This is a genomic window from Pseudomonas monteilii NBRC 103158 = DSM 14164 (genome assembly GCF_000730605.1).
Taxonomy (GTDB): domain Bacteria; phylum Pseudomonadota; class Gammaproteobacteria; order Pseudomonadales; family Pseudomonadaceae; genus Aquipseudomonas; species Aquipseudomonas monteilii.
Genome location: NZ_BBIS01000008.1, coordinates 225,162 through 281,839 on the forward strand (window position 1 = coordinate 225,162; position 56,678 = coordinate 281,839).

53 protein-coding genes (1 of these 53 only partly in view) are annotated in these 56,678 nt (G+C 62.7%); 36 read left to right on the forward strand and 17 right to left on the reverse strand.

Going from position 1 to position 56,678, the window contains the following annotated elements; genetic code table 11:
• Position 1: 1 nt before the first annotated feature.
• A complete protein-coding gene (locus PM2_RS03525; RefSeq protein WP_028698560.1) occupies positions 2-997 on the forward strand; it encodes an alpha/beta fold hydrolase in 996 nt (331 codons plus the stop codon).
• A gap of 18 nt (positions 998-1,015) precedes the next feature.
• Here PM2_RS03525 and PM2_RS03530 read toward each other — a convergent pair whose 3' ends face one another.
• The 7 genes from PM2_RS03530 to PM2_RS03560 form a co-directional block, all read right to left on the reverse strand.
• Positions 1,016-1,351, reverse strand: coding sequence for a GlpM family protein (locus PM2_RS03530; protein ID WP_028698559.1), 336 nt, complete (start codon positions 1,349-1,351; stop codon positions 1,016-1,018).
• 25 nt (positions 1,352-1,376) lie between these two features.
• The gene (gene aauR, locus PM2_RS03535; RefSeq protein WP_016713725.1) at positions 1,377-2,705 is read right to left on the reverse strand and encodes a two-component response regulator AauR; all 1,329 of its coding nucleotides are present in this window, start codon (positions 2,703-2,705) and stop codon (positions 1,377-1,379) included.
• Entirely contained in the window at positions 2,702-4,606 is a 1,905-nt protein-coding gene (gene aauS, locus PM2_RS03540; protein ID WP_028698558.1) for a two-component sensor histidine kinase AauS, read from the reverse strand. The genes aauR and aauS overlap by 4 nt, the downstream gene beginning before the upstream one ends.
• A gap of 73 nt (positions 4,607-4,679) precedes the next feature.
• Entirely contained in the window at positions 4,680-5,414 is a 735-nt protein-coding gene (locus tag PM2_RS03545; protein WP_003258023.1) for an amino acid ABC transporter ATP-binding protein, read from the reverse strand.
• Positions 5,411-6,082: an amino acid ABC transporter permease gene (locus PM2_RS03550; RefSeq protein WP_028698557.1), complete on the reverse strand. Its 672-nt coding sequence runs from the start codon at positions 6,080-6,082 to the stop codon at positions 5,411-5,413. The genes PM2_RS03545 and PM2_RS03550 overlap by 4 nt, the downstream gene beginning before the upstream one ends.
• Positions 6,083-6,829 carry an amino acid ABC transporter permease gene (locus PM2_RS03555; RefSeq protein ID WP_019096550.1) on the reverse strand — a complete coding sequence of 249 codons (747 nt, stop codon included), beginning with the start codon at positions 6,827-6,829 and terminating at the stop codon, positions 6,083-6,085.
• A gap of 147 nt (positions 6,830-6,976) precedes the next feature.
• Positions 6,977-7,894 (reverse strand): glutamate/aspartate ABC transporter substrate-binding protein, encoded by a 918-nt coding sequence (locus PM2_RS03560; protein WP_016713730.1) that lies wholly within the window; start codon positions 7,892-7,894, stop codon positions 6,977-6,979.
• Positions 7,895-8,227: 333 nt separating this feature from the next.
• Between PM2_RS03560 and PM2_RS03565 the strand changes: the two genes are divergently transcribed.
• Positions 8,228-12,652 (forward strand): NEL-type E3 ubiquitin ligase domain-containing protein, encoded by a 4,425-nt coding sequence (locus tag PM2_RS03565; RefSeq protein WP_042131260.1) that lies wholly within the window; start codon positions 8,228-8,230, stop codon positions 12,650-12,652.
• Positions 12,653-12,700: 48 nt separating this feature from the next.
• Here the strand turns inward: PM2_RS03565 and glpD are convergent, their stop codons facing one another.
• The 4 genes from glpD to PM2_RS03585 all read right to left on the reverse strand — a co-directional run bounded on the left by glpD (position 12,701) and on the right by PM2_RS03585 (position 17,677).
• A complete protein-coding gene (gene glpD, locus PM2_RS03570) occupies positions 12,701-14,242 on the reverse strand; it encodes a glycerol-3-phosphate dehydrogenase (protein WP_016713732.1) in 1,542 nt (513 codons plus the stop codon).
• A 174-nt stretch (positions 14,243-14,416) separates the two neighbouring features.
• Positions 14,417-15,172 carry a DNA-binding transcriptional repressor GlpR gene (gene glpR, locus PM2_RS03575; protein ID WP_016713733.1) on the reverse strand — a complete coding sequence of 252 codons (756 nt, stop codon included), beginning with the start codon at positions 15,170-15,172 and terminating at the stop codon, positions 14,417-14,419.
• A gap of 102 nt (positions 15,173-15,274) precedes the next feature.
• Complete coding sequence (glpK, locus tag PM2_RS03580) at positions 15,275-16,774, reverse strand: glycerol kinase GlpK (RefSeq protein ID WP_016713734.1); 1,500 nt, start codon at positions 16,772-16,774, stop codon at positions 15,275-15,277.
• Between the two features lie 51 nt (positions 16,775-16,825).
• Positions 16,826-17,677 carry an MIP/aquaporin family protein gene (locus PM2_RS03585; protein WP_028698555.1) on the reverse strand — a complete coding sequence of 284 codons (852 nt, stop codon included), beginning with the start codon at positions 17,675-17,677 and terminating at the stop codon, positions 16,826-16,828.
• A 303-nt stretch (positions 17,678-17,980) separates the two neighbouring features.
• Here PM2_RS03585 and ybaK point away from each other — a divergent pair, with 303 nt between their 5' ends.
• Positions 17,981-18,451, forward strand: a complete 471-nt coding sequence (gene ybaK / locus PM2_RS03590) for a Cys-tRNA(Pro) deacylase (RefSeq protein ID WP_016713736.1) — start codon at positions 17,981-17,983, stop codon at positions 18,449-18,451.
• 37 nt (positions 18,452-18,488) lie between these two features.
• On the opposite strand, the gene PM2_RS03595 is transcribed toward ybaK, so the two are convergent.
• Both PM2_RS03595 and argF read right to left on the reverse strand, forming a co-directional pair.
• Positions 18,489-19,598, reverse strand: a complete 1,110-nt coding sequence (locus PM2_RS03595) for an ABC transporter ATP-binding protein (RefSeq protein ID WP_016713737.1) — start codon at positions 19,596-19,598, stop codon at positions 18,489-18,491.
• Positions 19,595-20,515: an ornithine carbamoyltransferase gene (gene argF / locus PM2_RS03600; protein WP_016713738.1), complete on the reverse strand. Its 921-nt coding sequence runs from the start codon at positions 20,513-20,515 to the stop codon at positions 19,595-19,597. The genes PM2_RS03595 and argF overlap by 4 nt, the downstream gene beginning before the upstream one ends.
• Before the next feature lie 373 nt (positions 20,516-20,888).
• On the opposite strand from argF, the gene PM2_RS03605 reads away from it, so the two are divergent.
• Positions 20,889-22,997, forward strand: a complete 2,109-nt coding sequence (locus tag PM2_RS03605; protein ID WP_028698554.1) for a molybdopterin oxidoreductase family protein — start codon at positions 20,889-20,891, stop codon at positions 22,995-22,997.
• 91 nt (positions 22,998-23,088) lie between these two features.
• Positions 23,089-23,424, forward strand: coding sequence for a Grx4 family monothiol glutaredoxin (gene grxD, locus PM2_RS03610; protein ID WP_016713741.1), 336 nt, complete (start codon positions 23,089-23,091; stop codon positions 23,422-23,424).
• A gap of 57 nt (positions 23,425-23,481) precedes the next feature.
• Here grxD and bfr read toward each other — a convergent pair whose 3' ends face one another.
• Complete coding sequence (bfr, locus tag PM2_RS03615; protein ID WP_016713742.1) at positions 23,482-23,955, reverse strand: bacterioferritin; 474 nt, start codon at positions 23,953-23,955, stop codon at positions 23,482-23,484.
• A 201-nt stretch (positions 23,956-24,156) separates the two neighbouring features.
• On the reverse strand, positions 24,157-24,375 hold the full coding sequence (locus tag PM2_RS03620; RefSeq protein WP_016713743.1) for a bacterioferritin-associated ferredoxin: 219 nt from the start codon (positions 24,373-24,375) through the stop codon (positions 24,157-24,159).
• A gap of 224 nt (positions 24,376-24,599) precedes the next feature.
• Here PM2_RS03620 and PM2_RS03630 point away from each other — a divergent pair, with 224 nt between their 5' ends.
• The 10 genes from PM2_RS03630 (at position 24,600) to PM2_RS03675 (ending at position 34,897) form a co-directional block, all read left to right on the forward strand.
• Entirely contained in the window at positions 24,600-25,202 is a 603-nt protein-coding gene (locus tag PM2_RS03630) for a peroxiredoxin (protein ID WP_012273884.1), read from the forward strand.
• A 221-nt stretch (positions 25,203-25,423) separates the two neighbouring features.
• Positions 25,424-26,623 carry a tyrosine-type recombinase/integrase gene (locus PM2_RS03635; RefSeq protein ID WP_003103175.1) on the forward strand — a complete coding sequence of 400 codons (1,200 nt, stop codon included), beginning with the start codon at positions 25,424-25,426 and terminating at the stop codon, positions 26,621-26,623.
• On the forward strand, positions 26,620-27,684 hold the full coding sequence (locus PM2_RS03640) for a PDDEXK nuclease domain-containing protein (RefSeq protein ID WP_003103173.1): 1,065 nt from the start codon (positions 26,620-26,622) through the stop codon (positions 27,682-27,684). The genes PM2_RS03635 and PM2_RS03640 overlap by 4 nt, the downstream gene beginning before the upstream one ends.
• A gap of 370 nt (positions 27,685-28,054) precedes the next feature.
• A complete protein-coding gene (radC, locus tag PM2_RS03645) occupies positions 28,055-28,561 on the forward strand; it encodes a RadC family protein (RefSeq protein WP_003103172.1) in 507 nt (168 codons plus the stop codon).
• Positions 28,562-28,686: 125 nt separating this feature from the next.
• Positions 28,687-28,944: a metal-sensing transcriptional repressor gene (locus tag PM2_RS03650; RefSeq protein ID WP_003103170.1), complete on the forward strand. Its 258-nt coding sequence runs from the start codon at positions 28,687-28,689 to the stop codon at positions 28,942-28,944.
• 9 nt (positions 28,945-28,953) lie between these two features.
• Entirely contained in the window at positions 28,954-30,264 is a 1,311-nt protein-coding gene (locus PM2_RS03655) for an MFS transporter (RefSeq protein WP_003103168.1), read from the forward strand.
• 261 nt (positions 30,265-30,525) lie between these two features.
• Entirely contained in the window at positions 30,526-30,876 is a 351-nt protein-coding gene (locus PM2_RS03660; protein ID WP_003103166.1) for a DUF2958 domain-containing protein, read from the forward strand.
• Between the two features lie 65 nt (positions 30,877-30,941).
• On the forward strand, positions 30,942-31,220 hold the full coding sequence (locus PM2_RS03665; protein WP_003103165.1) for a hypothetical protein: 279 nt from the start codon (positions 30,942-30,944) through the stop codon (positions 31,218-31,220).
• A gap of 711 nt (positions 31,221-31,931) precedes the next feature.
• Positions 31,932-32,756 (forward strand): DUF932 domain-containing protein, encoded by an 825-nt coding sequence (locus PM2_RS03670; RefSeq protein ID WP_003107836.1) that lies wholly within the window; start codon positions 31,932-31,934, stop codon positions 32,754-32,756.
• Between the two features lie 80 nt (positions 32,757-32,836).
• On the forward strand, positions 32,837-34,897 hold the full coding sequence (locus PM2_RS03675) for a ParB/RepB/Spo0J family partition protein (RefSeq protein WP_010791849.1): 2,061 nt from the start codon (positions 32,837-32,839) through the stop codon (positions 34,895-34,897).
• Positions 34,898-35,103: 206 nt separating this feature from the next.
• Here the strand turns inward: PM2_RS03675 and PM2_RS03680 are convergent, their stop codons facing one another.
• Positions 35,104-35,622 (reverse strand): GNAT family N-acetyltransferase, encoded by a 519-nt coding sequence (locus PM2_RS03680; protein ID WP_003107955.1) that lies wholly within the window; start codon positions 35,620-35,622, stop codon positions 35,104-35,106.
• Between the two features lie 813 nt (positions 35,623-36,435).
• On the opposite strand from PM2_RS03680, the gene PM2_RS03685 reads away from it, so the two are divergent.
• A complete protein-coding gene (locus PM2_RS03685; RefSeq protein ID WP_010791848.1) occupies positions 36,436-36,750 on the forward strand; it encodes a DUF736 domain-containing protein in 315 nt (104 codons plus the stop codon).
• 63 nt (positions 36,751-36,813) lie between these two features.
• On the opposite strand, the gene PM2_RS03690 is transcribed toward PM2_RS03685, so the two are convergent.
• Positions 36,814-37,119, reverse strand: a complete 306-nt coding sequence (locus PM2_RS03690) for a helix-turn-helix domain-containing protein (RefSeq protein ID WP_010791847.1) — start codon at positions 37,117-37,119, stop codon at positions 36,814-36,816.
• A gap of 242 nt (positions 37,120-37,361) precedes the next feature.
• Here PM2_RS03690 and PM2_RS03695 point away from each other — a divergent pair, with 242 nt between their 5' ends.
• The 20 genes from PM2_RS03695 to PM2_RS03790 form a co-directional block, all read left to right on the forward strand.
• Positions 37,362-37,712, forward strand: a complete 351-nt coding sequence (locus PM2_RS03695) for a DUF2958 domain-containing protein (RefSeq protein WP_010791846.1) — start codon at positions 37,362-37,364, stop codon at positions 37,710-37,712.
• A 308-nt stretch (positions 37,713-38,020) separates the two neighbouring features.
• On the forward strand, positions 38,021-38,779 hold the full coding sequence (locus tag PM2_RS03700; RefSeq protein WP_010791845.1) for a DUF2285 domain-containing protein: 759 nt from the start codon (positions 38,021-38,023) through the stop codon (positions 38,777-38,779).
• 83 nt (positions 38,780-38,862) lie between these two features.
• Positions 38,863-39,144, forward strand: coding sequence for a helix-turn-helix transcriptional regulator (locus PM2_RS03705; RefSeq protein WP_003107109.1), 282 nt, complete (start codon positions 38,863-38,865; stop codon positions 39,142-39,144).
• A 26-nt stretch (positions 39,145-39,170) separates the two neighbouring features.
• On the forward strand, positions 39,171-40,028 hold the full coding sequence (locus tag PM2_RS03710) for a replication initiator protein A (protein ID WP_003107111.1): 858 nt from the start codon (positions 39,171-39,173) through the stop codon (positions 40,026-40,028).
• 253 nt (positions 40,029-40,281) lie between these two features.
• A complete protein-coding gene (gene parA, locus PM2_RS03715; protein WP_003107112.1) occupies positions 40,282-40,920 on the forward strand; it encodes a ParA family partition ATPase in 639 nt (212 codons plus the stop codon).
• A complete protein-coding gene (locus PM2_RS03720) occupies positions 40,917-41,189 on the forward strand; it encodes a hypothetical protein (RefSeq protein ID WP_003107114.1) in 273 nt (90 codons plus the stop codon). The genes parA and PM2_RS03720 overlap by 4 nt, the downstream gene beginning before the upstream one ends.
• Positions 41,186-41,719: a DUF2840 domain-containing protein gene (locus PM2_RS03725; protein WP_003107117.1), complete on the forward strand. Its 534-nt coding sequence runs from the start codon at positions 41,186-41,188 to the stop codon at positions 41,717-41,719. Before PM2_RS03720 ends, PM2_RS03725 begins: the two co-directional genes overlap by 4 nt.
• Complete coding sequence (locus tag PM2_RS03730) at positions 41,716-42,303, forward strand: S26 family signal peptidase (RefSeq protein WP_003107118.1); 588 nt, start codon at positions 41,716-41,718, stop codon at positions 42,301-42,303. Before PM2_RS03725 ends, PM2_RS03730 begins: the two co-directional genes overlap by 4 nt.
• 448 nt (positions 42,304-42,751) lie before the next feature.
• Positions 42,752-44,734, forward strand: coding sequence for a relaxase/mobilization nuclease domain-containing protein (locus PM2_RS03735; protein WP_003104027.1), 1,983 nt, complete (start codon positions 42,752-42,754; stop codon positions 44,732-44,734).
• 110 nt (positions 44,735-44,844) lie between these two features.
• Positions 44,845-45,243 carry a BlaI/MecI/CopY family transcriptional regulator gene (locus PM2_RS03740; RefSeq protein ID WP_003104024.1) on the forward strand — a complete coding sequence of 133 codons (399 nt, stop codon included), beginning with the start codon at positions 44,845-44,847 and terminating at the stop codon, positions 45,241-45,243.
• Positions 45,243-46,238: a M56 family metallopeptidase gene (locus tag PM2_RS03745; protein ID WP_020750593.1), complete on the forward strand. Its 996-nt coding sequence runs from the start codon at positions 45,243-45,245 to the stop codon at positions 46,236-46,238. Before PM2_RS03740 ends, PM2_RS03745 begins: the two co-directional genes overlap by 1 nt.
• A gap of 139 nt (positions 46,239-46,377) precedes the next feature.
• On the forward strand, positions 46,378-47,625 hold the full coding sequence (locus tag PM2_RS03750; protein WP_010791843.1) for a TolC family protein: 1,248 nt from the start codon (positions 46,378-46,380) through the stop codon (positions 47,623-47,625).
• Positions 47,622-48,851 (forward strand): efflux RND transporter periplasmic adaptor subunit, encoded by a 1,230-nt coding sequence (locus PM2_RS03755; protein WP_003104017.1) that lies wholly within the window; start codon positions 47,622-47,624, stop codon positions 48,849-48,851. The genes PM2_RS03750 and PM2_RS03755 overlap by 4 nt, the downstream gene beginning before the upstream one ends.
• A gap of 10 nt (positions 48,852-48,861) precedes the next feature.
• The gene (locus tag PM2_RS03760; RefSeq protein WP_010791842.1) at positions 48,862-52,005 is read left to right on the forward strand and encodes an efflux RND transporter permease subunit; all 3,144 of its coding nucleotides are present in this window, start codon (positions 48,862-48,864) and stop codon (positions 52,003-52,005) included.
• A gap of 177 nt (positions 52,006-52,182) precedes the next feature.
• The gene (locus PM2_RS03765; RefSeq protein ID WP_228291978.1) at positions 52,183-52,848 is read left to right on the forward strand and encodes a HupE/UreJ family protein; all 666 of its coding nucleotides are present in this window, start codon (positions 52,183-52,185) and stop codon (positions 52,846-52,848) included.
• Between the two features lie 21 nt (positions 52,849-52,869).
• Positions 52,870-53,502, forward strand: coding sequence for a hypothetical protein (locus tag PM2_RS03770; RefSeq protein WP_010791840.1), 633 nt, complete (start codon positions 52,870-52,872; stop codon positions 53,500-53,502).
• A 126-nt stretch (positions 53,503-53,628) separates the two neighbouring features.
• The gene (locus tag PM2_RS03775) at positions 53,629-53,892 is read left to right on the forward strand and encodes a hypothetical protein (protein WP_010791839.1); all 264 of its coding nucleotides are present in this window, start codon (positions 53,629-53,631) and stop codon (positions 53,890-53,892) included.
• 74 nt (positions 53,893-53,966) lie between these two features.
• Positions 53,967-54,911 (forward strand): LysR family transcriptional regulator, encoded by a 945-nt coding sequence (locus PM2_RS03780; protein ID WP_010791838.1) that lies wholly within the window; start codon positions 53,967-53,969, stop codon positions 54,909-54,911.
• Positions 54,908-55,186 (forward strand): EexN family lipoprotein, encoded by a 279-nt coding sequence (locus PM2_RS03785; RefSeq protein WP_010791837.1) that lies wholly within the window; start codon positions 54,908-54,910, stop codon positions 55,184-55,186. Before PM2_RS03780 ends, PM2_RS03785 begins: the two co-directional genes overlap by 4 nt.
• A gap of 236 nt (positions 55,187-55,422) precedes the next feature.
• Positions 55,423-56,678, forward strand: the 5' portion of a protein-coding gene (locus PM2_RS03790) for a conjugal transfer protein TraG (protein WP_003104002.1). It continues 754 nt past the right edge of the window; 1,256 of the gene's 2,010 nt are visible here — the first part of the coding sequence; its start codon is at positions 55,423-55,425; the stop codon falls past the right edge of the window.

The window sequence follows — 56,678 nt, forward strand, 5'->3', positions numbered from 1 at the left end:
CATGCGGGCTTTTTGGCTTTTTCTTTTCTTCCTTTTCAGCGTACCTGCCAGCTTCGCCGAACAGCGTTGTGACGCCCAGGTACCGGAGCAGCGCGCCGAGCTGGGCACGGTCAGCCTGGTGTACCAGAGCGTGGGCGCGCCGCGTGATCCGGCCTTGCTGCTGGTCATGGGCCTGGGCGGGCAACTGATCCACTGGCCGGACGATGTGGTCGAGGCATTGTGCCGCCAAGGTTTCAGGGTTATTCGCTACGACAACCGCGATGTCGGGCTGTCACGCTGGAACCAGGTGCCGCCGTCGGCAAACCTGACGGTGGAGCTGCTGCGTTACAAGCTGGGCTTGCCAGTGGCGGCGCCTTATACGCTGACCGACATGGCAGACGATGGCTTACGCCTGATGGACGCCTTGGGGGTGCGCCAGTTTCATGTACTGGGCGTGAGCATGGGCGGCATGATCGCCCAGCACCTGGCAGCCATGGCTCCCGAGCGCGTGCGCAGCCTGACGTTGATCATGTCCAGTTCCGGGGCGGCGGGGTTGCCGGCGCCGGCCCCGGCGCTGGTACAGTTGCTGGCCCGGCGTAGCGCGCCAAACCGCGAGGTGGCCATCGAGCAGCAGGCCGACCTGCTGGCGGCGTTGGGCAGCCCAGAGGTGCGGGACGACCGCGCCGTGTTGCTGCACCAGGCAGCGGTGGCTTACGACCGGGCGTTCAACCCGGACGGGGCCAAGCGCCAGATCATGGCGATCCTGGCCGAGCCAAGCCGCGTCGAGCTATTGAACCAGTTGAGGGTGCCGACCCTGGTGGTGCATGGCACGGCTGACCCGTTGCTGCCGGTGATGCATGGTGTGCACCTGGCGGCGCATATTCAAGGCAGCCAGCTGCGCTTGATACCAGGGCTGGCACACCGCTTCCAGGAGCCGTTCAAAGCGCCGCTGCTGGGGGCTGTGTTGCCTTATCTGCAAGCGCATCGGCAGGATGTCACGCATATCGCAGGGCTCTGAAACCCGCGCCGATATCAATCAGTGCATCCGCACCCACAAGGTCACCAGCACGGTCGCGGCCATCAGCCAGGCCACCGTGGCCAGTGCCAGCGATGCCTCCAGGCGCAGGCGGTCAACCAATAGATACAGGGTCGCCAGGTACACGAAATACGGAATGATCGACCACATGCCGAACAGGATGGTGGTCTTCAGGTCGGCAATGCTGCGCCCCTTGCCAACAATGTAATGGGCAATCAGGGCAAAAGTGGGGAACAGCGGCACCAGCCCGGCGATGTAGTAGTTACGCGTCTTTGACAGCACCGCCAGCAGCAGTACCACGCCAGCGCCCAGGGCCGCTTTGAATACCAGATCCACGTTGTTATTCCAGTTTGGGTTGAGGTCAGCCGAGGCCGTATTTCTTCACTTTGTCGAACAACGTGGTCTTGGCCATGCCCAGCTCCTGGCTGGCCTGGCTCAGGTTGCCCCCGGTGCGCTGCAGGGCGTCGCTGAGCAGGTTGCGTTCAAACGCCTCCACCGCCTCGGCAAAGCCCAAACCTTGGCTGGCGCCGCTGCTGGGGCCTTTCTTGAACGCCGGCAGGCCAAGCGCATAGCGTTCGGCCACGTTGCGCAACTCGCGCACATTGCCCGGCCAATCGTGGGCCATCAGGCGCGACAAGGTCTGGCTGTCCAGCGTCGGGGTTTCCCGGTCGAAGCGCAGGGCCGACTGCTGGAGGAAGTGTTCGAACAGTTGCAGGATGTCTTCGCGGCGCTCGCGCAGTGGCGGCAGTTCCAGGGTGACCACGTTCAGCCGGTAATACAGGTCGCTGCGGAACTGGCCGCTCTGGCCCATGCTGTCGAGGTCGGCCTTGGTCGCGGCAATTACCCGGCAATCCACCGGGATGCTCTGGTTAGAGCCCAATCGTTCCAGGGTACGTTCCTGCAGCACGCGCAGCAGCTTGATCTGCAGGTTGATCGGCATGCTCTCGACTTCATCGAGGAACAGCGTGCCGCCGTTGGCGTGCTCGATCTTGCCGATGCGGCGTTTGCCGGCGCCGGTGAAGGCGTTGGCCTCATGGCCAAAAATCTCGCTTTCGAACAGGTTTTCCGGCAGGCCGCCACAGTTCAGCGCCACGAACGGTTGGCTCTGGCGGCGGCTGAAATCGTGCAGGCAGCGTGCGACCAGCTCTTTCCCGGTACCGGTTTCGCCTTCGATCAGCACGTTGGCTGAGGTATCGGCGACGTTGGCGATCAGTTCGCGCAAGTGCTCCATGGCGGGGGAACGGCCAATGATGCGGCCCTCAAGGCTGCTCTGTCCGGCCAGTTGGCGGCGTAGGGCCACCACTTCTCGCGACAGCCCGCGTTGCTCCAGTGCGCGGCGCACCACATCGACCAGGCGCTCGGGGGAGAACGGTTTTTCCATGAAGTCGTAGGCGCCGTTACGCATGGCGCCGACGGCCATGTCGATATCGCCATGGCCGGTGATCAGCACCACCGGCAGGCTGCGATCACGGGCCTTTAGGCGGTTGAGCAGTTCCAGGCCGTCAATGCCTGGCAGGCGGATGTCACTGACGACAATGCCGGCGAAATCGTCGCCGATGCGTTCCAGCGCCTGTTCGGCGCTACCCACGCCTTCGCAGGCGATATCTTCCAGCGCCAGCGCCTGCTGGCAGCCGAGCAGCACATGCGGGTCGTCTTCGACGATCAGGACGGTAAGAGGCGCTTGGTTCATGGGTGCTCTGCCGATTCGCTAGGGGGAGAAACCAGGGGCAAGGCCAGGACGAAGGCCGTGCCGCCAGTGGCGGGGTGCTCGACGTTGAGGCTGCCCTTGGCGGCGGCGGCAAGGCTCGCCGACAAGGTCAGGCCCAGGCCCAGGCCATGTTCGCCCGGTTTGGTGGTGAAGAAAGGTTCGAACAGGTGCTTGCGCGCCTCGGCATCGATGCCGTGGCCATTGTCGCGCACCTGCAAGCGGTACTTGTCGCCCTGCAGGTCGCCTTCCAGCCATAGCTCGGGCAGCGGTTGCGCGGCCATGGCATCAAGCGCGTTGCCGATCAGGTTGACCAGAATCTGTTCGAGGCGCGTCTGGTCGATAGCCAGCTGCTGGTCGTCGAACTGGTGGTGCAACTGCAAATGGCAGGCGCTGATGCGGTTGGCCAATACTTGCAAGGTCGCCTCCACCGCCTTGGCCAGCGAGGCCTGGCCGCTGTCATCGCCGCGCCGGGCGAAGGAGCGCAGGCTGGCGGTGATGCGGCCCATGCGGTCAATAAGGTCGTTCATGGTGCGCAGGTTGGTGCTGGCGGTTTCCAGTGCCCCACGTTCGAGGAAACGCACCGTGTTGCCAGACAAGGTGCGCAACGCGGCCAGCGGCTGGTTCAGCTCATGGGCGATACTGGTGGACATTTGCCCGATGGCCGCCAGCTTACCGGCCTGCACCAACTCATCCTGGGCGTGGCGCAAGGTTTGCTCTGCATGCCGGCGCTCGCGAATTTGCCCCTTCAGGCGTTCGTTGCTGGCACGCAGGTCGGCGGTGCGCTCGGCAATCCGCCGCTCCAGCTGGCTATTCGCTTCCTCAAGGGCTTCACGGGCTGCCAGGCGGGTAGCGATGACCTTGCGTCGTTCGTTCCAGGCGATGCCGAGGATCGCCAGCAAGGCGAACGCCACGCCCACCAGAATACCCTGCACCATGGATTCGCGGCGCAGGTCCTGCAGCGGGGTCAGCAGGGTGAAATGCCAGGGTGTATCCACCAGGCGACGGGTCTGCGCCAGGTAGGCAACCTCGTGGGGTTTGCCTTTTGCGGTTTCGCTGTTGGCCGGGAAGGTCAGTTTTTCCACGCCATCGGCCAGGGTTTCCCGGGCCAGTGGCTGCAACTCGTTCAGCGGCCACCAGTAGTATTGCAGGCTGCGCGCCAGGCGCTCCTTGATTTGCGGGGTCAGCGGACGCACCGACTTCAGGCGTCGGGCCGGGTCGCTGGAAAGGATGATGATGCCGTTCTCGTCACTGACGAACGCCTCCAGACGGGCACGTTGCCAGCGCTCCTCAAGCGTGTCCAGGCGCACCTTGATCACGGCCACGCCGATGATCTTGCCGTGCTCCTCCAGGCCATGAGCCAGGTAGTAGCCAGCCTCGCCGGTGGTGCTGCCGATGCCATAGAAACGCCCAGGCTCACCGCGCACGGCTGTCTGGAAGTAGGCGCGGAACGACAGGTCTTCACCCAGGAACGAGTCGGCGTCGCGCCAGTTGCTGGTGGCCTGTACCCGGCCATTGGTATCGAGAACGAAGATGGCTCGGCTGCGGCTGCGCCGGTTCAGGCCCTCAAGGTATTCGTTTACCGTTTGCCGTGAGCCGCCGTCCGGGTCGGTGAGCAGGTGCGAGACGCTGTCTTCCAGCTCCAGCAGGCTCGGCAGGTAGGTGTACTTGCTGATTTCGCTTTCGACGGTGCGCGCGTGCAGCTCCAGCTGGCGCTCACCGTTTTCGCTGAGGGTGCGAATGCCGTTGCTTTCGCTGATCAGGTAGCCAGCCATCCCCAGTCCGACCATCAGCAGGATGATCAGGGGCGGCAACAGCAATTGGCGGAGCAGGCGGGAATTCACGGCAGGCTTTGCAGGGAGAAGAAGCGAAGGATCGCATTTCATCACAGTGGCCTTGTCACGACCAGCGCCAACTGCCCGAAAGGGCAGCGGCGCCGACCGGTTCAGTGAGGCAAAATCAGTGCTGCAGGATCTTGCTGAGGAAGTGCTGGGTACGCTCGTGGCGGGCCGACGGGTTGCCGAAGAAGTCTTCCTTCTGGCAGTCCTCGATGATGTTGCCCTTGTCCATGAAGATGACGCGGTTGGCCACTTTGCGGGCGAAGCCCATTTCGTGGGTCACGCACATCATGGTCATGCCTTCGTGGGCCAGCTCGACCATGACGTCCAGTACTTCATTGACCATTTCCGGGTCCAGTGCCGAGGTCGGTTCGTCGAACAGCATGACGATCGGGTCCATCGACAGGGCGCGGGCGATGGCCACGCGCTGCTGCTGGCCACCGGACAACTGGCCGGGGTGCTTCTTGGCGTGAGCGCCAAGGCCTACCCGGTCGAGCAGGGCCAGGCCCTTCTTGGTCGCTTCCGCTTCGCTGCGACCGAGCACCTTGCGCTGGGCAATGGTCAGGTTCTCGGTGATGGACAGGTGCGGGAACAGCTCGAAGTGCTGGAACACCATGCCAACCCGGGAGCGCAGCTTGGGCAGGTTGGTCTTCGGGTCGGCAATCGAGGTGCCATCGACCACGATGTCACCTTTCTGGAAGGGTTCAAGGGCGTTCACGCACTTAATCAGGGTGGACTTGCCCGAACCCGACGGGCCACACACCACCACCACTTCACCTTTCTTGACCTCGGTGCTGCAGTCGGTCAGTACCTGGAAGTCCCCGTACCACTTGTTGACGTTCTTGATGGAAATCATACGGTGATCCTTTTTTGCAGGCGCTTGACCAGCCACGAAGCGGAGAAGCTGATGAGGAAGTACACGACACCGGCGAAGATCAGGAACTCATGGGAGCGCCCGATGATGTCGCCGTTGGAGCGTGCCGAGTTGAGGAAGTCCACCAGGCCTACGGTGTACACCAGCGAGGTGTCCTGGAACAGGATGATGCTCTGCTGCAACAGCAGCGGGGTCATCTTGCGGAAGGCCTGGGGCAGGATGATAAGGCGCATGGTCTGGCCGTAGGTCATGCCCAGGGCCTGGGCGGCGCCCATCTGGCCCTTGGAAATCGACTGCACGCCAGCGCGGACGATTTCGCAGAAGTAGGCGGCCTCGAACATCATGAACGCCACCACGCAGGAGGTGAAGGCACCCACCGGGGTGTCCTCGCCGGTGATCCAGCGCAGCACGAATGGCACCGCCAGGTAGAACCAGGTGATCACCAGCAGCAGAGGGATGGAACGGAAGTAGTTGACGTAAGCGCCGGCCACGTTCGACAGCAGCTTGTTCGACGACAAGCGCATCAGGGCCAAGATGGTGCCCAGCACGATGCCGCCAACCACGCCCATGACCATCAGTTGCAGGGTCATGACCATGCCTTCCCACAAGGCAGGCAGGGCCGGGATGATTTCGCTGAAATCCATGTCCATTTATTTGCCCCCTACGGAAATCAGGCCAGGCACCGAGACTTTCTTCTCGACCATGCGCATCAGCAGCATCAGGCCCATGTTCAGGGTGAAGTAGATCAGCGTGGCCAGGGTAAAGGCCTCGAACAGGTTGGCCGAGAACTCGGCGGTTTGCTTGGTTTGTGCCAGCAGCTCCATCAGGCCGATCAGTGACGCCACCGAGGAGTTCTTGAACACGTTCAAGAATTCTGACGTGAGCGGCGGAATGATGATCCGGTAGGCTTGCGGCAGCAGCACGTTGGTGTAGATCTGCGGCAGGCTGAAGCCCATGGCACGGGCAGCGGCTTCCTGGCCGCGGGGCAGCGCCTGGATACCGGTACGTACCTGTTCACACACGCGGGCGGCGGTGAACAGGCCCAGGCAGATCACCACGCTGATCAGTGCCGAGGTCGTCGGGTTGAGGTCTTGCTTGAACCATTCCTGCAGGCCTTCGGGCAACAGGTCCGGTACCAGGAAGTACCAGATGAACAGCTGCACCAGCAGCGGCACGTTGCGGAACAGCTCCACATAGGCGGTCGCGATACCGGATACCACGCGGTTCGGCACGGTACGCATCACACCGAGCACCGAGCCCAGCAGCAAGGCGATAATCCAGGCGGAAATGGCGATGGCGATGGTCCAGCCCAGACCGGTGACGTACCAGTCCAGATAAGTTTCGCTGCCCACGCCGGTGGACTTGAAGAACACGCCCCAGTCCCAGTTGTAATTCATCGGGATTTCCCCTCAGACGGTTGTTTCACGGGCACCTTCGAGCATCCGGGGGCGCTGGGCGCCCTCGGATGAAAGGGTAGACACTAATGTTGCGGCCTGTGGGTTCAATCGTGCGCGGATGCGCATCAGGCCACTAAACGCTGAGGATCAGGACTTCTTCTCGTCCGCTGCCTTGTCGGTCGGCTCGGCGATCAGTTTCTTCAGCTCTTCGCTCATCGGGAACTGCAGGTTCAGGCCCTTTGGCGGGATCGGCTGCTGGAACCACTTGTCGTAGCTCTTGTTGACTTCGCCCGACTTGAAGTAACCGACGATGGCGTCATCGACCGCTTTCTTGAAGGCTGCGTCATCCTTGCGCACCATGCAGCCGTAGATTTCGTACGACTGCGGGGTACCGGTGATGACCCAGTCCGACGGTTTGCGGGCCTTGGCCATTTCGCCGGCGAGCAGGGCGTCGTCCATCATGAAGGCCACGGCGCGGCCGCTTTCGAGCATGTTGAAGGCTTCACCGTGGTCCTTGGCGGAAATCACGTTCATCTTCATCTGCTTGTCGGCGTTCATCGCCTTAAGGATGCGTTCGGACGTGGTGCCCGCAGTGGTTACCACGTTCTTGCCGGCCAGGTCCGGGAAGTCTTTGTATGCCGGCTGACCGTCCTTGACCTTGGTCAGCAGGCGGGTACCGACTTCGAAGATGCCGACCGAGAAGCCGACTTGCTGCTGGCGCTCGACGTTGTTGGTGGTGGAGCCGCACTCCAGGTCGACGGTGCCGTTCTGCACCAGCGGGATACGGGTCTGAGAGGTGACCAGGTTGTAACGGACCTTGATGTCCGTGCCCAGTTGCTTCTTCAGGGCGTCGACGACAGCCAGCTGGATGTCATGCGAGTAGCCCACGGGCTCGGGCTTGCCGGCCAGGTAGGAAAACGGGATGGAGGAGTCGCGGTGGCCCAGGGTGATGGTGCCCGATTCCTTGATCTTCTTCAGGGTGCCGGTCAGTTCTTCTGCCATGGCTGGCGAAGCGATCACAGCAGCCGCGATGGCGGCGCCCAGCAATTGACGAACGATACGCATCAAATTTTCCTCGACGTGTTTGTTTTTTTTATGGAGCCGTTGGCGGACTCTTTCGTTCAACGAATACCGCAAGAAGCGAGTGCATTCGGCTACCAAGTGTAGAGCATGACTCGTGCCAAGCCCTGACTCCGATCATAACGCCGCGAAAATCCTGGGGTTTGAAGTTTTCCAGGCAATTGCAACGTAATTTTTCGGCCGGTATTCCGAACGCGTTGCATTTTGGTGTTCGGTAATCCGAATGGGGGGCTGGTGAGTTGATGGTACTCATATTTAATTACCACTTTCGTAGCGTGAGGCCGTGGCCTGCTACCTGAATTTCAGGAGGCAGAACCCATGACCGATGCGCGTGAACACCTTGGCTCGAACCCCATCCCTGCGGATTCCATTGATGCCGTGATCGCCAAGCAAATACCGGACTGGATCAGAAAGGCGTCTGTCGAAGCGCTCAGGGATCTGCACCTTGCCTTGCGTGCGGAGCAGGCGGGTGCAGAACGCGTAAGAGAACTGCTGAAAGGCCTTGCCGGGCTGGTGGAGTTCTCCGCGCCAAAGCTGGAGAAGCAACTGCAAGCGGAGCACAACATCAACGTGGATGTACGCAAAGCCTCTCTGTGCACGGTGGTGCGAAAGGAATACGCCAGTATGTTTCCACTGCCCCCCGTTGTGCGCGTTGTGCGTACCGCTTCGGTGCCCCTGTTGTCTGCGGCCCTGCATAACTTCGCCCTGGATGAAGTGCAGGCCCGGCCCCGGATTCGTCGCCGGCTCGAGGCCCCATCTGGTGCAGTTTTACCTGTCTCTTTCGTGCAGTTTGCCAAGCTAAGCCGTGAACTGGATCTTGGCGGCCTGTACCAGAACACACTGCATCAGACTTTGCTGCCCGCCGATGAGCAGGCTCGGCAAAACGTGGCGAACCTGCTTGAAGAGTCTTCCCGCTCAGCCATGGAGGCCGCTGTGCGTATTGCGGCGCTCAAAGGGCTGATTGATGAGCACACGAGCGTGCAGCTTTTGAGTCTCTGCGACAAGACGGCATCGGGCAGTATGCAAGGCGTTGAATCGAGCCCGGCTTCACCGAACATGTTCAAGATTCGGCAGCTTTATGTATTGGGCAAATGCGTACACGGAGTGGTGACTGTTGAAGTCAGAGACAGTAAGGGAGCAATGCGCAATCTGCTGGTGTGGATCCCGGGTGATCCCGTTCAGGCCATTCAGCATTTCCGGTCCTGGGACGGGTTCTATGAGGTATTGGGGTTGCGTTTGCACGAGGCAGCCTATGCCAGTTTTTTCGGCCGGTTCATCGCCGAGCGTGATCGGATTTCATTCAGTACCCAGCTTGAGGGGCGCAAAGAGAAAGCCAAGGCTGGCACACCGCTCAGCCTCGATTGTCGAAACCTGGTTGTTGAACTGTCGCTGTTCCGCTACCTGCGGAGCCAGCGTATCGACAAGATTCTTGATGACGCCAAGGTTCTGGCCATCCCGACCGGCGTCAAGGATGCCGAGTCGCGTAACGCCGAACTGAGATCCTATGCAAGTACCGGATTGGCGTTGCTTGGCCTGGCTGGTTTTTTTGTCCCGGTGCTGGGTGAGGTCATGCTGGGCATTGCAGCGCTTCAAGTCGCCGACGAAGTCTATGAGGGCTATCAGGATTGGAAAATCGGTGATCGGCAGGCTGCGCTGGGGCATTTGTTCTCGGTAGCAGAAACGATTGTCGTTGGTGCGGCCCTGGGGGCGGGTGCAACGGCAGGCGCACGGCTGTTAGAGCGCGTGAGCTTTGTTGATGAATTGATACCGGTAGTGGTTGGCAACGAGCGCCTGAAACTGTGCTCCAGGGACATGAGTGCCTACCGTGTCGACAGAATGGGTAGCCCGTCGACGGGGCTGGTCTCTATCGATCGCCAGGCTGGGCATCTGCGTTTGTCAGAAGGGGATTTCCAGCTGGCGAGTTCTCGGGATCGCAAGGACCTGCTGATCCGCCACCCTACGCGTGAAGATGCCTACCGCCCACTGCTGGAGCGCAATGGCAGTGGTGGTTGGCGCCATGCGCTCGAGCAACCTCAGGAATGGCAGGGAGAGCATTTGTTATTGCAGAGGCTGGCGGCCAGGTTCACTGATATCAGCCCAGAGCAGGCTACGGCCGTGCTCGATTGCACAGGTTTCGATGAGGCGCAGTTACGGCGCTTGAACGTAGAAAACGCGCCCACACCTGCGCGCCTTCAGGATGCGTTGGACCGTTACCGGTTACATGCTGCGCATCCTGCGATGGATACCGCTGCTTTCGACATGTTGGTCGCGGCGGCGCAGGAGGCTGAAGAGGTGGAAGATGCTCTACTGCGCCGGCATTTCCCAGGGCTCAGCGTGCGAGGCGCAAAAGAAATACGTCAGCAAGTGAACAGTGGTGATCTGGAGCTGCTGAATAGCACCGGGCGGGTGTCGCTGGCCATGGCAGAAAGAGCGCGCTGGTTTCTCCGTGACAGCCGCCTGGACCGAGCCTGCGCGGGCTTGAGGCAAGCATCTGCGGTTAACACCGATACTGAACGATTGGCCTTGGGGTTGGTACAGGAACTCGCGGCCTGGCCCGATTCGCTTCGCGTCGAGTTACGGGAGGGCTCGCCCGAAGGGGATGTGCTTGGCCGGGTGGGGGCCGAGGTGTCACAGCAGGTCATTTGCATCGTGCGCGAGAAACGCCGTTACAGCATTCATGATCTGACGGGGGGCGCTCAAGCTGGCGTGACTACCACCGACAGCCTCATGAATGCGCTCTTGCTGGTGATGGGGGAAGACCAGAAGTTACTGCTGGGGGATGCAATGCTTAGTGAGTCGCAATTGGTAAACGTGCTGGCAGCTCACGCGCGCCTTCACCGCGATGTTGCGTCCCGGCTCATTGGGCAAGGACCTGTCCCTGGGGCTGTACGGCCGCCGGTTCGCTTTGCCGATGGTCGGCTTGGCTACCCGCTGAGTGGGCGAGGGAATGGCCGTGCGCAAGCCAGCAGGCGCGGAATCAGGCAGATTTTTCCCACGCTCAACGATGAGCAGCTGCAGCGCTATGTGTTGGATGCCATGGCAGCGGGGGCTGACCCGTGGTCACGGTATGAGCGGTTACATGAGCAGTGGATGAGCCTGCGTCAAGGGCTGGCGAGTTGGCGAGCGGAGTATGTAAATATTCTCGACCTGCTAAGGCGCAGCAGAGTGGTGAGGGCAATTCGCCGTTGCTGGCGCCGTAAAGCGGGAATGTTGAGCGATGGCACTTACGCGCTAGAGATTTGCGCCGAACGGGTGGGCCGCCTGCCTGGCTTGCCGCAGGACATCATGTTCGAGCACGTGACACGACTGGTTATGCGCGATATGGCGTTGGAGGAAATCGACGCCGATTTCCTCAGGCGTTTTCCAAACCTGAGGGAGCTGGACTTGCGTGACAACCGGTTGTTGTCGATCCCTGCGGGCCTGGAGCATTTGCCCGAGCTTCGACAACTACGTCTGGACAACAACCAGATCATTTTTGCCCTGGCAGATAACGAGCGGTTGAGGAGGCTGCGTAACCTTGAAGACCTTGAGATCAACTTCAACCCGTTGGGGATTGCCCCAGAGGTGAGGGGGTTGTTGAACTTGCGGAATGTGGGACTACGCGGAACCGCGCTTGCCGAATTGCCGGAGAACCTCCAGCAATTGCCATGGCGCGGCCTTGTCGACCTGCGTGAAAACCAGATCCAGCAAGTTAACCAGGATCTGCAAGGCCTGCGGGCGCGCCTGGAACAAATGGAGCTGCGTGGCAATCCGTTGGACGAAGCCAGTGAACGCTATGTACAAGCACAGCCGGGCCCGTCCAGCGCGGTGCAACCCGTTGTGGAGGGAAGCCCGAGCTACCGTGAGCATCTGTTGCAGCAGGCGGAGTTGTCTCAGTGGCTGACGGGGGCAGTCGGTGCGTTGCGGAGTTCGCGTGAGCAGGCATGGCTCAATTTGCGCAATGAGCCGGGCTCCAGTGACTTCTTTCACTTCCTGCATGACCTTGGCAGTTCGCCAGACTTCTTGAAACACCCGATGTACTACCGGGCAAGGGTATGGGCCATTATCGAGGCGTGCGAGCAGAACGGTGAGTTACGTGAGCTCATGTTCGCGCAGGCAGGGGGGGTGGCGACCTGTGAAGACCGTGTGCTTTGGTTGTTTAGCCAACTGGAGGTTCGTGCGCTGGTTCATCGTGAAACGGCGGGCCTTTCGCAGATGCAGAGCGAGAGGGCCTTGGTAAGGTTGGGGCGCTCGCTGTATCGGTTGCAAGAAGTTGACAGAGCGGCTGCACAAAAGCTCAATCGGCTCAGAGAGGCCTTTGCCAACGAGCCTGCGCGCCTGGAGAGCATCGACGACATCGAAACGTATCTTGCCTATCGGGTCGGGCTCGCCGGGCCTTTGCAATTACCGGCTCAGCCGGTGCGCATGCACTACCTGGCAGAGTCGTTGGTGACCGTTGAAGACATCAATGTCGCCAGGGCTGAAATCCTGTCAGCGGAGAGCGATGTACGGCTTAGGCAGTCACTCGCCGACCAATCCTATTGGCAAGACTACTTGCGCAACACGTACTTTCTGCGATTCAGGGCATTGGTAGATGACCAGCGTCTGGCGCTGGAGCATGCCGAAGCGCTTGTAACTGACGGAACGCTCAGTGAAAACACTTATCTCGAACAGTGCAAGGCACTGACCAAGGAACTGGAAAAGAAAGAACGTGCATTGATCGAGCAACTGACTCAGGAAGCCTTCATGCGCTGGCAACGCTGACTGGGCGTATCGGCGCGGTGCATTGCTCATGCATCGCGCCGAGTCAACTCATGCAGCCTGATCGCCAACCGACACGTTGCAGGCGGTTTCCTTTAGATAGTCTTTCAGCGTTTCTTGTTCACTTGCCGAGGTGAACAAGCCCAGCTTGGTGCGCCGCCAGAGAATATCGTCGGCACTGATTGCCCATTCTTGCTTACGCAAATAATCGACTTCCCGGCTGAACAGCCCGCCACCGATGGCCTGGCCCAAATCGTCTGGCCCGCTGACGCCGTCCAGCAAGCTCCAGACGCGGCTGCCATAGGTCACGGCCCAGCGCTTTGCAATGTCTACCGGCAACCAGCCATTGCGGGCAAGGATGGCATCGACCAATGCTTGGACGGTTGTCATGTTTTCGCCACCTGGCAAGGTAGCTTCGGCAGTCCAGCTGTCGCGCATCTGGGTGAAGAATGGCTTGAGCTCCACCATGGCCGACTCGGCCAGTTTGCGGTAGGTAGTCAACTTGCCACCGAACACTGACAACAACGGTGCTTCGCCATCGGCGGCAGACAATGCCAAGGTGTAGTCGCGGGTCACCGCAGATGGGTTATCAGACTCGTCGTTGCACAGCGGACGCACGCCGGAATAGGTGTGCAGGATGTCGGCGCGGCTGAGTTGATGGTTGAAGTGTTCGTTCACGACCTTCAACAGGTAGTCGGTTTCCTGCTCGGTAATCGCCACCTTGGCCGGGTCTGCGCTGTATTCGCGGTCGGTGGTACCGATCAGGGTGAAGCGATCCAGGTAGGGGATGCAGAAGACGATGCGTTGGTCTTCGTTCTGCAGGATATAGGCATGCTCGCCCTCATACAGGCGCGGGACGATGATGTGGCTGCCCTGGATCAGGCGGATGCCGTAGGGCGCATCAAGCTTTAGGTCGTCCTTGATGAAGCTGGCGACCCATGGGCCGGCGGCGTTCACCAGGGCGCGGGCGCGAATGGTCTGCAGGCTGCCATCGGCGTGTTGCAGCGACACCTCCCACAGGCCATCGACGCGCTCGGCGCGCAGGCAACGGGTGCGGGTGCGCACGTGCGCGCCATGTTCGCGAGCTGCCATGGCGTTCAGCACCACCAGGCGGGCGTCGTCCACCGCGCAATCGGCGTATTCGAAACCGCGGGTGATGGCCGGCTTGAGCGGGTAGCCCGGGCCGAAGCGCAGGCTGCGCGAGGCACCCAGGCGCTTGCGCTTGCCCAGGTGGTCATACAGGAACAGGCCTGCACGAATCATCCACGCCGGGCGCAGGTGCGGGCGGTGTGGCAAAACAAAGCGCATCGGTTTGACGATGTGCGGTGCCTTGGCCAGCAGCACTTCACGTTCAGCCAGCGCTTCACGCACCAGGCGGAACTCGTAGTGCTCCAGGTAGCGCAGGCCGCCGTGGATCAATTTGCTGCTGGCTGACGAGGTGTGTTGGGCCAGGTCGTCCTTCTCGCAAAGAAATACCTTCAGGCCACGCCCAGCGGCGTCGGCAGCGATGCCCACGCCATTGATGCCACCGCCGATCACGGCGAGGTCATAGCAGTCGGCGAGTGGGGGCTGGGACGAAACGGGCTGGGACACGGGCAAGGCCTCCTGGTGCTGTTTACATCGAATATGAACATTGATGTTCGTTTTCGAAAATACTAGCGCAACAGAAAGCCGGTCGCCAGTCAGTCTTTATAGAAAAAACTGATCAGATGACAATAAAGTGAACATTTACGAAAATAGCGGGCCGCTTGGCAGCCCGCAGGCGGCTCAAACCACCTCGAGGCGGATCTTGTACTGGTTGAGCAGTTGGGTGAGGGTGGTCGTTGGCGCCTGGTCGGTTACCAGGCAATCGACCAGGCTGATTGAGCCCAGACGCACCATGGCATTGCGCCCGAACTTGCTGGAGTCGGCGGCAAGGATCACTTGCCGGGCATTGGCGATGATGGCCTGAGATACCCGCACTTCCTGATAGTCGAAGTCGAGCAGGCTGCCGTCTTCATCGATGCCGCTGATGCCGACCAAGGCGAAGTCGACCTTGAACTGGTTGATGAAGTCGACACTGGCCTGGCCGACCACCCCGCCATCGCGGCGTACCGTGCCACCGGCCACCAGCACTTCGAAGTCATCCTTGGCGGCGAGGATCGCAGCCACATGCAGGTTATTGGTGATGACCTTCAGGTGGTTGTGATTGAGCAGTGCCCGGGCGATGGATTCGGTGGTGGTGCCAATGTTGATGAACACCGAAGCATGGTCGGGAATCTGCCGGGCTACGGCTTCGGCGATGCGTTGCTTTTCGTCGCGCATCTGGTCGGCACGCATGGCGTAAGCGGTGTTTTCCACGCTCGAGTCGTAGGCCGCGCCACCGTGGTAGCGACGTAGCAAATTGAGTTCGGCCAGCTGGTTGATATCACGGCGGATGGTTTGCGGTGTCACGACAAACAGCTGCGCCATTTCTTCGATACTGACGTAACCGCGCTCACGCACCAGTTCGAGGATTTGTTGTTGGCGGGGGGGCAGATTCATGGGGCGGTCCTTTGGGGCTGCCGGACAAATTCTGCAATGATGCCGTAGGACGCGGATGACGGCCAGTAGACGATTGGGGCCGCGTGGCGGCCCCGATAGGCATTACGCCTCGTGATCTTCCCAGTCACGGGTGCGCTCGACCGCTTTTTTCCAGCCGGCATACAGCTTCTCTTTCTGCGCTTCATCCAGCTGTGGGCTGAATTCGCGCTCGATGATGGCTTTATCGCGCAGCTCGTCCAGGCCACTCCAGAAGCCACAGGCCAGGCCAGCCAGATAGGCGGCGCCCAGCGCTGTGGTTTCGCGCATCTTCGGCCGCTCTACGCAGGTGCCGAGGATGTCGGCCTGGAACTGCATGAGGAAGTTGTTGGCCACCGCACCGCCGTCCACGCGCAGCTCGGACAGGCGCTGGCCGCAATCTTGCTGCATGGCGTCGAGTACATCGCGGGTCTGGTAAGCGATCGACTCCAGTGCGGCGCGGATGATGTGGTCTACCTTCACGCCACGGGTCAGGCCGAACAGCGCGCCACGGGCATAAGGGTCCCAGTACGGGGCACCCAGGCCGGTGAAGGCAGGCACCAGGTAGACGCCGTTGCTGTCCTTGACCTTGCTGGCGAAGTACTCGGTATCCAAAGCATCGTTGACGATTTTCAGTTCGTCACGCAGCCATTGCACGGTGGAACCACCGTTGAACACCGCACCTTCCAGCGCGTAGGCCACCTCGCCACGCGGGCCGCAGGCGATGGTGGTGAGCAGGCCATGGGACGACGTTACCGCCTTGTCGCCGGTGTTCATCAGCAGGAAGCAGCCGGTGCCGTAGGTGTTCTTGGCCTGGCCTGGCTCCACGCACATCTGGCCAAACAGTGCCGACTGCTGGTCGCCGGCGATACCGGCGATGGCGATGCCGCTCTTGGTGTGGCCGTACACCTCCGAGGACGGGCGCACCTCTGGCAGCATCTGGCGCGGGATGCCCAGGATCTCCAGCAGCTTGTCATCCCATTGCAGGCTGTGGATGTTGAACATCAGCGTGCGCGAGGCATTGGTGTAGTCGGTGACGTGTACCTTGCCGCCGGAGAACTTCCAGATCAGCCAGGTATCGATGGTGCCGAACAGCAGCTCGCCACGCTCGGCACGTTCACGCGCGCCTTCGACGTTGTCGAGAATCCACTTCAGCTTGGTGCCAGAGAAGTAGGGGTCGGTGACCAGGCCGGTTGTTTCGCGAATGTAGGCTTCATGCCCGTCACGCTTGAGCTGGGCACAAATTTCGGTACTGCGGCGGCACTGCCAGACGATGGCGTTGTACACCGGGCGACCGGTTTCCTTGTCCCATACCACGGTGGTTTCGCGCTGGTTGGTAATGCCCAGTGCCGCGACCTGAGCGTGGCTGATACCGGCCTGGGCCAGGGCTTCGACCATGGTCGCGCTTTGCGTGGCGAAGATCTCCATCGGGTCGTGCTCGACCCAGCCCGCCTGCGGGTAGTGCTGGGCGAACTCGCGCTGGGAGGTACCCACCACATTGGCGTCGCGGTCGAAAATGATTGCCCGCGAACTGGTGGTGCCCTGGTCCAGGGCGATGATGTAGTTCTTATCCTGGGTGTCTGTCATGGTCGTAGGCCTTGCAAAAATAGGGGGTCAGGGCTGGGCGTGATGCCGGCATCAACTGGCTTGAGTATCGCCCTGGCGGATGTCATTTGTCTCAGGGTTCGCGGCAGGTGCCGTTGGCAAGTTGCGGGCGATAAGGCCGCGATAGGTCGCAGCACCCACGCAGGCGCCAAGGATTGGTGCGAACACCGGAACCAGGAAATAAGGAATATCCCGCCCGCCAGTGAAGGCGATTTCGCCCCAGCCGGCCAGGAAGGTCATGAGTTTTGGCCCGAAGTCGCGGGCCGGGTTCATCGCAAAGCCGGTCAAGGGGCCCATGGCACTGCCGATCACGGCAATCAGCAGGCCGATCAGCAGCGGTGCCATGGCTCCGCGTGGGAGGCCGTTGTTGTCGTCGGTCAGGGCCATGATCACGGCCATCAGGATGGCGGTGATCACCACTTCCACCAGAAATGCCTGGCCGGTGGACAGCGACGGGTGTGGGTAGGTGGAGAATACCGAGGCCAGCTCCAGGCTGGCTTCGCTACCGCGCAACATGGCGTGGGCCTGTTCGAAATCGAAGAACAGGTTGCTGTACAGGGTATACACCAGCGCTGCCCCACAGAACGCGCCGCACACCTGGGCCAGCATGTAGAAGGGCAGCTTGCGCTTGTCGAAACCGGCAAACAGGGTGAGGGCGATGCTCACGGCCGGGTTCAGGTGCGCGCCGGAAATGCCGGCGGTGAGGTAGATCGCCATGCTCACGCCGACGCCCCAGATGATACTGATTTCCCATAGGCCGAAGCTGGCGCCGGCGACCTTGAGGGCGGCAACGCAGCCGGTACCGAAAAAGATCAACAGGGCGGTGCCGAGAAACTCGGCCAGGCATTGGCTGGACAGCGTGGGTTGGCGTAGAGCAGTCGTCATGTATGACCTCGTTTTTTTTGTTGTGAGGCGCGTGGCGCTCGACAGCAAAGCCCGGTGTCTATCCCCATTGACCCCGGGCAGATGTAGGAAATGCACCTTATAAGTGCACCATTTATTCAGAAACGAAAAAATATAGACAAGAAACGCTGATGTCAAAGGTCGAAAGTGAACGACCAGTCACGATATGGCCGCTAAAATCAGCCTCGGATCCCCGTGCTAGAGGTGCCCAATTGCGGTGCGCTGGCTGGGATGTGGGAATTGTCCTAAAGTAGCCGCCGAGCCGTCCAAGACCGGAGCCCCTGCATGACCCCCGCCCTAGACCTGTTGAAGAAGCACCGTGCCGAGCACCGCGTACACAGTTATGAGCATGACCCCAAGTCGGCATCCTACGGCCTGGAGGCAGCAGAAAAGCTGGGGCTCGACCCGCAGCAGGTGTTCAAGACGTTGCTGGCGAGCAGCGAGAAGGGGGAGTTGCTGGTGGCGGTGGTGCCCGTGGTGGGCACTTTGGACCTGAAGGCCCTGGCCCATGCTGCCGGGGTGAAGAAGTGCGAAATGGCCGACCCTGCGGTGGCGCAACGTGCCACGGGTTATCTGGTCGGTGGGATCAGCCCGTTGGGGCAGAAGAAACGTCTGCGGACGTTCATTGATGATTCAGCGCAAAACTTTGCAACCATCCATGTCAGTGCTGGCCGGCGTGGGCTGGAAGTGGAGTTGGCCGCAGCGGTGCTGGCCGAGCATACCCAGGGCAAGTTTGCCGGGATCGGTCGAGGCTGAGTATCTGGGGCCGCAAAGCGGCCCCAAGGATCTAAAGTCAGGTCGCCGAACTGTATCGACGCACGCCATTCTCCTGCCGAAGCAATTGCGCCGCCACACTGCCCGGCACCGGGAACAGCACCAGGTGATCGGCCTTCACCGCGATCCCCACATCCCCACCCACCTGATGGTCGACATGGCTGGGGAAAATCGCCTCCAGCTGGCTGCCAGTCGGCAGTTGCAGGCGATACAAGGTCGATGCCCCCAGGAAACTTTTGCCCACGATAGCCGCCCTCAGCGGGCTGTCCGGCGCATACACGATATCGTCCGGGCGCAGCAGCACATCCACCGAGCTACCTGGCGCCATGATGTAGGCACGGTTGCCGCGCAGTTCACCCAGCTCGGTATTGACGGCCTCGTGGCTGCTCATCTGTCCCCGGATGAAGTACCCCTGGCCGATGAAGCTGGCCACGAACGGTGTTTGTGGCTCGTGGTAAAGGTTGTAGGGCGTGTCCCACTGCTCCAGACGTCCTTCCTTGAACACGCCCACCTGATCGCTGACGGCAAACGCTTCTTCCTGGTCATGGGTCACCAGGATGGCGCTGGTGCCGCGGCTTTTGAGAATATCGCGAACCTCGTGGCTCAGGCGCCGACGCAGCTCCACGTCAAGGTTGGAGAACGGTTCGTCGAGCAGCAGCAACTGTGGCTCTGGCGCCAGTGCGCGCGCCAAAGCGACCCGTTGCTGCTGGCCACCAGACAGCTCATGCGGGTAACGCCCGCCCAGGCCGCTCAGCTTGACCAGTTCGAGCATCTCTTCGATTACGGCGGCCTGGCGCGGGTGCTTGGCGATGCCAAACGCAATGTTCTGCGCCACGGTCAGGTGCGGGAACAGCGCGTAGTCCTGGAACACCATGCCGATGCGGCGCTTTTCCGGGGCCAGGGTGAAGCCGGCGCGGGAAATGACTTCGCCGGCCAGCTGGATTTCACCGTCATGCACCGGCTCGAAGCCGGCAATGGCGCGCAGGGTGGTGGTTTTGCCACAACCGGATGAACCCAGCAGGCAACCGATGTCGCCTGCGTTCAGGTGCAGGTTGAGGTTCTGGACGATGCGCTGGTCGCCATAGCCGCAGGCGAGGTTGCGCAAGTTGAGCAATAGGGGTTGACTCATGCGTGGTGGTAAGCCGGTTCTACAAGGAATTCGAGAAGCGCCTTCTGTGCATGCAGGCGGTTTTCAGCTTCGTCCCAGGCGACCGAACGAGGGTCGTCGAGCAGGTCCTGGCTGATTTCCTCGCCACGGTGGGCGGGCAGGCAGTGCATGAAGAGGACATCGGGTGCCGCCAGGTCGAGCAGTTCGCGGGTGACCTGATAAGGCGCGAAATGCGCCAGGCGCCGTGCAGTTTCCTCCTCCTGGCCCATGGAAGTCCAGACATCGGTGACCACAAGGTGAGCGCCACGTACGGCTTCCTTGGCGTCACGGATGATCTGCACGCGGTCACCGCCCAGCGCCATGAAGCGTTCATCCGGCTCGTAGCCTTCGGGGCAGGCGATGCGCAGCTGGAAATCGAACTGCCGGGCAGCCTCGATATAGGAGTTGCACATGTTGAAGCCGTCGCCGATCCAGGTCACGGTCTTGCCCTGGATCGAACCGCGGTGTTCCAGGAACGTCTGCATGTCGGCCAGCAGCTGGCACGGGTGCGACTCGTCGGACAGGCCGTTGATAACCGGTACGCGCGATTTGGCGGCGAATTCGGTCAGGGTGCTGTGGGCGTGGGTACGGATCATCACCACGTCGACCATGCTCGACAGCACGATGGCGCTGTCGCCGATCGGCTCGCCACGGCCCAGCTGGGTATCGCGCGGCGACAGGAAGATGGCCTGGCCACCGAGTTGGATCATGCCGGCTTCGAACGATACCCGGGTGCGGGTCGAGGACTTCTCGAAGATCATGCCCAATACGCGATTCTTCAGGGGCTCGAACAGCACGCCTCGCTTGCGCAGGTCCTTCAGCTCGATGCCGCGGCGGATCACCCCGAGCAATTCGTCGGTGGTGAAGTCCAGCAGGGAGAGAAAGTGCCTAGCGCTCATGATTGACTACCTTATCTGCAACGGTATGCAGGTCGACCGTATGGTTTTTTTTGACAACGGGAGTGACCTGCGGCGTAAGCCGCACGGGGCGGACGAAATAGGGAAAGGCGCAATACTATAAGTAAATGTCGCCTCAAGCCAAGGGGGAAACAGCGGCCTATTCGAAAGGATGTTGCAAAGGGTGTCTTTACCCGCTGGCCGGTGCTGTTTTTTATTTACTACACAGGGTTGTACACGGCTTGCTGGCAATTTGGCAAATGGCTGTCGCGAATCGTGCGCCTGATGTCGGTGGATTCACACGGCGAAGGGCGCTGGCCCGGGGGAGGGGCCGGGCGCATAGTCACTGTTCGACAACAACAAGGCAGAGGCGGCCATGACCAAGACCCTGCACCACCGTGCCTGTCACCTGTGCGAAGCGATCTGCGGGCTGAACATCGAAGTCAGCCACGAAGACGATGGGCGGGCGCTGATCAGCTCGATCAAAGGCGACCCCGAGGACCCGTTCAGCCGCGGCCATGTGTGCCCCAAGGCTGTGGCCCTGCAAGACATCCAGAACGACCCCGACCGCCTGCGCCAGCCGCACAAGCGGGTGGGAGAGCGCTGGGAGGCCATTGGCTGGGACGAGGCCTTTGCCCTGGCCGCCGACAAGCTGTGGGCGATCCAGCAAGCGCACGGGCGCAATGCCGTGGCGGTGTACCAGGGTAACCCGAGCGTGCATAACTATGGCCTGATGACCCACAGCAACTACTTCCTTGGCCTGCTCAAGACGCGCAACCGTTTCTCGGCCACTTCGGTGGACCAGTTGCCACAACATCTGGTCAGCCACCTCATGTATGGCCATGGCCTGCTGCTGCCGATCCCGGATATCGACCAGACGGACTTCATGCTGATTCTCGGCGGCAATCCGCTGGCCTCCAACGGCAGCATCATGACCGTGCCAGATGTGGAAAAGCGCCTGAAAGCCTTGCGCGGGCGGGGAGGGCGCCTGGTAGTGGTAGACCCACGGCGCAGCGAGACGGCGGCCATGGCCGATACCCATCTGTTTATTCGCCCGGGTGGCGATGCGGCCTTTTTGTGTGGCTTGCTCAACACCCTGTTCGAGGACGGCCTGGCGCAGGGTTCGCACTTGCCGGTCAACGGCCTGCAACAAGTGCGCGAAGCGCTTGCGCCGCTCAGCGCCGAGGCCATGAGCGTGCATTGTGGTATTGCCGCTGCGGATATCCGTCAGCTGGCACGGGATTTCGCCGCTGCAGGCAAGGCCGTATGTTATGGGCGCATGGGGGTCTCTACCCAAGTCTTCGGTACCCTCTGTCATTGGCTGGTGCAACTGATCAACTTGGTGACCGGTAACCTCGATCGTGAAGGTGGCGCGTTGTGTACGGAGCCTGCCGTCGATCTGGTGGCGACCACCTCGGGTGGCCATTTCAACGCCTGGCAAAGCCGGGTATCGGGCTTGCCCGAGTACGGTGGTGAGCTGCCCGTGGCGGCGCTGGCCGAAGAGATGTTGACACCAGGCGAAGGGCAGGTTCGCGCACTGGTGACAGTGGCCGGCAACCCCGTGCTATCCACACCTAACGGTCGCCAGCTAGATGCAGCCCTGGAGGGGCTGGAGTTCATGCTCAGCATCGACCTCTACATCAACGAAACCACCCGGCATGCCGACCTGATTCTGCCTTCCACCAGCGCGCTGGAAAACGACCACTACGACAGCACCTTCAACCTGCTGGCCGTGCGCAACGTCACCCGTTTCAATCGGGCGATCCTGGCCAAGCCGGAAGGCGCGCTGCACGACTGGGAAATCTTCGTCGGCCTGGCGCAGGCGTTTGCCAGGCGTGCCGAGCTGGCGTTGAAACCGACCTGGGCCCCGGCGCAGATGATCGACATGGCCCTGCGCAAAGGGCGCTACGGTGAGGCAACGCCATGGCAGCTCTCGCTGGCAACACTGGCCAATCACCCGCACGGGCTCGATCTCGGGCCTTTGCGCAGCAACCTCGCCGGGCGCCTGGCAACTGCCAGCAAGGCTGTCGAAGCAGCCCCCCAAGTGTTGCTGGACGACGTGCAGCGCCTGGCGCAACAGGCGCCTCCGATAGCCGGCGAACTGTTGCTGATTGGCCGCCGACATGTACGCAGCAACAACTCATGGATGCACAATTTCCATCGCCTGGTGAAAGGCAAGCCGCGTCATCAGTTGCTGATGCACCCGCAAGACTTGCAGCAGCGGCACCTGCAGGACGGCCAGCGGGTACGTATCCGCTCGCGCACGGGGGACCTTGAAGTCGAGGTACAGGCCTGCGATGACATGATGCCGGGTGTGGTCAGCCTGCCCCATGGCTTCGGCCATGGCCGCCAGGGCGTGCACATGCAGATCGCCCAGACACAACCCGGCGTGAGTGCCAATGACCTGACCGACGAGCGCCTTCGGGACGCGGTTTCCGGCAACGCTGCACTCAATGGCGTGCCCGTGCAGGTAGAGGCCGCATGAGCAATGGTAAGGCCGAGCACGCCGCTCGGCTTTCCGTTACAATGCGTCACCGTGCCGACGACCGCGTCGGAAAGTTCAGCTGAGGTGCTAGATGGATATCATCGATACGATCAAAGAGCAGATTGCCAACAACACCATTCTGCTTTACATGAAAGGCTCGCCGAATGCCCCGCAGTGCGGGTTCTCGGCCAAGGCATCGCAGGCTGTGATGGGTTGTGGCGAGAAGTTCGCCTACGTCGACATCCTGCAGAACCCGGAAATCCGCGCCAACCTGCCAAAGTACGCCAACTGGCCCACCTTCCCACAGCTGTGGGTAGCCGGTGAGCTGGTCGGCGGCAGCGACATCATGCTGGAAATGTTCGAAAAGGGTGAGTTGCAAACCCTGATCAAGGAAGCGGCTGCCAAGGCCAAGGCTTCCGAAGCCTGATTTTCCGGCAAGCATAAAAAAACCCGCGCATCGCGGGTTTTTTTATGCGGTGAAGAATTACTCTTCGCCCATCTGCGACTGCAGGTAATTCTCGATAGTGATCTTGTCGATCAGCCCCAGTTGGGTTTCCAGCCAGTCGATGTGCTCTTCCTCGGATTCGAGGATGTCTTCGAGTATGTCACGCGAGCCGAAGTCGCCAGCGGTTTCGCAATGGGCGATGGCTGCCTTGAGGTCGACCAGGCCTTTCTTTTCGAGCTTCAGGTCGCACTCGAGCATTTCCTTGGTGTGCTCGCCGATCATCAGCTTGCCCAGGTCCTGAACGTTCGGGATGCCTTCGAGGAACAGAATACGCTTGATCAGTTTGTCAGCGTGCTTCATCTCGTCGATGGATTCCTTGTACTCGTGCTTGCCGAGTTTGTTCAGGCCCCAATCTTCGTACATGCGTGCGTGCAGGAAGTACTGGTTGATCGCGACCAGCTCGTTTCCGAGGATCTTGTTGAGATGCTGGATGACGCTTACGTCGCCTTTCATTTCGGGTTCCTGCCCTGTAGAAGTGTGCCAATACAGCGAAGTTTGATCCCGATACTTAGGAGTGTCAAACCTAAGTTATTGAATAATAAGTGAAAATTAATAGGAATAAGAATGTTTGTGAACCGCGTTGCGGCGCTAACTTATTGAATTACAGGCATAAAAAAACCGGACACAAGGTCCGGTTCTTTGAAATCTGGGCATTCAGGCTGCGGTAAATTCCACAGGGTAGGGCAGGGCTGCCTGGCTGACCTGAAGCTCGGTCAGGGTCTCGCGGACCACCTGCTTGGCCAGGCAGGCGCATTTGCCACACTGGCTTGCGACATTGGTCGCGGCTCGCACTTCCTTGTAACTGCAGCATCCTTCATAGATCGCATCGCGGATCTGTCCGTCGGTAACGCCGAGACAAAGACACACATACATAAGGGCTGACCATCGCGGGTTGAGTCGATGGGGTGGAGCTTAATGTTAATGAGAATGCTTGTCAAAGGACTTTCTGAAAGGGCCGTGCTTGAGCGACCGGCGGTTGCCCGCCTGATGGATTCGGCCTGTCACCAGAAGCCGTGTATGATGGTCGGCCTTTGTTGGATGTCGGGCAAGCCCGTCTGGCCCGGCAAACGGTTTTTCACCCTCATCAGGAGATTACAATGAGCGTACTCGTTGGTAAGAAAGCCCCCGATTTCACCGTTCCAGCCGTGCTGGGCAATGGCGAGATCGTCGACAGCTTCAACCTGGCTTCGGCCATCAAGGGCAAGTACGGCCTGGTGTTCTTCTACCCGCTGGACTTCACCTTCGTCTGCCCGTCCGAGCTGATCGCCCTGGACAACCGCATCCCGGACTTCCAGGCCCGCAACGTTGAAGTGATCGGCGTTTCGATCGACTCGCACTTCACCCACAACGCCTGGCGTAACACCCCGGTCAACAACGGCGGCATCGGCCAGGTGAAGTACACCCTGGCTGCCGACATGACCCACGAAATCTGCAAAGCCTACGACGTCGAGTCCGAAGGCGGCGTGGCTTTCCGTGGCGCCTTCCTGATCGACACCAACGGTGTTGTCCGTTCGCAGATCATCAACGACCTGCCACTGGGCCGTAACATGGACGAGCTGCTGCGCCTGGTTGACGCCCTGCAGTTCCACGAAGAGCACGGCGAAGTGTGCCCTGCCAACTGGAAAAAAGGCGACAAAGGCATGAACGCTTCGCCAGAAGGCGTTGCTGCCTACCTGAGCGAGAACGCCGGCAAGCTGTAATTGCGGCGCGCATGAAAAAACCGGCCCTGGTGGCCGGTTTTTTTGTTTCACGATGACTCCAGCCCGGTAGTTCGCTGGACTGCGCCGCAGCTCGATACAGCAGGTTTATCAATAGCTTACGCGCGTCCATCATATGCCGGTGCTTTCTGAAACTTGACCCGGTTTTCCCTCGCGCCGCTCCTATCTGGCTCTTGGAATCCGGGTCGTTCCAAGGAGTCATCATGGCAAAGATCAAGCTCACCAAGACCGCCGTGGAGGCGGCCCAGCCCCAGGCCAAGGATGTTGAACTGCGGGATACCGTGGTGCCCGGCTTCCTGTGCAAGATTACCCCGACGGGCCGCCGGGTGTTCATGCTCCAGTACCGCACGAACTCCGGCCAGCCCCGCAAGCCCTCGCTGGGGCTGTACGGGGAACTGACCGTCGAACAGGCACGAGTCAAGGCACAGGACTGGCTGGCCGAGGTTCGCCGGGGCGGCGACCCCGGCGGCGCCAAGGCCGAGGCGCGCAAGGCGCCCACGATGGCCGAGTTGTGCAAGAAGTTCATGGAGGACTACTCCAAGAAGCGCAACAAGCCCAGCACGCAGGACGGCTATCAGGGCGTCATCGACCGCAACATCATCCCGCTGCTGGGCCGCAAGAAGGTGCATGACGTGAAGCGGCCCGACATTGCCGGGCTGATGGAGAAGCTGGCCTACAAGCCGACCGAGGCGAACAAGACCTTCGGCGTGCTGCGCAAGATGTTCAACCTGGCCGAAGTGTGGGGCTACCGCCCGGACGGCACAAATCCGTGCCGCCACGTCCCGATGTACCCGCCGGGCAAGGAAACCCGGCTCATCGTGGACGAGGAAATGGTGCGGCTCTTCCGCCATCTGGAGAAGCTGGAGGCGGAAGGGCTGGAGAACTACGTCATCCCTCTGGCGATCCGGCTGCAATTCGAGTTCGCCGCCCGGCGCTCCGAAATCTGCCCGCTCGAATGGAGCTGGCTGGACTTCGAGAACCGGCGCGTGGTGTGGCCCGACAGCAAGGTCGGCGGCATTTCCAAGCCCATGAGCGAGGAAGCCTATCGGCTGCTTTCGACGGCGCCGCGCCGGGAGGGCTGCCCTTATGTCCTGCCGTCGCCCAACGACCCGGCCAAGCACCTGACCTTTGGCGAACACTATGGCGGCTGGTGCCGGGTGCTCAAGGCCGCCGGCGTCCCGCACGTCGGCACGCACGGCATCCGCCATCGCTCGACGACCGACATTGCCAATTCTGGCGTACCGACCAAGGTGGGGATGAAGCTGACGGGCCACAAGACCGTGGCGATGTTCATGCACTACGTCCATACCGAGGACAAGCCGGTGCGCGATGCCGCCGAGCTGGTGGCCAGCCGGCGCCAGGCCATCACGGGCGCGCGCCAGCTTGCGGAGGCGGCAGCATGAACACGCGCCGGTCATCCGCAGCATCGTCCGCAGCGCCTTCGGCGCTGCTGGGCGACATTCGGGCACTGATCGAGGCGGCGCGCAAGCGCGCCGCCTCGACGGTGAATAGCGAACTGACGATGCTCTACTGGCGCATCGGCCAGCGCATCCATACGCAGGTCTTGGACGGGCGCCGGGGCGCTTATGGCAAGGAAGTCCTGCCTACCCTGGCGGCGCAGTTGGTGAAGGAGTACGGCAACAGCTTTGCCGAGCAGAACCTGCGCCGCATGGTGCAGTTCGCAGCCACCTTCCCCGACGAGCAGATTCTCGTATCACTGATACGAGAATTGAGCTGGACGCACTTCATCGCCCTGATCCCGCTGAAAGACCCGCTCCAGCGGGACTATTACGCGCAGATGGCGAGCGTCGAACGCTGGAGCGTGCGGACGCTGCGCGAGCGCATCGACTCGATGCTGTACGAGCGCACGGCACTGTCCCAAAAGCCGGGCGAGACGATCGCACAGGAGTTGGCGACGATGCGCGATGCGCAGCGCATGTCGCCCGCCCTGGTCATGCGCGACCCGTACATCCTCGACTTCCTGGGGCTGCGGGACACTTGGCAGGAAGGCGACCTGGAAGCGGCGATCATCCGGGAAATGGAATCCTTCCTGCTGGAGCTGGGCGCGGGTTTCAGCTTCGTGGCCCGGCAGAAGCGCATCCAAATTGACGGCGAGGATTTCCACCTCGACCTGCTGTTTTACAACCGCAAGCTGCGCCGGCTCGTGGCAGTGGAGTTGAAGGTCGGCGAGTTCAAGGCGGCTTTCAAGGGACAGATGGAGCTTTACCTTCGCTGGCTGGACAAGCACGAACGGGAGCCGGAGGAAGCCTCGCCGCTGGGAATCATCCTTTGCACCGGCAAGAAGCGCGAGCAGATCGAATTGCTGGAGCTGGACAAGTCGGGCATCCACGTCGCCGAGTACCTGACCGCCTTGCCGCCGAGGGGCGTGCTGGTGGAGCGACTGCAACAGGCAACGCAGCGGGCACAGTTGCAGATCGAGCAGCGCAAAATCGACAACGAGTAGCCCTGTCCCAAGCAGTCGGGCGTCCCGGCGTGCCGCCGTCGCGCTGTCGTGCTGCGCATCGAGCCTCGCTGCGCGACTCTCGCCCCATCCGGGCTTCCATCGTTCCCTCGCTTTGCTCGGCTGACGCCTCCGGCCCGACTCGCTGATCCGGGCCTGCGCACTCCGCTTGCCAAAAGCCGACTGTGTGCAGTGGGCGGGTGTGGGCGGTCTTGCTGTTCCCTTCACCGTATCACGGCGTTCTCGCCGTCAAGGGCGGCGCGCGCTTGTGCGCGCTTGCGTCCTGGCGGCCGTCTGCGACCCCTGACTGCTTGCGCTGCGCCGTGCTGGCCACGGTTCCGGGCAATTCCGCCCGAGCAACCGGAGCACGATCATGTCGCAACTGACCCTCTCTCACGATACCCCGCTGATGGTGCGCGATGGCCGTGGGCGCTATCGGCCGGCGGACGCCGACCAGATTCTGGAAGCCGCGCGCCAGGTCATCGAACAGAAGATGCAGCGCGGCGAGGCGTTCACTTCGCCGGCGGCGGTGAAGGACTACCTGCGCGCCAAGCTGGCCGGCTTCGAGCACGAGGTCTTCGCGGTGTTGTTCCTCGACACGCGCCATCGGCTGATCGACTACGTGGAGATGTTCCACGGCACGATCGACGCCGCCGAGGTGCATCCGCGCGAGGTGGTGAAGCAGGCACTGCGGCTCAATGCAGCGGCGGTCATCGTTTCGCACAACCATCCGAGCGGAAACCCCGAGCCGAGCGCGGCCGATAAGGCGATGACCTCGCAGCTTCGGCAGGCGCTGGCGCTGGTGGACGTTCGCACGCTGGATCACATCATTGTCGCTGGAAGCCGTACCACGTCATTCGCCGAACGCGGCCTGCTTTGACCTTGGGGGCTTCGGCCCCCTTTTTGCTGCATCCGGTGCCGATTGACAAAGCACACCTGCGGCGGCCGACAGAAGGGCGGCAAGGCGATTTTGTCATATCCCCCCTGGGGGGATACAATTGCCGCATGAAAGCGACGCACAAGCACTCAACCCACACCGACCTTGTGAAGCGACTCAAACGCGCCGAGGGCCATCTTCGGCACGTCATCGGCATGATCGAAGGTGGTCAGTCCTGCCTTGACATCGCCCGCCAGCTCGCGGCGGTGGAAAGCGCGGTGACGGCGGCAAAGCGCGTCCTGATCCACGACCACATCGACCACTGCCTGTCCCATGACGAGGACTCCGTTCTGGCCGAAATGAAGGCGCTGACCAAACTGCTCTGAGGCCATCCCATGCTCTCCGTTCTGAAGAACCGCACCTATCGCCACCTGTTTTCCGCCCAGGTGATCGCACTCGTCGGCACCGGCCTGATGACAGTGGCGCTCGGCCTGCTTGCCTACGATCTGGCCGGCGCGGATGCCGGCGCGGTGCTCGGGACGGCGCTGGCCATCAAGATGCTCGCCTATGTCGGCGTCGCACCTGTCGCGCAGGCTTTCGCCGACCGGCTGCCGCGACGGTCGTTGCTGGTCGCCCTCGACCTGGTGCGAGCATCCGTTGCGCTCTGCCTGCCCTTTGTCAGCGAAATCTGGCAAATCTATCTGCTGATCTTCGTGCTACAGGCGGCGTCCGCAGGCTTCACGCCGACCTTTCAAGCCACCATCCCGGACATCCTTCCCGACGAAGACGAATACACGAAGGCGCTGTCTCTTTCCCGGCTGGCCTACGATCTGGAAAGCCTGATTTCCCCAATGCTGGCCGCCGCGCTGCTGACCGTCATCAGCTTTCACAATCTGTTTGCGGGAACGGTTCTCGGCTTCCTCGTCTCGGCCGCGCTCGTGGTCAGCGTGGGGCTGCCCACAACCGTACCCGGCCCACGCCGGGGCATCTGGGATCGCACTACGCGCGGCACGCGCATTTACCTCGCCACGCCACGCCTGCGAGGTTTGCTGGCAATCAGCCTCGCCGTGGCGGCAGCAGGATCAATGGTGATCGTCAACACGGTGGTTATCGTCAAGGCGCGCTTCGGCCTGGGCGAATCCGAGGTGGCGTGGGCGCTGGCCGCCTTCGGAGGCGGCTCGATGATTGCGGCATTCGCGCTGCCTCGCTTGCTCGACAAGATTGCTGATCGGCCAGCCATGATTGCGGGGGCAACGATGCTGGTGTTGGGGACAGCAGCCGGAGCGATGATTCCGACCTATGCCGTCCTAGTGGTGATCTGGCTGGTGGTCGGCTTTGGCTACAGCGTGGCGCAAACGCCATCCGGTCGGTTGCTGCGTCGCTCCGCTCACCCCGAGGATCGTCCTGCGGTCTTTGCTGCGCAATTCGCCCTGTCCCATGCGTGCTGGCTCATCTGCTACCCCTTGGCCGGTCGCTTCGGTGCTGCCTTTGGACTGCAATCGACCTTCATCGTCATGTCGCTGATCGGTCTTGTAGGAGTGGGATTGGCGTTGCGGCTCTGGCCCGCTAGTGATTCTTCCGACATCACTCACGATCACCCTGATCTGCCGTCAGATCATCCTCACTTGCGCGAACACGCAGATCGCGGCGGGCATCGCCACCCTGCGATCGTGGACGACCTGCACCGGGACTGGACGCGCGTTTAGCGGCTGTCAGCGTTTCACATCCCCAACGCCTCCGGCCCGGATTGCTAGATCCGGGCCTGCGCGCTCGCTTGCCCAAAATCGGAGTGAGTGGGGGCGGTCTTGCTGTTCCCTTCATCGTGCCACGGCGTTCTCGCCGTCAAGGGCTGCGCGCGCCATGCGCGCTTGCGTCCTGACGGCCGTCGTTGACCCCTGACGGCTTGCGCTGCGCCGTGCCCCGGAAGGGTCGGGCAATTCCGCCCGGCAACCTTCCAGGAGTTCACCATGAACAACGCACTCATCACCGACGAGCAGCGCATCGTGCTGCTGGCCAACGGCCGCGAATCCTTGGAGAACCCGGACTTCGATCCGGCACCCGTGGTCAAGCTGTTCACGCCGGACGCTGGCGCGACCTGGCTGCTGACCGAGATTGATCCCGACGACCACGACCACGCCTTTGGTCTTTGCGACCTGGGCCTGGGGGAGCCGGAAATCGGCTGGGTCAGCCTGGACGAGCTGGCGGCGGTGCGCGGCGGGCTGGGCCTGCCGATCGAACGTGACCTGTCTTTCCGCGCCGAGAAGCGGTTGAGCGTCTATGCGCGCGATGCGCGGCTGGCCGGGCGGATCGTTGTCTGACCCGGCCCTGGGAGCGCTGCAAGGCGCTCCTTGTGCTTTCTCAACCATCACAGGAGATCAATGCCATGAGCAGCCATAACGACTACATCATCGAAATCACGGCGCAGCACGATGCGCTCAAGCCGTTCGCGCCGGAGAACGGCCAGCCCTTGCGCTTCAAGATCGGCGACGCGGTGATCTACACCAACGAATTTGGCGCACAGTTCCGGCGCCGCGTTACCGGGTTCTACCGGCCAACCGCGCTTTCGGGCCTGTACGCGCGCGGTGCGCGCTACCTGCTGAACTCGTCATCGCCCTGGATGCCAGTTTCGGAATCCAGCCTGCGCCCTGACGACTCGGCGTGATGCCTTCGCACCCCTGACGGGGCGCTGCGCGCTGCGCTTGCCTCCAGGGGAAAGCCCTGCGGGCTATCCCCGCCGCGCGATGCTTGGCGCCCCTCAAAGACCGCCGAACCGGCTGCGCCGGATCGGCCTGACCACAGTAGTCGCTGTCGAACCTGTTTCCCGATGACTGGCGCATGAGCTTGTGCATCAAGCATTGAAGGCTGTGCGTCCCCGGCCAAGAAACATGGCCGGTCACGCTGTCGTGCGCGTGGCGCATCGAGCCGCCTGCGGCGTCTCGCCCCTGACGGGCTTCCATCGTTCCCTCGCTCCGCTCGGCTGACGCCTCCGGCCCGGCTTCCAGATCCGGGCCTGCGCGCTTCGCTTGCCGTGCGGTCGGCGTGTTGAGGGGCCGTTGCCATGTCCAGCCGTCTCCCCTGACTTCATCACCTTCACCGCGACTGTAGCCCGCGGCCGTGTGCCGTCAAGGCGCGCAGGGCCGTGTCCTCGGCTTCGCCTGCGGGCCGCACCAACCCTGCGCTTATCTCCTTGACGGCCCCCCGTCCGCGCGCTCCTGACCGTCGCGGGCGATGAACTCAGGAAAGACGGTGGCAACAGGGCCAACCGGGTTCCTCGTGCCGACCGCACCGAACAGCCGAAAGGCTGGGCTTCCGAATCTAGGAATCCGGTGTGCGGTGAACAGCAAACCCTTTTTTCTTTGTCAGGAGAAATGCCATGCAACTCGCATCCCGCTTCGCTTCCCGCTCCCCGGTGCTGCGTTCGGAACGTCCCTTGTCGGATGACCAAATCCGGGCCGTGGCCCCGTCGATCTTCGCCAAGGCACCGCACGAAAGCCGCTCCGAGCGGTACAGCTACATCCCCACCGCCACCGTGCTGCAGGAACTGCGCGGGGAAGGCTTCGAGCCTTTCATGGTGACGCAAACCCGCGTGCGCCACGACGACCGCCGCGACTACACCAAGCACATGATCCGGCTGCGCCACGCCAGCCAGATCAACGGGCGCGAGGCCAACGAAATCATCCTGCTGAACTCCCATGACGGCACCAGCAGCTATCAGATGCTGGCCGGGATGTTCCGCTTCGTTTGCAGCAATGGCCTTGTCTGCGGCGACACCGTGGCCGACGTGCGCGTACCCCACAAGGGCGACGTAGCCGCTCACGTCATCGAAGGCGCATACGAAGTCCTGCACGGCTTCGACCGGGTGCAGGAATCGCGCGATGCCATGCGCGCCATCACGCTGGACGCCGGGGAATCGGAAGTGTTCGCCCGCGCTGCGCTGGCGTTGAAGTACGACGAGGACAAGCCCGCGCCCATCACGGAATCGCAAATCCTGATGCCGCGCCGCCATGACGACGACCGCCGCGACCTGTGGAGCGTGTTCAACCGCACGCAGGAGAACTTGACCAAAGGCGGCCTGTCCGCCCGCGCCGCGAATGGCCGCCGTCAGACCACCCGGCCCGTGCAGGGCATCGACCAAAGCGTGCGCCTGAATCGCGCCCTGTGGCTGCTGGCCGATGGCCTGCGCCAGTTGAAAGCCTGAATCCCCACGCGGCAGGGGCAGGCAGCAGCCCTTGCCGCTTCCTTCGCTGCTGCATCCCTGAACCGCAAGGAGTTATCACCATGAACGCCGTACTCAAAACCGAAGCCATCGCCATCGAAGCCGCCGCGCCACTGGAAGTGGCCGACCCGACCAAGAACCTGATCTTGGTTCCGCTGTCGCAGTTGCTGCCGCGCCGTTCCAAGCGCAACGTCCGCACGACCCCGCGCCAGTCCATTCCCGAACTGGCCGCGAGCATTGCCCGCATCGGCCTGCTGCAAAACCTGATCGTCATCCTCGCCGCCGATGGCGAGCAATACGAAGTCGTCGCAGGCGACCGCCGCCTGACCGCCTTGAAGCTGCTGGCAAGGAAGAAGCGCATCGCCGCCGACTACGAAGTGCCGTGCCTGCTAGTGGCGGATGCTTCGGCCCGTACCGTGAGCCTCGCCGAGAACGTGCAGCGCGAGAACATGCACCCCGCCGACCAGTTCGCGGCCTTCGCCGCGCTGGTCAAGGAAGGACGCCCCATCGAGGACATTGCCGCCGATTTCGGCGTGTCCCCGCTGGTGGTGCAGCGCCGCTTGAAGCTGGCGAACGTCTCGCCGCGCCTCATGGCCGACTACCGGGCCGGTGGCGTGACGCTGGAACAGTTGATGGCCTTGACCATCACCGACGACCACGCCGCGCAGGAGGCCGCGTTCTATGGTGCGCCGGAATGGCAGCGCAGCCCGTCCAAGCTGCGCGAGCGCCTGACCGAGCGCGAAATCGACGCCGCGCACGCGCTGGTGCGCTTCGTCGGGCTGGACGCCTACCGGCAGGCAGGCGGCGGCATCCGCCGCGACCTGTTCGCGGAAGGCGATGCCGGAACCTACCTCACCGATACCGCAGTGCTGGAAACGCTGGTGCGCGACAAGCTGGCAACGCTGGCCGAGGACGTGCGCGCCGAGGGCTGGGCATGGGTGGAGGCCGTGCCGCATCTGGCCTACGAGGAACGGCAGGCTTTCCAGAACGCCCCGCGCCAGCGCCGCGAGCCGACCACCCGCGAGGCCCGCCGCATTGCCTCGCTGCAAACCCGCCTCGACAAGATCGACGCCGAACTGGAAGAAGCCTGCCAAGGTGAAAGCAGCGAGGACGAGGCCAAGGCCGAGAAACTGGAACAGCGGCGCGATCAGGTGGTCGGCGAACTGCAAGACGCGGAGGACGCCTTGCAAGGTTATGCCCCCGAGGTGCGCGAGGTGGCCGGTGCCATCGTCACCATCGACCGCAACGGCGAGGCCGTCATTCATCGCGGCTTGCTGCGCGAAGCCGAGGCCAAGGCGCTGCGCACGCTGGAAAAGCTGCGGCGCGGTTTCGGCAGCACCGAAGGCGAAGCCGCCAACGACGAGCACGAGGACGCCGACGACGCACCCAAGGCCGCGAGCCTGTCCGACCGGCTGGCGCAGCGGTTGAGTGCCCATCGCACGGCGGCGCTGCAAATCGAAGTCGCCCGGCATCCGCAGGTCGCGCTGGCCGCGCTGGTGCATGGCATGGTGCAGAAGGTCTTGCAGCCCGACGCCTACGGCGATGGACTGCCGCTCGGCGTGCGCCTCACGGTGCAAGACCGGCTGGAAGGCATGGCCCCGGACTGGCCGGAATCGTCCGCCGCCGTGGCGCTGCGCGAACTGCAACAGGTGGCAGGTGTTGCCTTGCCGGAGGACAGCGCCGAACTGTTCGCCGTGCTGCTGGCGAAGTCGCAAGACGAACTGGTGCGGCTGCTTGCCGTGTGCGTGGCTTCCACGGTGGACGTGGTGACGCCTCGCGCCACGCCGCACCGGCCCGGCGAGGAACTGGCGCAGGCCGTGGGCCTCGACATGGCCGCATGGTGGCAACCGACCGCAGAAGGCTACTTCAAGCACGTTCCGAAGGCCGCGATCCTGCAAGCCGTGGGCGAGTACGCGCCCGAGCACGTCACTAGGCTGGCGAAGTTGAAGAAGGCCGACATTGCCAGCGAAGCCGAACGGCTGGCGGATGGCACGGGCTGGATGCCCGCCATCTTCAAGACCGAAACGCCGGAAGCCACGCAGGAAGAACCGCAGGAGCAGGACGACGCCCCGCAGGAAGCCGAGGCAATGGCGGATGAACCCGCCGAGGCGCTGGCCGCTTGACCCGCGCCGAAGGCAAGCGCCCCGGCCTTGACCGGGGCGCTTCGCTTTGTGTGGTGGCGCATCGAGACGAAGGAATAACCCGATTAGCACCGCGCCCAGGCCGTTCCGTCCTGGGCGCAATGGAAAGCAAAACCGGGCGCGGCAGTGGCCGCGCCCGGTGTCGAAGGCCAACAGCCGAATCAGAACGCCGCCGCCTTCGCGCTGGCTCAGGCGGCGGCGGTGAAGGCATCGCTATAGTGCGCGATACCTTCCGGTACTGGCCCATGCAGGGCCAGCGCCATGAAATAGCCGGGCGGTACGCCCGGCAGTTGCAGGCTCGCGTGGGCCTGAAAACCAAAGCGCGCGTAGTACGCGGGATCTCCCAGCAGCACGCAGCCTGGGGCCCGCATAGTTCGCAGTTCGGACAGCGCCTGTTCCATCAGGCGCGAGCCGATGCCATGCCCCTGCCTTTGCGGCAGGACGGAGAGAGGCCCCAAACCGTGCCAGCCTTCGGCCTTTCGCCCGTTGTCATCGGTGATCTTCACCGGCGACAGCGCGACGTGGCCTACAACCTGCCCGTGTTCTTCGGCCACGATGGAAAGCGTCAGTTCGTTCGCAGCGCGCAAGGCCCGCACGATGAATTGCTCGGTGTGGCTGGTATGCGGCGCATCGGCAAAGGCGGAAACCGTGACCGCCTCGATGGCAGCAATGTCGTCCGGGGTTTCGTGTCGGAGCTGGAGTGTCATGGGCTTGTCTTGGGTTCCTTTCTGAAAATATAGAACGGCCTGGGCGTGTTGGCGCGATGCGCCGCCGGGCTTTCGGGCTGCGCCCCGTGCCGCCTTTGCCGTCACGGCCATTCGGCTTCAATCCCTCACGCCTTCGCGCCTGCGGCGCTGCGCGCTTCGCTTGCCTCCAGGGGAAAGCCCTGCGGGCTATCCCCGCCGCGCGATGCTTGGCGCCCCTCGATGCGGCCGAACCGGCTGCGCCGGATCGGCCCGGCCAGCGCCCCGCCGCGATGGACGGGCGCTGGCGAACACGCTGGCGCTCGCTGCGACAGGTTGTGCAGGTGCGTGCCGTCCTCAACGCTGGCGGTTCCTGCCCATCACGTCACGAAGGACGGTTCACGGACAACCCGCCCGGCATCGCTATGGAGCTTCCACGCCACGCCTCAAGAGCGGCGCCGCAAGGTGCGGCGGGGGCGTTCTCGCCTGTCGTCGGATGGTTGACCTGGCCCGCATCAGCGGGCGAGCCGGAGAAGCCTTCGGGCGGGGGTGCCGAGTCGGCCCCATCTCCTTTCGGAGCGGTTCGGCCCAAGGCGTCCTTGTCTCGTTGTGAATCCTGGCGGTGGCGCGGCTGCGCCTCGGGCTTATGGCTGCAACCGTCCGGCGAAAACAATTTCCCCGCCGCTACGCGGCTTCCTCGCGCAGCAAATTCTTTTCGCCTCCCGGCTCTCCACTGCGTTGCGACCGCAAGCGGTGCAGCCAGCCCGTCCCCCGCCGGCCGGATCACAACAAGGACGCGATGGGCGCGAACCTTGTTCAACCGAAAGGAGAAACATCATGGCCAACATCGGCACCTTCACCGCAGACAAAGACGGCTTCACCGGCACGCTTCGCACCCTGACGCTCAACGTCAAAGTCAAGCTGGTTCCCAACGACAAGGGGGACAGCGAGAAAGCCCCGGACTTCCGCGTTCAGGCCGCCAGCCACGACATCGGCGCGGCGTGGAAGAAGACCAGCGAGGCTGGGCGCGAGTACCTGTCCGTGACCCTCGATGACCCTTCGTTCCCGGCAGCGGTCTATGCCCGCCTGATCGAAGGCGAGGACGGCACGCACGACCTGATCTGGTCGCGCAGCAAGCCCCAGGCGGCGTGACCGCCGCAGCGCCCCGCCCATCGCGGCGGGGCGCTGTGCTGCTAATAGCAGCACATCACCGCATCACGCGCGCGGCTCCGCCGCGTCGCGTTCGCTCAACACCGCCTCCAGCTCTTGGCGCACCTGCGCCAGCAGCTCGTCGGCCTTGTGCGGGCTATTGCCCGCGTAGGCCAGCGTCAGCAGCGTGAGCGGGTGGATCTCCATCACCTCGCACAGCTCGGCCAGCTTGTTCAAGGTGGGGCTTTTCAGGTCGCGTTCGAGGGTACTCATATAGGTGCGGCTGGACACGTCGGAGAACGCTTCCTGGCTCAAGCCACGCGCTTTCCTGACTGTCTTCAACGCCTTCGCCAATGAGTTCCCAGCCGCCACCTATGGTTTCCTCTCAAAACCAAGATGACAACCCATTGCGCCCTATAGAGCTACAATCTATAGTGTTCATTTGGTGTTGTTCTACGTCTTTGTGCCTTTACGGAAATCCGTATCGGCGGATTCCGGCAAAGCCATAGAACCGCATCCGTGCTTGCGCACGAAGGCGTAAATCCGGTTTGGCGGTTCTGCGCTTCAACGTGAAACCGCATCCGTGCATCATTGGATTTGTGGGATTGCCGACCATGCCCCAGCCACTCGCCACCGCCCCGGAGCGCGCGCAACTGCTCGCCAACGGCGAGGCCCGCGCTGCTGGCCAAGTCATCGACCCGGTGCCCGTGGTACGGCTGTTCACGCCGGACGCGCATGTGACCTGGCTGTTGGCCGCACTCGATCCTGCCGATGGCGACACCGCCTGGGGACTCATCGACCTGGGAATCGGGATGCCGGCGCAGGGAACCGTCAAGCTGTCCGAGCTGGCCGGCATCGTTGGGCCGCGCCAGCAGCCCGTGATGCGCGACCTCTATTTCCGTCCCACGCGCACGCTGTCGGAGTACACCCGCGCGGCCGAGCGTGACGGCGCCATCCCGGACTGAACACAGCCTACTGTGACTTTTTCAGTCTGATGTCATGCCGGGCAGGTCTCAATCGGCATTCTTGCGGCGTAGCCCCTCCAGTCTGATCCAAATAGACATGATGGCTGGCGCGGGCTGCGGCAGGCTGGCCTGTGCAGCACTCCAACTCGGGGCGCTGTCGCCGCAGCATTGAGACGAATACCGCAACGCATCGGAGCCAATCGGTCTTGACAACCCGATCCATCTTTTTGACCCATGACCTTTTGACGATGGCGATGTAGCGCGCAGTCCTTCCGTGGCGGCGAGTCCTGTTCGCGGGAGGTGGCGTCATGGTCGATCACAGCGCCGAGCCTTGGTATCCGACTGCCGCGTATCTGTACGTGCTGCATCTGGACGGCCTTGCGCTCGCCTGGGAGTTCCTGCGCCGGCATCCCGACTATCGGCTCGACTGGCTGCGCCACCATCGCCGGTCGCAAGCGGCGCATCGCTGGGGCTTGCGCCTGCTGGAAGACCCGGCCTTGGATGCGCGCGACGCGCATCCGGCCTGGCTGCCCGGCCACGCCGCCGTGGTGCAGCTCTACCCCGATGCCGATCCGCCGCTGGACGCGGCGACGTTCGCGTTCTGGCGCATCCCCGGCCACAAGCAACTGTTGCATGACGGCAAAGGGCTGGCGCTGATCGCGCGCAGCCCAGGCCACTGCCTGCGCTTCGCGCTCGCGCCCGGCCTGGAGGACGGCATGGCTGTCGCCTATGCCTATCGCGGCGGCGCTGCCGCGCCTGCACGCGGACAGGTGCCCGGCGCAGCCCTGGCCGATACCAAGCCCAGGCCAACGCCTGGCGCGCTGCTGGAACTGCACACCTTGCAGGCGCTCGACGCGGCCCTGGCGGGCGCGTCCTTGCGTGAAGTCGCGGAAGGACTGTTCGGCGTAGATGCCGCAGCCGATTGGTACAGCGATGGCGGGCTGCGCTCCAAGGTGCGCCGCCTGGTGCATCGCGGCGATGCGCTGATGCGCGGCGGCTACCGCCGATTAGCACAGCTTCCGCCGCTTGAGAAGGGTCGTTTTGATGTGGACGCAAAACGGCCCTGATCTAAAACCCCTCGCTTCTTGAGACTGCCTCCATCCGGTCGCGCTGTGTGGCCGGGCGCTTTCAACCGATGGAGGTTCACACCATGCGTCCCGCTCCCTTGCGGCCTGCCGCCACTGTCTCGACCGCTGCCGCGCAGCCACAACGCTATCTCACCAACGACGAAGCCGCCGAGTACCTGCGCCTGTCGCCGCGCACGCTGGAAAAGCAGCGCGTGATCGGCGGCGGCCCGCGCTTTCGCAAGTTCGGCCGTCGCGTCATGTACGCCGTGGCCGACCTCGATGCCTGGGCTGCCGACCGCAGTTTCGAGACGACTTCCGATCCCGAATACGCCGAGCACCACTCGGCCGACAGCCGTGCGCGCTGATCGGCGGCGCGCGGCAGGCCATCGCTATGTCCAGCACCGGGCTGCCGTCCCGGCAGCGGCCGTTGCAGGAGCGCGAACAGCTCGACCTGTTCCGCGCCTTGCCCGGCGACATGGCGCCGCGCGACAGCCAGGATTTGATGGCCTATCCGTTCTTTTCGCTCGCCAAGTCCAAGCGGGTCAAGCCCATCGACTTCCGTGCGGGCAACGTGACGATTCGCGTGGAAGGCACGCAGGAGCACGGCATCGCCACGATCTGGGACGCGGACGTGCTGATCTGGGCGGCCTCGCAGATCGTGGAGGCGAAGGACGCGGGCCTGCGGCCCTCGCGCCTGATGCACGCCACACCCTACGAGATCCTGCGCTTCTTCGGGCGCGGCAAGTCGCTGCGCGACTACCAGCGCCTCAAGGCGGCCTTGGATCGCCTGCAATCGACCACGGTAGCCACGTCCATCCGCGAGACGACCGGGCGGCGATTGCACCGCTTCTCCTGGATCAACGAGTGGAAGGAACTGGCCGACGCCAGCGGCACGCCGCTGGGCATCGAGCTGATCCTGCCGGACTGGTTCTATGCGGGCGTGCTCGACGCCGCCCTGGTGCTGACCATCGACCCGGCGTACTTCCGGCTTACCGGCGGCATCGAACGCTGGCTGTACCGCCTGGTGCGCAAGCATGGCGGGCGGCAGGAGCACGGCTGGCAGTTCGACTTCCGCTACCTGCACCAGAAATCCGGCAGCACCGCCAAGCCCTACGACTTCGCCTGCGACCTGCGCGCGCTGGTCGCGCGGCAGTCGCTGCCCGGCTACGTCCTGGGCATCGAGCGGATGCCGGACAACGGCATGGAGCTGCTGACCTTCCGGCCCGTGCCGCAGACGGCACGGGGATAACTCCGGGAAAACCTGTGAACAGTGTCGTGCTATCAGGCGTGCGGGGTATCGTGCTATCAGGCGTGGGACTATCGTGCTATCAGGCGTGCCGATCGGCCGCAAACCCGCGCCAGCATTGGGTTTGCGCGCCCTCTAACTTCCCTAACTTAATTTCTCTAACTTTTAGTAGGGAAACGCCGCTGCGGTGGACAACCACCACGCGGCCACAAGCGCAGCAGCAAAAGCCCGGCTCTCCAACACGGAGGGCCGCGTCATGATCGTCGCTCTGCTCAACCAGAAAGGCGGCGTGGGCAAGACCACGCTCGCCACGCATATCGCCGGCGAGCTTGCGATGCGCGGCCAGCACGTCGTCCTGCTGGACGCCGACCCGCAGGGTTCGTCGCTGGACTGGACACAGCGCAGAAGCCAGCAAGGCTTGCCAAGGCTTTTCAGCGCCGTGGGCCTCGCACGCGAAACGCTGCACCAAGAGGCGCCAGAACTCGCCAGGCGAACCGATCACGTCATCATCGACGGCCCGCCGCGCATCGCGGCACTGGCGCGCTCCGCGCTGCTGGCGGCCGAGCGCGTGCTGATCCCCGTGCAGCCCAGCCCCTACGACCTGTGGGCCAGCGCCGAGATGGTGGCGCTGATCCGCGAGGCCCAGGTGTTTCGGCCTGCGCTGCGCGCGGCCTTCGTCATCAATCGGCGCGTCAGTACCACCGTGATCGGGCGCGAAGCGCGCCAGGCGCTCGCCGACCAGCCGCTTCCTGCGCTGCGCGCGGAAGTGCATCAGCGCATCGTGTTCGCCGACAGCGTGGCCGCTGGCCGGCTTGCACGCGAGACGGCGCCGGACAGCGCCGCCGCCCGCGAAATCACCGCACTGGTGGACGAACTGCTGCGGTGGCCGACATGACAGCGAAGCCACCGATACGCGCAAAGCGCGTCGGCATCGGCGCGCGTCCGCCCGCGAATCCGCACGCCGAGGCGTGGATTCGCCAAGGCGACGCCGATGCGCTGGGCAAGGGCGACCTCTACACCGCTCGCCTGACCCTCGACATCACGCCCGCGCTGCGCGCGCGCATCAAGGTGTCGGCCTTCACGCAGGGCGTGACCGTGGCCGATCTGCTGCGCGGCCTGCTGGAGCGTGAGTTTCCCGAGCATCGCAGGGAGAACACACCATGACCGCATCCGCTTCGCCTGCCGCTGGCGCGGCTACGGCTGCGCTCGCAGCACCTTCCGGCCAGCCTGCCAGCGCGCCGTTGACGCGCGTGGCACTGGCCTACACCGAACCACGCTTCAAGCTCTACCTGCGCTTCGGCGAACCCGCGCGTACGCACCAGCTCGACCGCTGGCGGCGCTGCGCGGTGTTCCAGCCGGGCGCCATGTTCTGCCGCATCCGCTGGCAGGCCAACGACTACGGCACGATTCGCTGGCAGCTCATGGTGATGCAGGCTTGCACGCCGTTCGATGCGGCGCAGCGCATTCCCGGCGTGCAGCCGGGCGCACGCCTGCTGCTGCACGCCGAGGGCGAGAATCAGGTGCGCGCCGTGCTGGAGCGCATCGACGCCATCGAGGCGCTGGGCATCGCGCCTATCGGTGCCTCGCCCGTGTACTGGCGCACGCTCGCCAACCGGCTCGCTGCACGCCTGCCGCTGCCCGAATACACCGCCGAGCGGCACGCCGCATGGCTCATCGGGAGGGCGCTGCCATGAACGCCGTTTCGACTGTCGGCACCGCGCCGCGTCCTCGCTCGCGCCTGCGCGCTCGCATCGTGCTGGCGGGCCTGTCCGCCTGCGGCCTCGCTGCGCTGGCCTGGGCGTCCTTCGTGCATCCACTGCCGCGCCTGATCTACAACCCGTCCGACAGCGTGGCGGTCGGCTGGTATCGCGTCGATCCGCTGAGCAACGGCACCGGCTCGCTGCCACGTCCTTTGTCCGTGGGCAGCATCGTCCTGACCACGCTGCCGCCAGATGCCGCTGCGCTGGCCGCGCAGCGCGGCTACCTGCCGGCGCGCGTGCCGCTGCTCAAGCGTGTGGGCGCCGTCGCGCCGCAGGAAGTGTGCATCGCGGGCGGCATCGTCCGCATCGACGGCGTGCCTTCGGCCGCCGTGCTGCCTGCTGACCGCTGGGGCCGGCCGCTGCCATCCCGGCAGCAATGCCGTCGCCTCGAACCCGGCGAACTGTTCCTCTTGAGTGTGACCAACCCGGCGTCGTTCGACAGCCGGTATTTCGGGCCGGTCAGCACATCCGCCGTGATCGGCGTCGCGCATCCGGTCTGGCTGGAATCCCGCCCATGATGGCCGTCGATTCGCTGCACGCCGCCGTGCATCTCATCGTGCCATCGGGCGTGTCGTTCTGCTGTTCGTCGCCGTGTCGTCGCGCGTGCAGTGCGGGTGCATTCGCACCGCACTTCGCGCTGCCTTCGGCGCAGCCGTCCAACGTGCAGGCGTCTTGCCTCGAACGCGCCCGGCCTGCGGCCGTGTCCGCGTTCGCCGGCGCGCTGGCTGCTCGCGCAGCAGCGCCGCCGGGCCGCCGCTGCCCGGAGCGACAGCGAGGGGCAAAGGCGGAAGGCAAGACAAAAGGACGCGGCACCGGGCCGCGTCGAAAGCCTGTCTGCACATGGGGTTGGCGCGGCACGGAGCGGCTTCGCCGCCGTGCCGCTTGGGGCGCGAGGCCCACGCCAATGCAGGCATGTCCGCGTGCTTCGCACGACCGGACATGCCAGAGCTTGCAGGGGGCGCAGCCATGACCGACCGCCGCGACGATGATTTCCGCATCCGCCCCAGCGCCCCGAAGAACCAGGGCCAGGGCTTCGTCTCCAAGGTGCTCAAGCAGGCGGGCAAGGCCAGTAGCGGCAAGTCGTCGGTGCGTCGTCCTGGGGGAGCTGGCAAGGGCGCAGGAACCGGGCATCGGCCCGGCTCGCGTCTGGGGCGCGGCCACACGGCGGCGCGCTTCGCCGGGGCGAAGCTGACGCCCATGTCGCGGCGCGTGACCATCAAGACGCTGTTGGTCAATCAGCGCCAGGCCAGCCCGCAATCGCTCGCCAAGCACCTGCGCTACATCGAGCGCGATGGCGTGGGCCGCGATGGCGAGCCAGGCCAAGCCTACGGGCCGCAGACCGATGCCGCCGACCTCGACGCCTTCAAGGAACGCTGTGCCGACGACCGGCACCATTTCCGCTTCATCCTCTCGCCGGAGGACGGCGCCGAGTTGGAAGACCTGCGCACCTACACGCGGCACCTCATGGGCCGCATGGAGGCCGACCTGGGCACGGGCCTCGATTGGGTGGCCGTCAACCACTGGAACACCGACAACCCGCACACGCACATCGTCGTGCGCGGACGCGACGACACCGGCAAAGACCTCATCATCGCGGGCGACTACATCGCCGATGGTTTCCGCCATCGCGCCGCCGAACTGGCGACCGAATGGCTGGGGCCGCGCACCGAGCTGGAGATCCAGCAGACCTTGCAACGCGAGGTGGAACAAGAGCGATGGACGAGCTTGGATCGCACGCTCAAACGCGAGTTGGGCGACGATGGCTTGGTGCATGTCGAACGCCTCAACGAGCCGAGATTGCAACGCCAGCGCCTGCTGCTGATCGGCCGCCTGCAACGCTTGCAGCGCCTGGGCCTGGCCGACGAGATGCAGCCGGGCACCTGGGCCGTCCATACCGATGCCGAAAAGACGCTACGCGCCCTGGGCGAGCGTGGCGACATCATCCGCACCATGCAGCGGGCCATGCGCGGCGAGCCGCGCGAACTGGCGGTGTTCGACCCGGGCGACGATGGCCGAACCATCCTCGGCCGCGTGGCCGCGAAGGGGCTGGCCGACGAGCTGCGCGACCGGGGTTATCTGGTCATCGACGGGGTGGACGGCAAGGCCCACTATGTTGCGCTCAACGCCCGCGACGAACTGGCGAACTATCCGACCGGCGCCGTGGTGGAGGTGAAGGGATCGGCCGACGTGCGTGCGGCCGACCGCAACATCGCCGCGCTGGCGAGCGATGGCCTGTACCTCACCGACCACCACCTCGCCATCGCGCAGAGTCAGGCCGTGCCGGGCCGCGATCCGCAGGAAGTCGTCGCCGCCCATGTCCGCCGGCTCGAAGCCCTGCGCCGAGCCGGCATCGTGGAACGTGTCGCCGAAGGTCTATGGAAGGTGCCGGACAACCTGCCCGAGCAGGGCCGTCAGTACGACGCGCAACGCCTAGGCGGCGTGGCCGTGGAACTGAAATCGCACCTACCCATCGAGCGACAGGCCCGCGTGATCGGCGCCACGTGGCTCGACCAGCAGTTGATCGGCGGCGGCACCGGCCTGGGCGAACTGGGCTTTGGTGGCGAGGCCAAGCAGGCGATGCAGCAGCGCGCCGACTTCCTGGCCGAACAAGGGCTGGCCGAGCGACGCGGCCAGCGGGTGATCCTGGCGCGTAATCTGCTGGGCACGCTGCGCAATCGGGAGCTGGCGCAGGCCGCTAAGGACATCACCGCCGATACCGGCTTGGAGCATCGCCCGGTGGCCGACGGGCAGCGCGTGGCGGGTATCTACCGGCGTAGCGTCATGCTCGCCAGTGGGCGCTACGCGATGCTCGATGACGGCATGGGGTTCAGCCTTGTGCCGTGGAGGCCGGTGGTCGAGCAGCGGCTGGGCCAGCAGCTTGCCGCTACGGTGCGCGGCGGCGGCGTGTCCTGGGAGATAGGACGGCAACGTGGGCCTGCCGTCGGTTAACTTCCCGCGATAGCAGTGCCCGGCATGGGGGTTGCACAATAAACCGATTGACGGTCGGTTTTTCGTGGTGGATACTCTTGAGTTCGAGTCAAAGCTCGGAGCCGACAACATTGACCAACCACAGCGTACCAACACTTGGCGATCTCGAAATCGCCGTGCTCGAAGACATCTGGCGCTTCGGCCCGTCCGACACCAAGGCGGTGTACGCGCGCATTGGGAAGTCTCGCTCGATTTCCTTGAACACAGTGCAATCCACGCTGGAACGTCTGTTTCGCAAGGCCATGCTCCAGCGCGAAAAGATCAGCCATGCCTACGAATACTCGGCACGAGTATCTCGCCGGGAACTGATCCAGAAGCTGGTCGAGTCCACGGTGCGTCGTGTCGCAGGCCCGCAGCCGGATGCGTTGTTGAGTGCCTTTGTCGATCTTGCTGCAAGGGCGGATGATGACCAGCTCAAGAGGCTGGAGGAGTTGATTGCCCGTCGTCGCGCTGAATTGGATCAGCCGTAATGATGAGTTATGGCCCACTACTTCAGTTCGCATTGCTATCCGGCTTCGTGCTGGCAGTAACGCTTACCCTGCTGATTGGAACCTGCGAGCGCCCATTACGCCGTGCGCTGTCAGGAAAGAGCCCCTATCAGCGAGCAAGAGTGTCTTGGTGGATGCTGGTAACACCCGCATTGGCGGGTATTGCCTATACGGCCATGACTATCGCCATGCCGTCGATGTTTGATGATTCGGCCAGATTTGCCGCTGCCTGCTCTGCGCACGCTGACACGCTCCTGCACCTGTGCGTTTGGCACCCGAGCGGCAATGGGCAAAGTGCCTGGCTATGGGGAGCATTGGCATTGTTGGCGGGATACGCGGTTTGGCTGGCATTACGGGCCGTAGTGGGCCTTTGGCGTGCTCGTCGAACCCTTGCCTCGATGGTGCGCCTGAGCTGGCGTCCGGGGTATCCAGACAAACTTCGCGTGCTTGATGTCGATCAGCCTATGGCGCTGGCCTGTGGCGTCGGGAATGGCCACATCCTGCTTTCAACCTCGTTGATGCGGCGACTCGACCCAACGCAATTGCGCGTGGTGCTGGCGCACGAACAGGCTCATATCGCCAATCGAGATGTGCTGCATCGCCTGATCGCTGTCGTGTTGTCGAGCATCCAGTTGCCGGGCACTCGTCGCCGGCTGTTGCGCGATCTGGAACTCGCCTTGGAACAGCGTTGTGATTTCGCTGCTGCAAACGAAGTGGGATGCCCTGTCGCCGTAGCCGAAACCATCGTTGCAGTAGAAAAGATATTTCGGCAACACGCCAAGGAACAGATGCCGTTGGCTATGGCGTTCTTTTCCGATTTCGTCCCTGAGCGTGTCGAGGCGTTGCTGTCGTCCAAGCACACGTCTGTCTCATACCTGGGGCCGATGCTAGGCATTCTTGTTCTGGCGTTTTGCAGCCTATCTACCGGCTGGCTGCATTCCGTGACCGAATCTCTCATCACTGTGATGACGAGGTAAGTCCATATGCGCGCGTGCTGTGTTTTTTTGCCTGAAAAACCGATTGATGATCGGTTTATGACGATTCCACTAAGGCGTGTGCGAGCAGCCGTGACGCGGAATCGTTTGCTCGCCACCTGTCGTCGTCGTGAGGATTTTCATGAATTTGATCCGCTTAGTAGCCTTGGTGTTTGTCGGAGCCTGCGGTACATCCACCGCCCTGGCCGCCGAACCCCTGCGATTGGAGGAGGCTGTCTCCCGCGCACTGGCCGCCCACCCATCCATCGCCGCCGAAACGGCGCAGCTCCAGGCCGTTCGAGCGCGCACACAGCGCGAAGCCCTGCCACCGCCTTACACCATTGGCGGCGAGGTTGAGAACGTCGCTGGGAACGGCAACCTGCGAGGTATCCGCTCGGCCGAAACGACATTGCGCATCGGTCGGGTCATAGAACTCGGCGGCAAGCGCGAGGCTCGCCAAACGCTGGGACAAGCCGAGCTGAGAGAACAAGAGCACCAAGCCACCAAAACACGGATTGACTTGGCTAGTTCAACTACGGCCCGCTTCATTGAAGTGCTCGCCAGGCAACAGCGATTGACCTATGCCGAGGAACGCATCAAGCAAGCGGAGCGCACGCGGCAAGAGGTCGCCGCATGGGTCAAAGCCGCACGCAATCCTGATTCAGATTTGCAGGCCGCCGAAATTGCGGTCGCGGAGGCCCAACTGAATCGTGAGAGTGCTGAACACGAATTGGCAAGCGCCAAGATGACTTTGGCCGCGAGCTGGGGGGCAACGATCCCCGACTTCGGCGAGGTCGTCGGTGACCTCCAAACCTTGCCGACCGTGGCGCCATTCGAGACGCTGGCTGCCCGTTTGCCCATGACGCCGGAACTGTGGGCTTCGCGTTTGCAGGCCGACACCATCGGCGCCCGCCGCCGGCTCGCGGAGGCCGAAGCCAAACCCAACATCGACGTCAGCTTGGGCGTGCGGCGTTTGGAAGACTACAAGGATCACGGCGTAGTGATGTCGATCTCGGTGCCGCTGGGCAGCCCGACGCGCTCTGGATACGCGGTGTCCCAGGCCAATGCGGAGCTTGCTGCGCTTGAAGCGCGGCGTGACGCCGAGCGCTTCGAGCGCCACCAGGCGCTGTTCGACAAATATCAGGAACTCACGCACGCACGGACAGAGGCTGACTCGCTACGCGCACGAATGCTGCCTATGGCTGAAAGCGCTTTGGCAACGACTCGTCGCGGTTTCGAGCAGGGCCGATTCTCCTATTTGTCGTTGGCTCAAGCGCAGCGAACGCTATTCGATCTGCGCGCGCGCGCTGTGGAAGCCGCCACTCGCTATCACCTTCTGCTGGTCGAGGTGGAACGCCTCACCGCCACCGTTGAGGACACCGCACCATGATTCGCATTCTTTCCCTGTTGCTACTTTGTGTGTTTGCCGCTGCATGCAGCCCTGGCGGCGACAAGCCCAAAGAGGCGGCCAGCGCCCAAGCCAGCGGAAGCTATGAGCGCGGCCCAAACAATGGCCGGCTACTCCGCGATGGAGACTTCGCTTTGGAAGTCACCATCTACGAAACCAACGCCCCCCCACATTACAGGCTCTACGCCTATCGTGACGGCAAGCCAGTCGCCCCCGCTGATGTTGCCGCAACGATCAAGCTCTCCCGTTTGGATGGCGAGGTCAACCAATTCACGTTCAGGCCAGAAGGCAACTATCTGGTCGGCAGCGGTGAAGTGACCGAGCCGCATTCTTTCGATGTCGCCGTGTCCGCCGAACACGCCGGAAAGAGGTCCACTTGGTCTTATGAATCCTATGAGGGCCGCGTAAGCATTCCGGCTGGTATCGCCAAGGATGCCGGCATCAAAACCGAATCAGCGGGGCCGGCGGTCATCCGAGACGTTGTGCGGCTGATGGGAACCGTTGTTCTGGATGCCGACAGACACGCAGCGGTTCGCGCACGCTTTCCTGGCATCGTGCGATCAGTGAACGTGCAGCAGGGCGAACGAGTCCGCCGCGGCCAGACACTGGCCATCGTTGAGGGCAACGACAGCATGCGCACCTACCCGATTACCGCACCATTCGACGGCGTGGTACTCGCACGCAACACGAACGTCGGTGATGTGGCCGAAGCAGGTGCGCTGTTCGAGCTGGCTGACCCGTCCTACGTATGGATCGACCTGCGCGCCATCGGCACCGATGCCGAAGCCCTACAGCCAGGGCAGCCGGTACGAATCCGGTCAGCCACCGGGAAGACCGAAGCCAGCGGAAAGATCCAGCGATTGTTGCCGGTGGCTGGCAGCGGCCAGAGCGTCATTGCCCGCGTCAGCATCCCGAACCCGGAGGGGCGCTGGCGCCCCGGCATGACCGTGGCGGCCGAGGTCACAGTAGGCACGCGCAACGTACCGCTGGCGGTAAAAGAGTCCGGGTTGCAGCGATTCCGCGACTTCACCGTGGTTTTCGCACAGGTTGGCGAGACATACGAAGTCCGAATGCTCGAACTTGGCGAGCGTGATGGTGAATACGCCGAAGTGACTAGCGGACTCAAGCCCGGCACGAACTACGTGGCCGAGCAAAGTTTCCTGATACGCCAAGACATCGAAAAGTCTGGCGCAAGCCACGATCACTAAGGACGCGGACATGCTCGAACGTATCATTCGCGCGTCCATCGCGCATCGCTGGCTCGTGCTTCTATTGGTGCTCGCCCTGTCCGGGCTGGGCGTCTGGAACTACAGCCGCTTGCCGATCGACGCGATACCGGACATTACCAACGTCCAGGTACAGATCAATACCGAGGCACCAGGCTACTCGCCAATGGAGGCGGAGCAGCGCGTCACTTTCCCGGTTGAGACGGCGCTCGCTGGCCTCGCCCGGCTGGACTACACCCGCTCGATTTCCCGCTACGGCCTGTCGCAAGTCACTGCGGTCTTTGAGGACGGCACCGACATTTACTTTGCCCGCCAGCAGGTTGCCGAACGCTTGCAGCAGGCATCTTCGCAACTTCCGGCGGGCCTGAATCCTTCTCTCGGCCCGGTGGCAACCGGCCTGGGCGAGATATTCATGTACACCTTGGAACCCGAGAAGGGCTACGAGGAAATCTGGACGCCGACGGCGCTGCGCACATTGCAAGACTGGTCGGTGCGTCCGCAGCTCCGCAATCTGAAAGGCGTCACCGAGGTCAACACCATCGGCGGTTACGTGCGTCAGTTCCACATCACACCCGATCCGGTCAAGCTGCTGGCCTACGAGTTGACGATGAACGACGTGCTGAACGCCGTTGCGCGGAACAACGCCAACGTCGGTGCCGGCTACATCGAACGTCACGGCGAGCAGTACCTGATCCGCATCCCCGGACAGGTAGGCGACATCGAGCGACTGCGGAAAATTGTCGTGGCAACGCGCGATGGGCTGCCACTCCGAATATCCGACGTGGCGGAAGTTCTGGAGGGTAGCGAACTACGAACCGGCGCGGCCACGAAAGACGGCAAGGAGGTCGTGCTGGGAACGGCATTCATGCTGATTGGCGAGAACAGCCGAGCGGTTGCACAGCGCACGGTGGAAAAGCTCGCTGAAATCGACGCGACACTTCCCGAGGGAGTCCGAGCACACGCGGTTTATGACCGCACTCAACTCGTTGACCGCACCATCGCAACCGTGCAGAAGAATCTTCTGGAAGGCGCGTTGCTGGTGATTGCCGTGCTGTTCATGTTGCTAGGCAACCTGCGTGCAGCCCTGATAACCGCAGCGGTCATTCCGCTTGCCATGCTGCTGACGATCACCGGCATGGTGCAAAACCGAATCTCGGCCAACCTGATGAGCTTGGGCGCACTGGATTTCGGCCTGATTGTCGATGGTGCGGTCATCATCGTGGAGAACTGCTTGCGCAGGTTCAGCGAACGACAGCACCAGCTCGGTCGGCTGTTGACCCGCGATGAGCGTTTCTCGCTGGTTTCGAGCGCCAGTGCAGAGGTCATCAAGCCTGCCCTGTTCGGATTATTCATCATCACGGCGGTTTACCTTCCAATCTTCGCGTTGTCGGGTGTGGAAGGAAAGATGTTCCATCCGATGGCGCTTACCGTCGTGATCGCATTGACTGGTGCGATGGTGTTGTCCCTGACTTTCGTGCCCGCTGCGGTCGCGCTGTTTGTCACCGGCAAGGTTTCCGAGAAGGAAACCAAGGTGATGCGCGGCATCAGCCGCTTCTATGCGCCACTTCTCCAGAAGGCAATCAGGCTAAGGGTCGCCGTTGTCGCGGCGGCGTCAGTGTTGGTAGTGCTGTCTGGTTTGCTTGCGACGCGCCTGGGCACCGAGTTCATCCCCAATCTGGATGAAGGCGACATCGCCTTGCACGCGATGCGGATTCCCGGAACGAGTCTGACCCAGGCGATTGGCATGCAGCGCCAGTTGGAAGCGCGGATCAAGGAGTTTCCAGAGGTTGAGGAAGTCGTTGCCAAGATCGGTACTGCCGAGGTTGCGACTGATCCCATGCCTCCTTCGGTGGCTGACACCTTCATCATGCTCAAGGATCGCAGCGAATGGCCTGATCCGCGCAAACCGAGAGCCGTACTGCTTGCCGAACTGGAAAAGGCGGTGAACACCATTCCCGGCAACAACTACGAGTTCACTCAGCCCGTGCAGATGCGCATGAATGAGTTGATCGCGGGTGTCCGTGCCGAGGTGGCGATCAAGGTGTATGGCGATGACATGGAGCAACTGGCCCAACTAGGCTCCAAGATTGAAGCCGTGGCCGAGAGTATCGAGGGATCTGCCGACGTGGCACTCGAACAGATTACGGGCCTGCCGCTGATGACAATCACGCCGAACGTGGATGCACTGTCCCGGTACGGCCTGGCGATCGACGACATACAGCAGACGGTGGCAATCGCTCTTGGTGGTGCCGTCGCTGGCCAAGTGTTTGAGGGCGATCGCCGCTTCGATATTGTGGTTCGGCTGCCCGAAGCGCAGCGCCAAGACCCTAAAGCACTGGCGACACTGCCCATTCCCGTTCCGACCGGCGCTGCTGCCGCACCGGGCCAAGCCGCTTACGTGCCGCTCGGCCAGCTTGCGTCAATCGAAGTGGCTCCCGGCCCCAATCAGATCAGCCGCGAGAACGGTAAACGCCGGATCGTCATTACCAGCAATGTGCGCGGACGCGATCTAGGGTCGTTCGTGGAAGAGCTGCGTGAGCGCGTAAGCCGCGAAATCACACTGCCAGAGGGCTATTGGGTCAACTACGGGGGCACGTTCGAGCAACTCATTTCGGCGAGCCAACGGCTGTCCGTCGTCGTGCCGGCTGTACTGGTTCTGATCTTCGGCCTTCTGTTCATGGCCTTCGGCTCGGGCCGGGACGCCACGGTCGTCTTTAGCGGCGTACCATTGGCACTGACAGGCGGCATTGCCGCATTGTGGCTGCGCGATATTCCGCTTTCGATTTCGGCAGGGGTTGGATTCATCGCCCTATCCGGTGTGGCGGTGCTCAACGGCCTGGTGATGGTGAGCTTCATTCGCAAGCTGCACCACGAAGGCGCGCCGATTCACGATGCCATCGTGAACGGAGCGATGACGCGGCTACGCCCGGTGCTGATGACTGCGCTGGTTGCAAGCCTTGGTTTCGTACCGATGGCCGTCAACGTCGGAACGGGCGCGGAAGTGCAACGACCCCTCGCAACTGTCGTCATTGGCGGCATTGTTTCCTCGACGCTGCTGACGTTGCTAGTGCTGCCGGCCCTATATCGCCTCATTCATCGGGGGCGCAACGAAAGCCAGGACACCGCGCCGGCGTAAGCACGACGCCAATTTCAACAGTTCGCATGGTGCGGCAAACAGGAAAGGTGCTTGCCGCACCCGAACCGCAAGGGTTTTTAGGAGAGTAATTGAGGTATGAAATTCATGCGTGAAAGATCACTTGAAGTAATGCCGGATCACCATCGACCGACCTGGCAACGGACTTCTTTATTTCTTATGGCGACGATTATCCTGCTGTTCGCGTGCGCGAATCAGGCGCTCGCCCATGCCGTTGCGGAGGGCGATAAGGGCTACATCCAGGAAATATCCGGCGTCAACCTCATCCCTTTTATGTATCTAGGGGCGAAACATATGGCGACGGGATACGACCATATCCTGTTCCTGCTTGGCGTGATCTTCTTCCTGTACCGGATGAAGCATATCGCCCTGTATGTGACGCTATTTGCCATGGGCCACTCAACCACGATGCTGCTTGGCGTGTATTTCAACGTCGGGATAAACAGCTACATCATCGACGCGATCATCGGTCTTTCGGTGGTTTACAAGGCGCTCGACAACATCGGCGCATTTCAGCGATGGCTCGGCTTCCAGCCCAATACGAAAGTCGCAACAGTCGTATTCGGACTCTTTCACGGATTCGGTCTGTCAACCAAGATTATCGAATACAACATCTCGCCTGATGGCCTGATTCCAAACCTGTTGGCATTCAATGTCGGCGTTGAAATCGGGCAGTTGATCGCGCTCGGCACCATTCTGATTGCAATCAGCTACTGGCGCCGAACAGCAAGTTTCTGGCGCCATGCGTACACCGCCAACGTAGCGATGATGTGTGCCGGATTCATTCTGATCGGCTATCAGCTCACCGGCTATTTCGTTTCCTGAATCAAACACGGAGAAAAACCCATGTACAACGTATCCAAGCCAACCCTCGACGACCTTCCATCATCGAAACAACTGCTGCGCTCGACGCTTATTGCACTCGTCGCCGCCATCGCAATTTTGGTCGGCATCGTCCTTCCCTCCGAGTACGCGATCGACCCAACAGGGATTGGTCGCGTACTCGGCCTGAAGGAAATGGGGGAGATCAAGACGCAATTGGCCGAAGAAGCCGCTGCGGATGCCGCGAAGGATGCGGCCAAGCCCGCTGCCGCAACGGCAGGGAACGCAGGCACCGCCGCGCCTGCACAAGCACAGAACGCCGCGCAGGCGGAGAACGGCGCCGCTTGGCGCGATGAAATGCGCGTCGTACTCAAGCCCGGCCAAGGGGCGGAGGTGAAGTTGAGTATGAAGGCCGGCGAGCAGGTCGAGTTCAATTGGGTTGCCGAAGGGGGCGTTGTGAACTTCGATACCCACGGCGATGGTGGCGGCCAGTCCATCAGTTATGAAAAGGGTCGCGCGGTGCCCGCTAGCAATGGCGTTATCCAGGCGGCCTTTAGTGGAAATCACGGTTGGTTCTGGCGGAACCGTGGCGACGCTGACGTGACGGTGATTGTTCGCACTCGCGGTCAATACATGGAAATGAAGCGCGTCTTGTGATTGGCAAATTGGTTACGGGCACATGTCCCATGCACTCCGGCTTTCCTGCCATGCCAATTGCATGGCAGGAAGTCGAAGTTTCCCGCCCTGCCACGTAGGCCGGGCCTTACCCCAGGAGATATTGAAATGAACATTCGTCCGGTTTTGATTGCAGCTCTAGCTAGCGCCTCGCTCGCTTCGCCATTCGTGATGGCCCATACCGGCGGGCATGACGACGATGCGAAGGCCATACCGAAGACATGCGAGCAATTGGCAGATACGAAGCGGTATATCAGTGACGTGGCTTATCCCGAAGTAAAGAAGCTGAAAGAGCAGTGCGACGCCACGAAGAAGAAGCCAAACGTGGCGCAATCTTCTGCGGAACGCCGCCCGTCCAACGGCGGCAACTGATTGTTCAGGGCGTAGCCGCGACTCACAGGTCGCGGCTACCGCCTGCGATGCGCGCTCGTGGGAGCTATTCGTCTATGGAGTTAAGACATCTAAAATACTTTCTCGCCGTGGCGGAGGAGCTTCACTTCGCTAGAGCTGCGGAGAAGCTGCACATTGAACAATCTCCACTTTCTCGCGCCATTAAGGAGCTAGAGGAGGAACTGGGTGTTGTACTGTTTGCCCGTACCACACGCAGCACTCGACTAACACGTGCAGGTAAGTTATTTCTGGAGCATGCCCGCCGAGTATTTGCTGTTCTGCAACAAGCGCGCGACAGCGTAAAAGCAGCGGCCAATGGATTTCACGGTCAGTTGCGGGTGGCCTTATCGGACGGCATTACACCGTCGCGCCTTCCGGCAGTGCTCGCCTTATGCCGACAGGAAGAACCTGAAGTCGAGATTCGCTTCTCCGAAGTGCCGTTGTCGCAACAAATCAAGGGGCTACACGACGATCTTTATGACGTAGGATTCGCGCAATCAGACGAAGTGGGCGAAGGCATCGTCGCTATACCCGTCTGGAGCGATGCACTCATGGTCGCTGTACCTGCTCGACATCCTCTGCTAGCGCATAAGCGCATTCCGTTGGAGGAACTGCTCCGCTACCCTCTGGTTCTGTGCGATCCACAGGTTTGCGAAAGCCACGCGAAACACGTTGATCGGGTACTGCGCCGTGCGGACATGGAACCCCTGATCGCGGAGCGTGTGGCCTCCTGCGATTTGATGATGGCGCTTGTATCGGCCGGCTTCGCGCTTGGCCTTACGGGTGCAGCACACATTACAGCTAGCAGAGAACCGGGCGTGGTGGCTCGCCCCTTGGCATCACGTGTCCCACCCCTGACAACCTATCTGCTGCGCCCTATAGGCGAACCAGCGGAGGTTCTGGCTCGATTCATTGAGCGCGTACAGGCCATCGAATCTCTGGAATCTCCCAGGCCCATGCTGGGCCGCAATCTCGATCCCCCGGAGGAACCTGCGCCATGAAGAAGATCATCCTTTTCTTGCTGGTGGCGGTGTTGACCGCCTGCGGCCAGTCCGAAACGCCTCAGAAGGCCAACACATCGGAAGCGAATATCCCAACGATGGAGGAACTGGCAGCCAATCCCGAACGGTTGAAGGAACTACGCCAGCAGTGCAAGACGGATCGGCCCAAGCTGGGTGACGTGCTCTGCAACCGGGTGGCCGAGGCCACGCGCAAACGGTTCTATGGTGACGGCGAAACGCCCTACACGCGGCCGAAGGAATCGCCCAAGTTCTGATCGTTGGCAGTTCGCCGCATCGGTTTCAATTTTCTGTTCGACACGCCGCAATGCGCTATCGCTTGCGGCGTTTTTCTTTGGTTCGACGCCGCGCGAATTCTGTCTTTTTGCTCGACGTTTCTGCTCGAAACGGTCTTTGACCGGCACCGACCCGGCACCGATTCTGACGCTTGCGGCACGCCTTTGTGCCGCTTCTTCCATGAGGAATCAGCTCAGGAGAAATCGGAGGCCAGGTCATGCAAGGGACGAGCGTGCTGTTCGGTCAGATCGCCGTGGTATTTGGCATCGTGATCGCCGGAGTGTGGGGCGCCACACAATGGACAGCAGCAGCCCTTGGCTACCAGCTACGCCTTGGCTCGCCCTGGTTCGATCTTCTCGGCACGCCGATCTACCACCCATGGCGCCTGTTCGAGTGGTGGTTCTTCTTCGACGCCTACGCGCCGCGCGTGTTCGACACCGGCGGCGCCATCGCGGGCGGCAGCGGCCTGCTGGCGGTGGTGGTCGCCATCGGCATGTCGATCTGGCGCTCGCGGCAGTCGCGCCTGGTCACGACCTACGGCTCGGCCCGTTGGGCGAACGCGGATGACATTCGCAAAGCGGGCCTCACGCTGCCGGCCGGCGTGTTCCTGGGCCAGCACGACCGCCAGTACCTTCGCCACGAAGGCCCGGAACACGTCCTGACCTTTGCGCCTACGCGATCGGGCAAGGGTGTCGGCCTCGTGGTGCCGACACTGCTTTCCTGGCCTGCATCCGCCGTCGTCCACGACATCAAAGGCGAGAACTGGCAGATCACCGCCGGCTGGCGCTCGCGCTTCTCTCATTGCCTGCTGTTCAACCCCACGGATGCGAAGTCGGCGGCCTACAACCCGCTGCTGGAGGTGCGGCGCGGCGCGCATGAGGTGCGCGACGTTCAGAACATCGCGGACATTCTGGTCGATCCCGAAGGCGCGCTGGAGCGCAGGAACCATTGGGAGAAAACCAGCCACGCGCTGTTGGTCGGTGCGATCTTGCATGTGCTCTACGCCGGCGAGGACAAGACGCTGCGCGGCGTCGCCAACTTCCTGTCCGACCCGGCCAGCCCGTTCGAGCTGACCTTGCACCGGATGATGACCACGCCGCACCTGGGCGATGGGCCGCATCCGGTCGTCGCCTCTGCGGCGCGCGAAGTGCTCAACAAATCGGACAACGAGCGTTCTGGCGTGTTGAGCACCGCCATGTCGTTCCTCGGTCTGTACCGCGACCCGACGGTGGCCGAAGTCACCTCGCGCTGCGATTGGCGCATCGCCGACCTGATCGCTGCCGAGCATCCGGTGTCGCTGTACCTGGTGGTGCCGCCTTCGGACATTTCGCGGACGAAGCCGCTCATTCGCCTGATCCTCAACCAGATCGGCCGGCGCCTCACCGAATCGCTCGACGGCTCCGACGGCATCGAGCGCCGCCACAAGCTGCTGTTGATGCTCGATGAGTTCCCGGCGCTGGGGCGCCTGGACTT

What these genes read in the sequence shown, in the direction of transcription:
- PM2_RS03525 (WP_028698560.1), top strand. Translation starts at nt 2, where the DNA reads ATGCGGGCTTTTTGGCTTTTTCTTTTCTTCCTTTTCAGCGTACCTGCC.
- aauR (WP_016713725.1), bottom strand. Translation starts at nt 2,705, where the DNA reads ATGAACCAAGCGCCTCTTACCGTCCTGATCGTCGAAGACGACCCGCAT.
- aauS (WP_028698558.1), bottom strand. Translation starts at nt 4,606, where the DNA reads ATGAAATGCGATCCTTCGCTTCTTCTCCCTGCAAAGCCTGCCGTGAAT.
- PM2_RS03545 (WP_003258023.1), bottom strand. Translation starts at nt 5,414, where the DNA reads ATGATTTCCATCAAGAACGTCAACAAGTGGTACGGGGACTTCCAGGTA.
- PM2_RS03550 (WP_028698557.1), bottom strand. Translation starts at nt 6,082, where the DNA reads ATGGACATGGATTTCAGCGAAATCATCCCGGCCCTGCCTGCCTTGTGG.
- PM2_RS03555 (WP_019096550.1), bottom strand. Translation starts at nt 6,829, where the DNA reads ATGAATTACAACTGGGACTGGGGCGTGTTCTTCAAGTCCACCGGCGTG.
- PM2_RS03560 (WP_016713730.1), bottom strand. Translation starts at nt 7,894, where the DNA reads ATGCGTATCGTTCGTCAATTGCTGGGCGCCGCCATCGCGGCTGCTGTG.
- PM2_RS03565 (WP_042131260.1), top strand. Translation starts at nt 8,228, where the DNA reads ATGACCGATGCGCGTGAACACCTTGGCTCGAACCCCATCCCTGCGGAT.
- glpR (WP_016713733.1), bottom strand. Translation starts at nt 15,172, where the DNA reads ATGAATCTGCCCCCCCGCCAACAACAAATCCTCGAACTGGTGCGTGAG.
- glpK (WP_016713734.1), bottom strand. Translation starts at nt 16,774, where the DNA reads ATGACAGACACCCAGGATAAGAACTACATCATCGCCCTGGACCAGGGC.
- PM2_RS03585 (WP_028698555.1), bottom strand. Translation starts at nt 17,677, where the DNA reads ATGACGACTGCTCTACGCCAACCCACGCTGTCCAGCCAATGCCTGGCC.
- ybaK (WP_016713736.1), top strand. Translation starts at nt 17,981, where the DNA reads ATGACCCCCGCCCTAGACCTGTTGAAGAAGCACCGTGCCGAGCACCGC.
- PM2_RS03595 (WP_016713737.1), bottom strand. Translation starts at nt 19,598, where the DNA reads ATGAGTCAACCCCTATTGCTCAACTTGCGCAACCTCGCCTGCGGCTAT.
- argF (WP_016713738.1), bottom strand. Translation starts at nt 20,515, where the DNA reads ATGAGCGCTAGGCACTTTCTCTCCCTGCTGGACTTCACCACCGACGAA.
- PM2_RS03605 (WP_028698554.1), top strand. Translation starts at nt 20,889, where the DNA reads ATGACCAAGACCCTGCACCACCGTGCCTGTCACCTGTGCGAAGCGATC.
- grxD (WP_016713741.1), top strand. Translation starts at nt 23,089, where the DNA reads ATGGATATCATCGATACGATCAAAGAGCAGATTGCCAACAACACCATT.
- bfr (WP_016713742.1), bottom strand. Translation starts at nt 23,955, where the DNA reads ATGAAAGGCGACGTAAGCGTCATCCAGCATCTCAACAAGATCCTCGGA.
- PM2_RS03620 (WP_016713743.1), bottom strand. Translation starts at nt 24,375, where the DNA reads ATGTATGTGTGTCTTTGTCTCGGCGTTACCGACGGACAGATCCGCGAT.
- PM2_RS03630 (WP_012273884.1), top strand. Translation starts at nt 24,600, where the DNA reads ATGAGCGTACTCGTTGGTAAGAAAGCCCCCGATTTCACCGTTCCAGCC.
- PM2_RS03635 (WP_003103175.1), top strand. Translation starts at nt 25,424, where the DNA reads ATGGCAAAGATCAAGCTCACCAAGACCGCCGTGGAGGCGGCCCAGCCC.
- PM2_RS03640 (WP_003103173.1), top strand. Translation starts at nt 26,620, where the DNA reads ATGAACACGCGCCGGTCATCCGCAGCATCGTCCGCAGCGCCTTCGGCG.
- radC (WP_003103172.1), top strand. Translation starts at nt 28,055, where the DNA reads ATGTCGCAACTGACCCTCTCTCACGATACCCCGCTGATGGTGCGCGAT.
- PM2_RS03650 (WP_003103170.1), top strand. Translation starts at nt 28,687, where the DNA reads ATGAAAGCGACGCACAAGCACTCAACCCACACCGACCTTGTGAAGCGA.
- PM2_RS03655 (WP_003103168.1), top strand. Translation starts at nt 28,954, where the DNA reads ATGCTCTCCGTTCTGAAGAACCGCACCTATCGCCACCTGTTTTCCGCC.
- PM2_RS03660 (WP_003103166.1), top strand. Translation starts at nt 30,526, where the DNA reads ATGAACAACGCACTCATCACCGACGAGCAGCGCATCGTGCTGCTGGCC.
- PM2_RS03665 (WP_003103165.1), top strand. Translation starts at nt 30,942, where the DNA reads ATGAGCAGCCATAACGACTACATCATCGAAATCACGGCGCAGCACGAT.
- PM2_RS03670 (WP_003107836.1), top strand. Translation starts at nt 31,932, where the DNA reads ATGCAACTCGCATCCCGCTTCGCTTCCCGCTCCCCGGTGCTGCGTTCG.
- PM2_RS03675 (WP_010791849.1), top strand. Translation starts at nt 32,837, where the DNA reads ATGAACGCCGTACTCAAAACCGAAGCCATCGCCATCGAAGCCGCCGCG.
- PM2_RS03680 (WP_003107955.1), bottom strand. Translation starts at nt 35,622, where the DNA reads ATGACACTCCAGCTCCGACACGAAACCCCGGACGACATTGCTGCCATC.
- PM2_RS03685 (WP_010791848.1), top strand. Translation starts at nt 36,436, where the DNA reads ATGGCCAACATCGGCACCTTCACCGCAGACAAAGACGGCTTCACCGGC.
- PM2_RS03695 (WP_010791846.1), top strand. Translation starts at nt 37,362, where the DNA reads ATGCCCCAGCCACTCGCCACCGCCCCGGAGCGCGCGCAACTGCTCGCC.
- PM2_RS03700 (WP_010791845.1), top strand. Translation starts at nt 38,021, where the DNA reads ATGGTCGATCACAGCGCCGAGCCTTGGTATCCGACTGCCGCGTATCTG.
- PM2_RS03705 (WP_003107109.1), top strand. Translation starts at nt 38,863, where the DNA reads ATGCGTCCCGCTCCCTTGCGGCCTGCCGCCACTGTCTCGACCGCTGCC.
- PM2_RS03710 (WP_003107111.1), top strand. Translation starts at nt 39,171, where the DNA reads ATGTCCAGCACCGGGCTGCCGTCCCGGCAGCGGCCGTTGCAGGAGCGC.
- parA (WP_003107112.1), top strand. Translation starts at nt 40,282, where the DNA reads ATGATCGTCGCTCTGCTCAACCAGAAAGGCGGCGTGGGCAAGACCACG.
- PM2_RS03720 (WP_003107114.1), top strand. Translation starts at nt 40,917, where the DNA reads ATGACAGCGAAGCCACCGATACGCGCAAAGCGCGTCGGCATCGGCGCG.
- PM2_RS03725 (WP_003107117.1), top strand. Translation starts at nt 41,186, where the DNA reads ATGACCGCATCCGCTTCGCCTGCCGCTGGCGCGGCTACGGCTGCGCTC.
- PM2_RS03730 (WP_003107118.1), top strand. Translation starts at nt 41,716, where the DNA reads ATGAACGCCGTTTCGACTGTCGGCACCGCGCCGCGTCCTCGCTCGCGC.
- PM2_RS03735 (WP_003104027.1), top strand. Translation starts at nt 42,752, where the DNA reads ATGACCGACCGCCGCGACGATGATTTCCGCATCCGCCCCAGCGCCCCG.
- PM2_RS03745 (WP_020750593.1), top strand. Translation starts at nt 45,243, where the DNA reads ATGATGAGTTATGGCCCACTACTTCAGTTCGCATTGCTATCCGGCTTC.
- PM2_RS03750 (WP_010791843.1), top strand. Translation starts at nt 46,378, where the DNA reads ATGAATTTGATCCGCTTAGTAGCCTTGGTGTTTGTCGGAGCCTGCGGT.
- PM2_RS03755 (WP_003104017.1), top strand. Translation starts at nt 47,622, where the DNA reads ATGATTCGCATTCTTTCCCTGTTGCTACTTTGTGTGTTTGCCGCTGCA.
- PM2_RS03760 (WP_010791842.1), top strand. Translation starts at nt 48,862, where the DNA reads ATGCTCGAACGTATCATTCGCGCGTCCATCGCGCATCGCTGGCTCGTG.
- PM2_RS03765 (WP_228291978.1), top strand. Translation starts at nt 52,183, where the DNA reads ATGGCGACGATTATCCTGCTGTTCGCGTGCGCGAATCAGGCGCTCGCC.
- PM2_RS03770 (WP_010791840.1), top strand. Translation starts at nt 52,870, where the DNA reads ATGTACAACGTATCCAAGCCAACCCTCGACGACCTTCCATCATCGAAA.
- PM2_RS03775 (WP_010791839.1), top strand. Translation starts at nt 53,629, where the DNA reads ATGAACATTCGTCCGGTTTTGATTGCAGCTCTAGCTAGCGCCTCGCTC.
- PM2_RS03780 (WP_010791838.1), top strand. Translation starts at nt 53,967, where the DNA reads ATGGAGTTAAGACATCTAAAATACTTTCTCGCCGTGGCGGAGGAGCTT.
- PM2_RS03785 (WP_010791837.1), top strand. Translation starts at nt 54,908, where the DNA reads ATGAAGAAGATCATCCTTTTCTTGCTGGTGGCGGTGTTGACCGCCTGC.